Origin of the sequence: Bacteroides sp. B1-V-101 (assembly GCF_023656585.1) — a bacterium.
GTDB lineage: Bacteria > Bacteroidota > Bacteroidia > Bacteroidales > Bacteroidaceae > Bacteroides > Bacteroides thetaiotaomicron.
In genome coordinates, this window is record NZ_JAMOKH010000009.1 from 1 (window position 1) to 57,671 (window position 57,671).

Annotated in this window: 42 protein-coding genes and 2 pseudogenes; 19 read left to right on the forward strand and 25 right to left on the reverse strand. The window is 42.3% G+C overall.

Annotation, left to right across the window (positions count from 1 at the left end):
• Positions 1-112 precede the first annotated feature (112 nt).
• The 10 genes and pseudogenes from NBH01_RS08760 to NBH01_RS08805 all read right to left on the reverse strand — a co-directional run.
• Positions 113-661, reverse strand: a pseudogene (locus tag NBH01_RS08760) (penicillin-binding transpeptidase domain-containing protein); the annotation flags it as partial.
• 16 nt (positions 662-677) lie between these two features.
• Positions 678-1,247, reverse strand: a complete 570-nt coding sequence (locus NBH01_RS08765; RefSeq protein ID WP_250700068.1) for a hypothetical protein — start codon at positions 1,245-1,247, stop codon at positions 678-680.
• Positions 1,248-1,255: 8 nt separating this feature from the next.
• The gene (locus NBH01_RS08770; RefSeq protein ID WP_250700069.1) at positions 1,256-1,591 is read right to left on the reverse strand and encodes a hypothetical protein; all 336 of its coding nucleotides are present in this window, start codon (positions 1,589-1,591) and stop codon (positions 1,256-1,258) included.
• Between the two features lie 8 nt (positions 1,592-1,599).
• Positions 1,600-2,061, reverse strand: a complete 462-nt coding sequence (locus tag NBH01_RS08775; protein ID WP_250700070.1) for a CD225/dispanin family protein — start codon at positions 2,059-2,061, stop codon at positions 1,600-1,602.
• 10 nt (positions 2,062-2,071) lie between these two features.
• Complete coding sequence (locus NBH01_RS08780) at positions 2,072-2,440, reverse strand: DUF2752 domain-containing protein (protein WP_250700071.1); 369 nt, start codon at positions 2,438-2,440, stop codon at positions 2,072-2,074.
• A 6-nt stretch (positions 2,441-2,446) separates the two neighbouring features.
• The gene (locus NBH01_RS08785) at positions 2,447-2,896 is read right to left on the reverse strand and encodes a CD225/dispanin family protein (RefSeq protein ID WP_250700072.1); all 450 of its coding nucleotides are present in this window, start codon (positions 2,894-2,896) and stop codon (positions 2,447-2,449) included.
• A gap of 601 nt (positions 2,897-3,497) precedes the next feature.
• Positions 3,498-4,169: a recombinase family protein gene (locus tag NBH01_RS08790; protein WP_250700073.1), complete on the reverse strand. Its 672-nt coding sequence runs from the start codon at positions 4,167-4,169 to the stop codon at positions 3,498-3,500.
• An 85-nt stretch (positions 4,170-4,254) separates the two neighbouring features.
• Positions 4,255-4,530: a hypothetical protein gene (locus tag NBH01_RS08795; protein WP_196069021.1), complete on the reverse strand. Its 276-nt coding sequence runs from the start codon at positions 4,528-4,530 to the stop codon at positions 4,255-4,257.
• Between the two features lie 667 nt (positions 4,531-5,197).
• Positions 5,198-6,010: a hypothetical protein gene (locus tag NBH01_RS08800; RefSeq protein WP_250700074.1), complete on the reverse strand. Its 813-nt coding sequence runs from the start codon at positions 6,008-6,010 to the stop codon at positions 5,198-5,200.
• A gap of 768 nt (positions 6,011-6,778) precedes the next feature.
• Positions 6,779-8,512: a recombinase family protein gene (locus NBH01_RS08805; RefSeq protein WP_016267322.1), complete on the reverse strand. Its 1,734-nt coding sequence runs from the start codon at positions 8,510-8,512 to the stop codon at positions 6,779-6,781.
• A gap of 60 nt (positions 8,513-8,572) precedes the next feature.
• On the opposite strand from NBH01_RS08805, the pseudogene NBH01_RS08810 reads away from it, so the two are divergent.
• Together NBH01_RS08810 and NBH01_RS08815 are read left to right on the forward strand one after the other, a co-directional pair.
• Positions 8,573-8,917: pseudogene (locus tag NBH01_RS08810) on the forward strand (alanyl-tRNA editing protein); the annotation flags it as partial.
• Positions 8,918-9,184: 267 nt separating this feature from the next.
• Positions 9,185-9,613: an Hsp20/alpha crystallin family protein gene (locus tag NBH01_RS08815; protein ID WP_008763145.1), complete on the forward strand. Its 429-nt coding sequence runs from the start codon at positions 9,185-9,187 to the stop codon at positions 9,611-9,613.
• A gap of 103 nt (positions 9,614-9,716) precedes the next feature.
• Here the strand turns inward: NBH01_RS08815 and NBH01_RS08820 are convergent, their stop codons facing one another.
• Genes NBH01_RS08820 through NBH01_RS08840 form a run of 5 tightly spaced genes read right to left on the reverse strand, consistent with a single transcriptional unit; the run spans position 9,717 to position 15,597 of the window.
• Complete coding sequence (locus NBH01_RS08820) at positions 9,717-10,832, reverse strand: ABC transporter permease (protein ID WP_225680471.1); 1,116 nt, start codon at positions 10,830-10,832, stop codon at positions 9,717-9,719.
• An 11-nt stretch (positions 10,833-10,843) separates the two neighbouring features.
• Positions 10,844-11,947 carry an ABC transporter permease gene (locus tag NBH01_RS08825; RefSeq protein WP_225680474.1) on the reverse strand — a complete coding sequence of 368 codons (1,104 nt, stop codon included), beginning with the start codon at positions 11,945-11,947 and terminating at the stop codon, positions 10,844-10,846.
• Between the two features lie 2 nt (positions 11,948-11,949).
• Positions 11,950-13,419: an ATP-binding cassette domain-containing protein gene (locus NBH01_RS08830; protein ID WP_225680476.1), complete on the reverse strand. Its 1,470-nt coding sequence runs from the start codon at positions 13,417-13,419 to the stop codon at positions 11,950-11,952.
• Positions 13,398-14,312 (reverse strand): HlyD family secretion protein, encoded by a 915-nt coding sequence (locus tag NBH01_RS08835; protein ID WP_225680478.1) that lies wholly within the window; start codon positions 14,310-14,312, stop codon positions 13,398-13,400. The genes NBH01_RS08830 and NBH01_RS08835 overlap by 22 nt, the downstream gene beginning before the upstream one ends.
• Positions 14,313-14,328: 16 nt before the next feature.
• A complete protein-coding gene (locus tag NBH01_RS08840; protein ID WP_187323688.1) occupies positions 14,329-15,597 on the reverse strand; it encodes a TolC family protein in 1,269 nt (422 codons plus the stop codon).
• Between the two features lie 161 nt (positions 15,598-15,758).
• On the opposite strand from NBH01_RS08840, the gene NBH01_RS08845 reads away from it, so the two are divergent.
• Positions 15,759-16,652 carry an AraC family transcriptional regulator gene (locus NBH01_RS08845; RefSeq protein ID WP_022471447.1) on the forward strand — a complete coding sequence of 298 codons (894 nt, stop codon included), beginning with the start codon at positions 15,759-15,761 and terminating at the stop codon, positions 16,650-16,652.
• A 3-nt stretch (positions 16,653-16,655) separates the two neighbouring features.
• On the opposite strand, the gene NBH01_RS08850 is transcribed toward NBH01_RS08845, so the two are convergent.
• The 5 genes from NBH01_RS08850 to glmS all read right to left on the reverse strand — a co-directional run bounded on the left by NBH01_RS08850 (position 16,656) and on the right by glmS (position 26,160).
• Positions 16,656-17,702 (reverse strand): mannose-1-phosphate guanylyltransferase, encoded by a 1,047-nt coding sequence (locus NBH01_RS08850; protein ID WP_225680486.1) that lies wholly within the window; start codon positions 17,700-17,702, stop codon positions 16,656-16,658.
• 260 nt (positions 17,703-17,962) lie between these two features.
• Positions 17,963-21,190 carry a carbamoyl-phosphate synthase (glutamine-hydrolyzing) large subunit gene (gene carB, locus NBH01_RS08855; protein ID WP_011107320.1) on the reverse strand — a complete coding sequence of 1,076 codons (3,228 nt, stop codon included), beginning with the start codon at positions 21,188-21,190 and terminating at the stop codon, positions 17,963-17,965.
• A 9-nt stretch (positions 21,191-21,199) separates the two neighbouring features.
• Positions 21,200-22,366 (reverse strand): glutamine-hydrolyzing carbamoyl-phosphate synthase small subunit, encoded by a 1,167-nt coding sequence (gene carA, locus NBH01_RS08860; protein WP_117981671.1) that lies wholly within the window; start codon positions 22,364-22,366, stop codon positions 21,200-21,202.
• A gap of 27 nt (positions 22,367-22,393) precedes the next feature.
• Positions 22,394-24,277: an amidophosphoribosyltransferase gene (locus NBH01_RS08865; protein ID WP_225680482.1), complete on the reverse strand. Its 1,884-nt coding sequence runs from the start codon at positions 24,275-24,277 to the stop codon at positions 22,394-22,396.
• 38 nt (positions 24,278-24,315) lie between these two features.
• Entirely contained in the window at positions 24,316-26,160 is a 1,845-nt protein-coding gene (gene glmS, locus NBH01_RS08870; protein WP_217315376.1) for a glutamine--fructose-6-phosphate transaminase (isomerizing), read from the reverse strand.
• Positions 26,161-26,522: 362 nt separating this feature from the next.
• Between glmS and gltB the strand changes: the two genes are divergently transcribed.
• The 4 genes from gltB (at position 26,523) to NBH01_RS08890 (ending at position 35,448) form a co-directional block, all read left to right on the forward strand.
• Positions 26,523-31,133: a glutamate synthase large subunit gene (gltB, locus tag NBH01_RS08875; RefSeq protein ID WP_234141132.1), complete on the forward strand. Its 4,611-nt coding sequence runs from the start codon at positions 26,523-26,525 to the stop codon at positions 31,131-31,133.
• A gap of 128 nt (positions 31,134-31,261) precedes the next feature.
• Positions 31,262-32,602, forward strand: coding sequence for a glutamate synthase subunit beta (locus NBH01_RS08880; protein WP_225694133.1), 1,341 nt, complete (start codon positions 31,262-31,264; stop codon positions 32,600-32,602).
• Positions 32,603-32,808: 206 nt separating this feature from the next.
• Positions 32,809-34,488, forward strand: a complete 1,680-nt coding sequence (asnB, locus tag NBH01_RS08885) for an asparagine synthase B (RefSeq protein ID WP_225680703.1) — start codon at positions 32,809-32,811, stop codon at positions 34,486-34,488.
• Between the two features lie 222 nt (positions 34,489-34,710).
• Positions 34,711-35,448 (forward strand): glycerophosphodiester phosphodiesterase, encoded by a 738-nt coding sequence (locus NBH01_RS08890; RefSeq protein ID WP_016267309.1) that lies wholly within the window; start codon positions 34,711-34,713, stop codon positions 35,446-35,448.
• A gap of 124 nt (positions 35,449-35,572) precedes the next feature.
• Here NBH01_RS08890 and NBH01_RS08895 read toward each other — a convergent pair whose 3' ends face one another.
• Positions 35,573-35,869, reverse strand: a complete 297-nt coding sequence (locus NBH01_RS08895; protein WP_225680705.1) for a thioredoxin family protein — start codon at positions 35,867-35,869, stop codon at positions 35,573-35,575.
• Between the two features lie 409 nt (positions 35,870-36,278).
• On the opposite strand from NBH01_RS08895, the gene dapF reads away from it, so the two are divergent.
• The 6 genes from dapF to NBH01_RS08925 all read left to right on the forward strand — a co-directional run bounded on the left by dapF (position 36,279) and on the right by NBH01_RS08925 (position 43,487).
• Positions 36,279-37,082, forward strand: coding sequence for a diaminopimelate epimerase (gene dapF / locus NBH01_RS08900; RefSeq protein WP_225680707.1), 804 nt, complete (start codon positions 36,279-36,281; stop codon positions 37,080-37,082).
• Between the two features lie 64 nt (positions 37,083-37,146).
• A complete protein-coding gene (locus NBH01_RS08905) occupies positions 37,147-38,379 on the forward strand; it encodes an LL-diaminopimelate aminotransferase (protein WP_022471454.1) in 1,233 nt (410 codons plus the stop codon).
• Between the two features lie 74 nt (positions 38,380-38,453).
• The gene (locus tag NBH01_RS08910) at positions 38,454-39,179 is read left to right on the forward strand and encodes a hypothetical protein (RefSeq protein ID WP_022471455.1); all 726 of its coding nucleotides are present in this window, start codon (positions 38,454-38,456) and stop codon (positions 39,177-39,179) included.
• A gap of 152 nt (positions 39,180-39,331) precedes the next feature.
• Positions 39,332-39,688 (forward strand): P-II family nitrogen regulator, encoded by a 357-nt coding sequence (locus NBH01_RS08915; protein ID WP_008763126.1) that lies wholly within the window; start codon positions 39,332-39,334, stop codon positions 39,686-39,688.
• A gap of 96 nt (positions 39,689-39,784) precedes the next feature.
• Positions 39,785-41,242, forward strand: coding sequence for an ammonium transporter (locus tag NBH01_RS08920; protein WP_022471456.1), 1,458 nt, complete (start codon positions 39,785-39,787; stop codon positions 41,240-41,242).
• 55 nt (positions 41,243-41,297) lie between these two features.
• Positions 41,298-43,487 carry a glutamine synthetase III family protein gene (locus NBH01_RS08925; protein ID WP_008765057.1) on the forward strand — a complete coding sequence of 730 codons (2,190 nt, stop codon included), beginning with the start codon at positions 41,298-41,300 and terminating at the stop codon, positions 43,485-43,487.
• 121 nt (positions 43,488-43,608) lie between these two features.
• Here NBH01_RS08925 and NBH01_RS08930 read toward each other — a convergent pair whose 3' ends face one another.
• Complete coding sequence (locus NBH01_RS08930) at positions 43,609-44,187, reverse strand: HdeD family acid-resistance protein (RefSeq protein WP_008763102.1); 579 nt, start codon at positions 44,185-44,187, stop codon at positions 43,609-43,611.
• A gap of 172 nt (positions 44,188-44,359) precedes the next feature.
• Here NBH01_RS08930 and NBH01_RS08935 point away from each other — a divergent pair, with 172 nt between their 5' ends.
• From NBH01_RS08935 to NBH01_RS08945, 3 genes are all read left to right on the forward strand, one after another.
• Complete coding sequence (locus NBH01_RS08935) at positions 44,360-46,477, forward strand: RNA degradosome polyphosphate kinase (RefSeq protein ID WP_011107315.1); 2,118 nt, start codon at positions 44,360-44,362, stop codon at positions 46,475-46,477.
• Positions 46,474-47,400 carry a Ppx/GppA phosphatase family protein gene (locus tag NBH01_RS08940; RefSeq protein WP_225680839.1) on the forward strand — a complete coding sequence of 309 codons (927 nt, stop codon included), beginning with the start codon at positions 46,474-46,476 and terminating at the stop codon, positions 47,398-47,400. Before NBH01_RS08935 ends, NBH01_RS08940 begins: the two co-directional genes overlap by 4 nt.
• An 878-nt stretch (positions 47,401-48,278) precedes the next feature.
• Positions 48,279-49,031, forward strand: a complete 753-nt coding sequence (locus NBH01_RS08945) for a class I SAM-dependent methyltransferase (RefSeq protein WP_008765054.1) — start codon at positions 48,279-48,281, stop codon at positions 49,029-49,031.
• A gap of 111 nt (positions 49,032-49,142) precedes the next feature.
• Here the strand turns inward: NBH01_RS08945 and NBH01_RS08950 are convergent, their stop codons facing one another.
• Complete coding sequence (locus tag NBH01_RS08950) at positions 49,143-51,002, reverse strand: SLC13 family permease (RefSeq protein ID WP_225680837.1); 1,860 nt, start codon at positions 51,000-51,002, stop codon at positions 49,143-49,145.
• Between the two features lie 345 nt (positions 51,003-51,347).
• Here NBH01_RS08950 and NBH01_RS08955 point away from each other — a divergent pair, with 345 nt between their 5' ends.
• Positions 51,348-52,970: a sensor histidine kinase gene (locus NBH01_RS08955; RefSeq protein WP_055300204.1), complete on the forward strand. Its 1,623-nt coding sequence runs from the start codon at positions 51,348-51,350 to the stop codon at positions 52,968-52,970.
• Between the two features lie 291 nt (positions 52,971-53,261).
• Here the strand turns inward: NBH01_RS08955 and NBH01_RS08960 are convergent, their stop codons facing one another.
• Positions 53,262-54,407 (reverse strand): iron-containing alcohol dehydrogenase, encoded by a 1,146-nt coding sequence (locus NBH01_RS08960; protein WP_008763097.1) that lies wholly within the window; start codon positions 54,405-54,407, stop codon positions 53,262-53,264.
• 77 nt (positions 54,408-54,484) lie between these two features.
• Positions 54,485-54,625 (reverse strand): hypothetical protein, encoded by a 141-nt coding sequence (locus NBH01_RS08965; protein WP_008765050.1) that lies wholly within the window; start codon positions 54,623-54,625, stop codon positions 54,485-54,487.
• 358 nt (positions 54,626-54,983) lie between these two features.
• Here NBH01_RS08965 and trpB point away from each other — a divergent pair, with 358 nt between their 5' ends.
• Together trpB and NBH01_RS08975 are read left to right on the forward strand one after the other, a co-directional pair.
• Positions 54,984-56,168 carry a tryptophan synthase subunit beta gene (trpB, locus tag NBH01_RS08970; protein ID WP_132059840.1) on the forward strand — a complete coding sequence of 395 codons (1,185 nt, stop codon included), beginning with the start codon at positions 54,984-54,986 and terminating at the stop codon, positions 56,166-56,168.
• Between the two features lie 44 nt (positions 56,169-56,212).
• Entirely contained in the window at positions 56,213-57,619 is a 1,407-nt protein-coding gene (locus NBH01_RS08975) for an anthranilate synthase component I family protein (protein ID WP_225680735.1), read from the forward strand.
• The last annotated feature ends 52 nt before the right edge of the window (positions 57,620-57,671 follow it).

Sequence of the window (57,671 nt, forward strand, 5' to 3'; positions counted from 1 at the left end):
AAACTCCAAAGAACTCTAATAATACTCTAACGAAAAACAAGAATATAAATACAGAATCACTATAGCTTTGTTCGATTTGCTATAGCGATTCTTTTTTATACGGGTACTTTATCGGGGGCTTACAATCCATTTTAGCTAGTAAATCAAAATAGGATTGAGGATTATCACCAAAAGCCTTTTCCATTGTTTTGTAAGTTGCAATGTTAGAACTTACTGCCAATCCTTCTTGTACTGTAAGTTCACCATACCCACCTCTATTCCAATTATGGTCTTTTAGTGATCTACCATATACAGAGTATATTCCATTCCCAGTATCAACTTTATCGCTCAATTTCACCTTTCCAGATTCTAAAGCTGCAAGTAGTGAGACAGGGTGCATTAGACCAGATTCTTGTGTTATAGCAAAGTTCTCACAAGGTTGGTAGTCTGCACTATCTTTCCTAGTAAGTCCAACTAGAGCCTTAATTTGTCCTGTTTGAACTTCCATAATAATGACTTCCCCAAATTGAGCATTAATCTCTGATAGCTTATTTTCTAAGATAGAAGTTGCTTTAACTTGTAAAGTACTGTCTAGGGTGGAAATAGATTTAGTTACTTGCTGTCTAGATTGACATGATAGTAAACCTAGTATTATTGGCAATGTATATAGTAATTGTTTCATGATTAAATTAGATTATTTAGTGTGTATTTATTTTAGAACTGGATATAAATCTTTTGTTTTTATTTCTTTCTCTAATATATAATGCGAAGAGTATAATACTTGTTGCAGTTAGAATGAATATCACAGATATGCTGATAGCTATTGCAATTTGAATATGAACTTTATTGAAAGATATTATTTGAGCTTCAGCTTGAGCTTGTTCTTTAGCTTGCCTTTGTCTTTCTACAAACTCCCTACGTCTAGCTCTCTCAGCATCTTCATCATAAGGTATAGACTGGTAAGCCTTAATCTGAGCTTCTGTTCTAGTATCACTCAATCCTTTAGGTTGATTTGCTTCTTGTTCTTTAGCTTGTGCTCTCTTTTTGTAGAACTCCTTAAATTGTGCCCTTTCTGCATCTTCATCATAAGGTATAAATTTATCACCCTGTTGAGCAATAAGTACCCCACCATCTGCTCTTTTTAATGATTCATATACATTTTGATTAACTTTATCGAAGTCTTGTTTGGCGTTAATATCTCCTAAAGTGTTTAATACTACTATAATGAAGATTGCTGTTCTTAATAATTTCATTTTTCTTGTTTCCATAATCTCTATTAGTTTTCTTTTTTTATATATGTTATGATAATGTTTAGGCAAACAATAGAGTTGACTACTATATAAACCCATAATAGTGGTATTGTTCCTGCAAAAATATAATATATCCATAATCCTATAATAGCGAGCATTCCTATTGTAGTGATTGGGATTGTATCTCCATTCTCATAAAGACAAGAATAAGTTATAACTCCAATAGCAACCCAAGCATAAACAGGATTCCATAGATTCCAGTAGTCGCATAAATAAGATGTTAGAAAGCTACCTCCCAAATAGAGAGAAGAAAAGAATAATCCCAATATGATTCTTTCTATTAATTTTTGTATATTTTCCATTGACAGTCTTATCTAGGTGCAATAAATAAACTATTCGTATAACTAAAATTAGAGAATGCAATTATCAATGTAATTGTTACTGATAATAAGAATATAGCAACACTAGTTCCAAGTGCTATACCACACCAACTAGCAGCATTTTCTGAATATGTTTTAGCTTCTGCATAATTCCCCATTCTATATGCTTCACTTATTTTTAAAGCATTTACGATTCCTGCAATACCAAAAGGTAAGCAACAGAAGATAGTAACCAATATAGATTCTATTAAATAACTTTTGGGTATAGTTGGTGATGGAGGAGGAATCTCTAGCAATAAATCAGATAATTCAGATATTTCTTTTGCTTCTATCCAATTATCCAATCCAGACGTCCAAATATAGGTAGTAGGTTTAATACCTCTTTCTCTTAGTTCTTGGAGCTCAAATGGTCCTTCCTTATGTCCTTGCTCCAAAATGTAATAAGCATTCATTTTGTATGTTTCAAAGGTTAAATATGTTTCTAGTAATCCACCATAAAATAATAATGGCTAAATACCACCATATATATATATTATTGTGTATCATCATGTACAAGTTTGGTCTACTACATCTGTAGTACTCTGCTAATAATAATATTACAATTATAGGAAGTGTGAATACTAATAAAGCATTATAATGGAATGCTTTCAAGACTTCTAAATGCAACAAACTATGTATTGCTCTTTGAGAACCACATCCAGGGCATTGTAATCCTGTTAGAAGTAAGAAAGGACATTTAGGAAAGATGCTATAATTACAAGGATCGTAAAAAAAGAAAATTATAATTAGTACTAATAGAGTTATAGCTATCCCAATATTCTTTCGTTTCATTATCGTCTAATAATTTGCACCTATCAGTATATAAATACCTAAAACCATAAGGTAAAGTACCCAGAAAATCAACATAGAAAAGAGTCCCCAAAGTGTCCACTTCTTTGCTTGTCTAGAATGATTTAATGCTTGTTCATATTGCCCACTATAATAAAGTGTTTCTATTTTTGTAGCATTAACTATACCTATAATTCCAAAAGGCAAACAGCAGAAAATAGTAACTAAAATAGATTCTACTAACCAAGTTTTAGGCATAGTATTAGTATTTACTACTACTGGTGGCTCTGGTGGTAAACTGGAAAGTAGATTAGATAATTCTGGAACTTGTTTTGCAGGTTTCCAATCAGGCAACCCTACTGTCCACACCATTGTGTTTGGAGTAATACCCTTATTAGATAATTCTTCTATAGAAAATGGTCCTTGCTTGACATTGTTAATTAATATGTGAAAGTCCATAATGTTTTTATTGCGCTTACCTATTCCCTTTAGTAAGCAGTCATAGTATTAGAAGCATAGGGAATATAATAATGGCTGTTTTGATTTGTGTGCTATTATAATGCTTCATTGATTGAGCTTCGAAATATAATAATTAATATCGATATTATTACTAACATTTTAGGATAAAAAACTTTAATGCTGAAATTAATTCCAATTGGTAATTAGAATTTGAACCTCTTAAATAGGTAAGTTTCTGTTTCATAATCTATTATCGTTTATTATGCCTACCTGTTCCCTGTAGTAAGCTATTATAAATAGGAAAGGTGTGAGAACTAATCGCATATCTGTTCCAAGGTATCGCCAAACACCCCAACTACAAATACACAACAGTTGCCCACACCAAAACGATATATAGACTATCAATGATAGGTATATAACATTAGTGTGGGCGTTGTGCATATCCTCGTAGTTGTAAAATTTTGGCGAATTTCTGGAACAAGGATAATGCAAAACGCCTTTCGTTAAATTAATATGTCCTCCTATTACTAGGATTGGCACAAAGATAACGAAAGCGTCTGAATTGGCAAGAACTATTGTTCATTAAATGTTGAGGCTTGTATTAAGTAAGCTCAGCTTTAGTCAGTAATCGTTTCACTTGTACTATCTGGAACTTACATCCCTTAGAAGTAACGAACCCTTGTTCATTAAGTAGGTTTGTCATTTCAGATAGCGACTTTCCTTGTAATACTAAAGAACGTAATAAAGCGATTGCACGCATATTATTAGGATTACTCTCAGCTTTAGCCTTATTCGTTTTAGCGCTGTTACTGATTGCTTGCTCAAACTTATTCATCAAGTTTTCAGACTTTCCCAATTTAATGCCTCTAGCTTTCTTGGCTTGTAGGGATTGTTTGGTGCGTTGACTAATAAGGTTTGCTTCATATTCAGCGATACTACTAATAATATGCAGTATCAATCTGTTTGCTTGTGGAAAATCACAGAATACAATCTCCACATCGCTTTCCAATAACTTAGAAGTAAATGCGACATTCCTAGATAGCCTGTCTAACTTGGCAACTATTAAAACAGAATTAGTTTTCCTGCATAATGCTAGTGCTTCCATTAGTTTAGGTCTATTTGACTTCTTACCAGATTCAGTTTCTACGAACTCAGTAATTAGAGGATTGTCTTTTAAGTGATTCTTAATAATTTCTCGTTGTGCTTCCACTCCTAAACCAGAAACCTGCTGTTTCATTGTGGACTGTCTTAGATATGCTACGAATGTTTTCATCTCCATTTTACTTAGTAAGTTACAAATACTAAACGACCATTTAGCTTATGTAAGTTGAGTATCCAATAAAGGATACCCAACCAATTTAAAAGGGTCTGTTACCATACTTGTAATCTAAGATAGAATTGCATACCCTATTATAAAATGAGAATCCACAACCAGTACAAAAATAGCTTTCGTAAATAGCTGCATATTCTCCTTGTTGTATGTTATCACTATCTAAGCAAAAATCAAACTTATGCAACCAATACATTAATGCTTGCAAGCGTTTGATGTATTGTAAGTTGTTCTCACAATCACACAACTTTTCCTGTAATGTAGTAATATGATTTACTGCATTGGCAATTTCTTTTCTATTCATAACATTCTGCTATTAATGATCACTAGAATTAAGTAAACTAACTATAATGATTCCCATTTCTGATTCTTCATAAGCTAATTCCTTTTCTTGTCTTTGGTAAATTCTATGTAGTCTCTGTAAGTTATGCTTTTAGAATGGTTTTCCTTTGGTTGCTTGAATAAGCCAATCACACATAATAATAGTATAAGCATACCTCCTACAGGACAAATGGCAAAACATAGTCCAATAGCTAAAAGAAGAAAGATGATAATTCCAATTTCCTGCATAAGCTCTAATTTTAATAATGAATAATAAGTGAATTTTGAGTAAATGAGAACTTAAATAAGAAAGTCCATTAATCAGTCTAGAAAGTACATTCCACTAGTAAGTCATTCATAACATTGCGCTATGATGAACTAAAATAGGTACTACTTTCAGCGATTGATTCTATGGACTTTCACGTATAAGTTTCCATTTATCTCAATTCTAGGTGGGGGGCTTAATAGGTTACAATAAACGTGCTTGAGTAATACTTGTGCTGTTTTAATTTAGTCTTTAGCTATTTTACATAGATAAACTAGTAGAGGAAATAACCTTTAATATTAAAAGGTAGGGGGTGTTAATTTAGGTGGTATTATTATATATCCTCATATAGTATATGTAGTAATAAGATATACTATTTACTTAACTATAAAATAATATTAGATTCTATTTTATCTTTCTTTTTACTCTTTCTTCCAATAGTACCATTAAGCAATTTTCTCATAAACGCACGTATATTCTTGACGCCTTCAAAATTATTCTTCTTATACTTCTTGTAAATCATACATTCCCTAGATAGAGGACTATTATTACTTTCATTAACCATAATCATGTGGTCAAACATTGCTTTGACCTTTTCTACATAATCTTGTTTAGGCTTGTCAATCATTAAGCCTTTGGCTTTTAAAATCAGACAGTCGTCAATTTCATCTAGTAAATCTAAATCCTTTAATTGCTCTATGTATTGACTAATAGTATTATGTCCCATGTGAATATGCTCTTTCAATTTCCTCATGGATGATAATTTGATAATATAACTATGTGGTTCTGTTACACTGAACAGTTTTAGTATGAATCCTCTTAGTTTCAAATTTAGGGTATTGTAATTATCATAAAATTTTCTATGTATTCTTCTGTAATTACCTAAACTTACTTTATTAAATCTGTACATAGTCCAATGCCTATCTTTCTGTTTGGAATCTATATCATGTATGCTGACTTCCTTTGTTGCTCTTAGTTTGTCATTGAAAGACAATGTACCTTTACTCTTCTTATAATTATCAGGCTCTTCTCCTACAAAACCTGCAAGCTGTTCTAATGTAGTATTAGTTTCTAAAGTACATTTATCTGCTGTTAGTAGTAAGGTATAAGTCCTGTACACATCTGAACAATTTAGATTCTGAATCAGATTATTGCTCATTACTGTGTACTCCTTGAATGGAAGTTTCGTGTCTTTCATAAGGCAAACGCTCAATATGTTTATTTAAAGTAATCTGGTTTGTCTTTAATAAGAATCTCATATTAGTGGAACTTAGTCTGTTCACTTTTCTTAATTCGCTTAGTCTCTCATAGAAATTATTATTGTAATACCACATAATAATTGATTTGTGTATTATTACTTAGCTCACCTATTAAAAAGTTCGTAAGAACTTTGCAGATAGGCTATATGGAATGTAGTATCTAGGAATGTAGACAGGGGGTGAATAAGCACGCTCTAAAAAGGGAATAAGCACACCCTTATAATCTGATAATATCAGCTTCTTATCTGTGATTATTAAATACTTAGTAAGCCAATTTCTGTAATGGCACATATATAGTGTAATGTCTTCCATTTCTATGTACCTTGCGTCTCATGTAGCCATTAAATTGTGCCCACATTCCAATCTGGAACTTATTATCTGGTATGTTGTGTTTTAAGGCTTTAAGTCTGATTTCTTCAAAGGTAAATTCTTCCATATTAAATTAGTTAAGGTTAGATTATTGCTAATACGAGTAACTTGGTGGAAAATAAAGAATCTGGGATCAGTGAATCGAAGTAATACAAAGATACTGAACTTTTGGGGAGCGACCTAATGGTTAACTCGTAATCTTAGAAAATAGACTAGAGATATTTCTAAGATAAAATAAACGCATTAAAACTTAACTATAAATAGAAAAATAAACATGCAATATTTTATATTCAACGACATATTACATATTTTCATCATTACAGTAACTTAATTGGGAATTAATTATTTACCATTTTTGTACTCGAAAGTTTCTTGACATATCCATATTTATCCATTATATTCCACACATCTTCATAACTATATTCTCCAAAAATCTCTTCATTAAACAAATTATTATTATTTGATGTTACACTAAAATCATTAACTAAATCTCTTACTATCTCTGGAGCTTTAAATGGATTATTAAATGTAACAGTTGCATCATCAACAATACAATATGATTTATTTGCAGAAACTGTACATACCAAAATATTGTATCGCAATCCAATCTTCAATTTAACATGTAACAATCGACGATTTGTGCCATAATTGTAAATAAGTATAGTTTCAATTAACTGATTACACACTTCCTTCTTTTCTCCCAAGCTCAAATCTCTAATAAGATATTTAGAGAAATCATAATCAGCCACTATAATATCATTCAAAAGTAAGTTTTTAGCTTTATACTCGTTTATAATTCCTTCTAATCTCAACTTTTCAGATATTAAACTCGACTTTTGTTCTGCAAATTCTTCATCACTAAACAATTCTTTCAAATAGGCTGTACCCAATCTATTTATTTGAGCTATAATATTCGCAATATCTTTCTGTAATTCAAGTATAGTTGTCTCATTTTGAAACAATTCTAATTTACATTTTTCCTTTTCTTCCAAACATTTTTCTTTAAAAGTATTATATGTATAAACATCCTTTACAGCTTCCCAAACAATAAAATCTGCTATTTCAGCTTTAATCGAACCATTTTTACAATAAACTCTATTATTTACGTTAGCTCTAATATCTCCATCTCGATATTCTCGTTGTTTATTATTATTCCCTATCACATAAAATTTCCCACATACTCCACAGACTAATAATCCTCGTAATAATGTTATTATCTCCTTACTTTTATCTTGTTGACTTCGATTAAGAATTGCTCTATTTCGACATTCATCATATAATTCTTTACCAATAATAGCAGGAGCATCAAAATATCTTATTTTTTTCTCAACAGGAGATTCTTCTGTCTTTTTCTTTATTATATTTTCCAATTTACCTTTACCATAATAAACTGTATTCTTCAATAACTGACTTATTGTACCCTTAACCCAAACAATATCCTTTCTCCTACTTTTTAATGGAACTCTATTAGCATTAAATATATCTGCAATGTATTGAGTATCCTTTCCATCTCGATACAATTCAAAAGCCTGCTTTACATATTTTGCTTCTTCCTCTTTAATGTAAAGGTGTTTATTTTCCAAATAATAACCAAATGGTGCAATATTAGTATAACTATGTCCCTTCAATAACGCATTTTCCTTCCCAGACTTCATCATAGCCTTTCTATTTTCAGCATCCATTTGTGCAAATACTCCTAACAAATAGAGATACATTCCAGTCAAAGCATCCAATTTGCCATCATCACCAAGCGTTATAATATTTCTTTCCTTAAAATGTAAACATATTCCTTTTTCTGCAAATTCATTGACCAAATTAATAAAATCAATAGCTCTCCTCGACAATCTTGTAATATCCCAGATAAAAATTCTATCAACATCATCTTTCGTTAATTTACGCATCTCTGATAGTTGTTCTCTAATATCCATTTTCAATACAGCAGATTTCTTTTCTTCAAATACATGAATTATTTCAAAATCCATCATTTTAGCAAAAGTTCTAAGTTCAACTTCTTGCCTATCATAATTTTGGTCTGTTGTAGATACTCTTAAATAAATTGCTGCCTTCTTCATATTCCATACTATTAATGCAGCAAATATAAGTTGTTTTTCATAAATGTACAATAGTAATTGAAAAAAAAGAGTAAGTGCGACTATATTCTTCCTGCTTGTCCTACAGATGAGGAGATACAAGCGATAGAAGATAAGGTAAACGAAGTTATCAGTCAAAATCTGCCCGTAACTGTTGAGTTTATGACTCATGAGCAGGCTAAAGCCATCGTAGATCTGAGCAAACTTCCTGCTGACGCCAGTGAGACTCTTCGTATTATACGCATAGGAGATTATGACGCCTGCGCCTGTATAGGGTTACACGTGTCCAATACCTCAGAAGTAGGAACCTTCAAAATCATCAGTCATGATTACGATGAAGAAAGACAAACTTTAAGATTAAGATTCAAACTCATTGATAAGAAATAGATTATCAAATTAATATCTATATTATATAAAATAAATATATCGCGATTACATTTTGTCACCAAACAGGCAAAATTGGCATTATTAAAATGACAAATAGACATTTTTAGTCTCAGAATTCTTTTGGCATAAGGTTTGCACTAATAGCAGTGAACGACGGTTCGAAAGCAGACAGTAAGAGTCGGGATGCTCCCCTCTGCGGAAAGCAACGAACCGAAATTCAAGAGTGAATAAACCGAATGTTTAACTAAAAGATAGGAGACTAAGATTATGATGCCTGTTAGAAGAACTCAAAGTTGGTTACCAAGTATTTTTAACGATTTCTTTGATAACGATTGGATGGTAAAAGCAAATGCAACTGCACCTGCAATCAATGTTTTTGAAACAGAAAAAGAATACAAAGTTGAACTGGCTGCTCCGGGAATGACAAAAGAGGACTTCAATGTTCGCATTGATGAAGACAACAACCTCGTTATCTCCATGGAGAAGAAGACTGAAAACAAAGAAGAGAAGAAAGAAGGTCGCTATCTACGTCGCGAATTCTCTTATTCTAAGTTTCAGCAGACCATGATTCTGCCGGATAATGTAGATAAAGAAAAAATTTCCGCCGCAGTAGAAAACGGGGTTTTGAGCGTCCAACTTCCTAAGATTTCTGAAGAAGAAGTGAAGAAGGCCGAAAAGCAAATCGAAGTAAAATAATACAGTAACCACGATTCATCCCAAGGGGTGAAAACAATAATAAAAACAGCTCTTTTCCAACCAATAAGGATAAGAGCTGTTTTTTATATAATCAAATTCTCAACTATTGATTTTTCCGATAACTGATCACCGCCCAGGTATTGAACCCCAGTGCAAAAAGAAACAAGACTCCTATTTCAGACAGCAGTTCCAACAAGCTGCTTCCTTTGAGGTATACCATACGCATTCCTTCCATAAAGTACTTCAAAGGATTGAAATAAGTGATCACCTGTGCCCATTCAGGCATACTGCTCACCGGAGTGAATAATCCGCTCATCAACATCAGAATCAGCATAAAAAAGAACATTACAAACATAGACTGCTGCATAGTTGCCGAATAATTGGATATAACGAGCCCAAAGCCGGACATAACAAATACAAACAAAATCGCCAAAAAATAAATCACGATGAAATGCCCTACAGGAGTTATTCCATAAAGCAACCAGGCTAACAAAAAGCACAAAGTCAATACGATAAAGCCTGTGATCCAGTAAGGTAAAAGTTTAGCCAGAATAAAAGTAAATTTCGGTACAGGAGTCACATTAATCTGTTCGATCGTTCCTACCTCCTTCTCACTAACCACATTCAGGGCGGGCAAAAATCCGCATATCAAAGTCAACAACATTCCCATCAAAGCAGGAATCATATAAAGTTTATAATTCAGATTCGGGTTAAATAATCCCTGCATATCGATACGAATGGAAGGGGCACTGCCCGACGCAGATACGGCATCAGGATATTCTGCACGTAACTCGGCTGCATAGTTATTGATAATAGTGCCCAGATAAGAACTGCCCAGCCCTCCTTTCGTTCCATTTACCGAATTGGCTGCAATCAGTATATGGGCTTCTCCTTTGTTCATCCAGTCCCGCTCCAGGTGCCTAGGGATCTCCATTATAATATCCGCTGTTCCCAGTTCAATATTCCGTAATCCATCCTCATAAGATGCCGGTACTTCCGTCAGACGGAAATAGGTAGAAGCCGCAATCTTATTTACCAGCCGCTGAGAAATCACCGAATGATCGTTGTCTACAACATTCAGCTGGATATTCTTTATTTCCATATTCACAGCCCAGGGCATCAGCAACATGATCATACAGGGAAAGATAAGAATCAATCTCGGCAGAAACGAATTGCGAAGCAACTGTTTAAACTCTTTTTCTATCAGAAATTTTATCATAATAAATTCCTTTATTCCAATCGATATTTAAATTTCCTGATACTGATGGTAATAAGCACTACTGCCATCAGCAACAAAATACCAATCTCTTTAAGTACCAGCACAACCGGCACTCCTTCAATCATCAGTTTGCGTACAGCCTGAATATACCAGCGGGCGGGAATAATGTCCGATATGGCCCGGAGAATCACCGGCATACTTTCTACCGGAAAAATCATTCCGGACAAAACCATGGTGGGCATCATCAATATCATTCCGGATGCCAGCATGGCCGCCACCTGTGTACTTGTCACGGAAGAAATCAGTAAGCCCAAAGCCAGCGACACGAAAATAAAGAGCAAAGACACTATCACCAGCCAAAACAAACTCCCCACTACCGGCACATCCAGTACAAAGACTGAAAGCAGCAAAATGGTTGTCAGATTGACAAAAGATAAAACAAAATAAGGTACCGCCTTGGCCAGCACGATAAACAATGGTTTTACCGGAGATACCAGCAATACTTCCATCGTGCCCGTCTCTTTTTCACGAACTATGGAAATAGAGGTCATCATCGCGCAAATCAGCATTAAAATCAATCCCATGACTCCGGGCACAAAGTTGTAGGCACTCTTCATCTGCGGATTATACAGCAATTTGACATCCGGAGTCAAACGCGAAACGAACACATTGGGAGGCAACATCTCCTGTCCTGCCGAAGAAACAATGCTGGCTGCATAATTACTCTGCGAGGTAGACATATTGGGATCGGTTGCATCGACTATCAGCTGCACACGGGCATCCCCCGTATAAAGTCCGTCGGCAAAACGCTCTCCAAATACAATTGCCATATCTATCTTATTTTTCCGGAAGGCAGTTTCCATCTCCTGTGGAGAATGAAAACGGGTGGTAACCGTGAAATATTCACTCGCATCCAACCGGTCTATAATTTTCCTTGTCACCACATCATTCGAAGGATCAAGAACTGCCAGCCGGACATTCTTCACTTCCGTACTGATAGCAAACCCAAACAGAATAATCTGCACGACCGGCATTCCCAACAGGATCAGCATAGTACGCCGGTCACGAAAAATATGATAAAATTCTTTCTTTACGAAAGCAATAAATTGTTTCATAATCAATCCGCTTTACGCACCGCATGGCGGGCAAGTTGTTGAAACACATCATCCATTGTCTCCACACCAAACTGTTCTTTCAGCCGGGCCGGCGTATCCAGTGCCTTGATCTGGCCGTCCACCATAATCGATATCCGGTTGCAATATTCCGCTTCATCCATATAGTGTGTGGTAACAAATACAGTGATTCCACGATCGGCAGCCTGATAAATCAGCTCCCAGAACTGCCTGCGAGTAGCAGGATCAACTCCTCCGGTCGGTTCATCAAGGAAGACTATTTTCGGCTCATGGAAGATGGAGACAGAAAAGGCCAGTTTCTGTTTCCAACCCAAAGGAAGTTTTTTCACCAACGTATCTCGTTCGTCTGCAAATCCCAGGCGTTCTAACAATTCATCTGTCTTTTCTTCAATCTCCATCTCCTTCATCCCATAAATTCCGGCAAAGAGACGGATATTCTCCCAGACTTTAAGATCCTCATACAAAGAGAATTTCTGACTCATATATCCGATATGCCTTTTGACTTGTTCGGCTTCCCGAAAGATGTCATAGCCTGCCACCTTTCCTACTCCCGAAGTCGGACGACTCAATCCGCAAAGCATACGCATCGCAGTCGTCTTACCTGCTCCATTGGCTCCAAGAAAACCGAAAATTTCTCCCCGCTGCACTTGAAAAGAGATATGATCGACTGCCGTAAAATGTCCGAAGGATTTGGTCAGCTGCTCCACCTCGATAACAGGAGCTGCCATCTGTTGCGCCTCCTCCCGTTCCAAGGGTGGCGGACAAAGAATGGAAGCAAACTTCTGAAGAATCCGTTCGGGCGTATCGATTCCGTGCACCTGCCCGTGATTAATAAAAGCAATCCGGTCGCATTGACGAGCCTCATCCATAATAGGAGTGGAAACAATGATCGTAATCCCCTGTTTTCTCAAATTACGGAGCATCTGCCAAAATTCTTTCCGAGACACAGGATCTACACCCGTAGTCGGTTCATCCAGAAATAAAATATCAGGTTTATGAATCAGGGAACAGCTCAATGCCAGCTTCTGCTTCATACCTCCCGACAAAGCGCCTGTCCTTCTTTTTTTAAAAGGCTCGATCTGCTGATAAATATCTTTAATCAAATCATAGTTTTCCTGTATCGACGTATGAAATACCGTAGCAAAAAATTCCAGATTCTCTTCTACGGAAAGGTCCTGATAAAGCGAGAACCGTCCGGGCATATATCCTACTTTCGTACGAATCTGTTTGTAATCCGTCACCACATCCAGTCCGTTGACAGTTGCCGTACCTTTATCAGCCAACAGTAAAGTGGTCAGGATGCGGAATAAGGTACTCTTCCCCGCCCCGTCAGGACCGATCAGCCCGAAAATTTCTCCCTGCTCTACCGCAAAAGAAACCTCTTTCAGTGCCTCTACTTTCCCGTAGCTCTTGCTGATTTCCTTTACAACGACTATGGGTTCTCCTTTTTCCATACCACACCTCCATACATACCAATCTTCAACGAACCGTCATTTTTCACGGCAATCTTCACTGCGTATACCAGATTGGCACGTTCATTTTTAGTCAGAATCGTTTTGGGGGTAAACTCCGAACGGTCCGAAATCCAAGTGACCACACCGGGATAGGCTTTCTGTTCCGAATTTCCATAATCGGAATACACCGTCACTTTATCCCCCAATTTCACTTGGGACAATTGCTCTGAAGTAACATAAGCCCGCAAATACATCCGGTCTACCTCACCCACTTTAAACAACGGTTTGCCAACGGATGCCAGTTCTCCCGCTTCCGCATATTTTGCCAGTACCGTACCTTCAATAGGCGACTGAATATGGCACTTGTTCAACTGGTCTTCTACCTGTGCCACTTGTATACTGACCGAATTCCCCTGTTCCGTCAGACTGTTCGTACTCTTCATCAATGAGGATTCCTGAGCAATCAACTGCCGCTGAAGCAAGGTTACCTGTGCATCCCAGTCATCCAGTTGTTTCTGATTGGCAGCTCCGGCAGCAAGCAGGTTCTCTACCCGCTTCTTTTCCCTTTGCGCTGTAGTAATTTGCTGTTTGGTAGCGGCTATCTGTTTGGCCAGATCGGGACGCTGGCTTTCCACCGATTTCATGCTTGCTTCCAGTTGCAACTTTTTCAGATATAGCTGGACAGTATCTACCAGCCCTACTTCTTCGCCGGCTTTCAATCTTGTTCCTTCTTCCACTTCCAGTTGCAGCAGTTTTCCCGCCGCTTCGGCGGAAACGATCACTTCCGTAGCTTCAAAGGTTCCTGTTGCATCATAATCGGGCGTTCCGTTTCCACAGGCAGAAAGCATCCATACTGCCATCCCGTATATTCCTATTTTTGTCATTCGTTTCATATCTGACAGATTTTTATTAATGATTAGTAGTATATTTCAATTGATAGATACCCATCAACCGTTGAATCTCATGCATTGCCTTCGCCTGACGGGCAAGACTCTCATTCGTGAGTTCTCTGAGCATTTCTGTCACTGTCAACGTACCATTCGCTACTTTGGCTTCCGCAGCCCGACGAATATTCGTACGCAACCGGATAATTTCATCATCATCCTGCATCTGCTTCTCCAACGAACGGACAGACTGATCCTGCTGCGTCATTTCCAGTCTCGTATTAAAAAGAAACACATCCCGATTGCTATCCAGTTGCTGCCGTTTGTTTTCAATCACCCGACGGTCATTCTTCAACGTATACAGACTTCCGAAATTCCATGAAAGCCGGATACCTGCAATATAATAAGGAGAAAATTCATTCTTCAGCATATTTAATCCCGGATTACCGTAAGCTCCCTGCACAAACAATCCGAAATGAGGAAGATGGCGCACATTCAAGGCTTTCTCTTGTACCTGCAAACCGGCTCCCTGTGCGTCAAACCACGACAGTTCCGGTCGGCGAATCTCACTGACAGCCGACAGTTCGTTTTGAGGAACAGGCTTCTCCAATACTGTCTCCGTCGAAAGCACCTCTCCCATCAATAACGAAAGCATCTTCAAATAAGCCATACGGGAAGAAGTCAGTTCCACTCTCTTCTGGCGGGTATTCAATTGCTCCACTTTCACAGCATCCAGATCGGCCTGATTGGCTATTCCATTGTCCACATAAGCTGTAATCTGACGGAAGTTCCGTCCCAGTTCATCTTGCAGCAAGGCATTCTGAGCCAACTGCTCATCCAACATAAGAATTCCAAAATACAAATCATTCACACGGCCATTCAACGCATACATATCGACGTTCAACTTTTCCCTGTCAATCTCCGCTTCCGCCGTAGCCTTTTTCTTCTGCATCCGGATTCCTCCGCCATCCCATATCTGTTGCTGTAACTCCAGCATCACCTGATACTGGTCTTTGGCCATCCCTTTGATATCCACACCGGGAATGGCAATGGGTAACTCCGTCACATCACTTTGATAAGACGCCTTTGCCGAAAGAGCAAACTGAGGCAAGTATCCCCTCGCCGCATTTTCCAGATTATATTCTTTCGTCTTCTCCACTAAATCATATTGACGCACCAACGGATAGTTATCCTGCGTTTTTTGCTGACATTCTTCTAGTGTTATATGCCCGGTCTGCCCATACATTCCGGGCATGAACAGTAAAAGCGAAAGACTAAAAATAATTCTTTTCATACGCATTTTTTCTATGAATTCTTCAAAAGACAAAGATAGACCTTTAAGTAATAGTTTCACATTCTGATAGTTGGAAAATATGTCCCAATAGTTCGATTCATCCTAAAAAAAGAGAAGATTCAAGGGCTATTTCTTATCTTTGCCGGAAAAGAACTGAGAAAATGGAACAGAAGAAACCGATGGAATTAGGCCTCCAACTGTTGAAGGATATAAATATAGTACGTCACAACGAATTTCGCTTCATCAATGCCGAATTCGGATTTGTGACAAGTTTCTCTAAAATGGAAACGACTATCTTCAGTGTCGGACAACCGTACCGGCTACAGGAAGGCCGTATTGCTATTGTCACTAATGGCTCGGCACGTGTTTTAATCAATCTGATCGAATATATTTTCCTGCCCGACCATATATCCCTGATAGCTCCCAACTCTATCATACAAATCATAGAAGTATCTCACGATTTTGATGCTCACATGATGGCAGTAGACCTGAACTTTCTGCCGATATCCGGAAAGGAAGAATTCTTCACCCATTTCCTCCAACAAAAGAAAAATCTCCTGTTTCCACTGTCTACCGAAGAACAAATACAGATAGAGAATTTTGTGACGGTCATGTGGAGTGTATTGCAAGAACCTGTATTCAGAAAAGAGGTCATTCAGCATTTACTGGTAGGATTACTATATAATATAGAGTATATAGCCAAAAGCAAAGGGCAGGCCGAACTCAGTCCATTAACCCATCAAAACGATATTTTTCAGCGCTTCATTTCTTTGGTCAACACCTATAGCAAGACAGAGCGGAATGTCAGTTTCTATGCGAATAAACTTTGTCTCACTCCCCGTTATCTGAACACTGTAATCCGGCAAACCAGCCAGCAAACAGTAATGGACTGGATAAACCAGTCCATTATACTAGAGGCTAAAGTATTGCTAAAACATAGCAACCGCCTTGTTTATCAGATATCAGATGAATTAAACTTTCCCAATCCGTCTTTTTTCAGCAAGTTTTTCAAACGAATGACCGGAATGACGCCTCAGGAATATCAAAAGAATTAAGGATTACTTTGAAAACTCCTTTATCCGCTGTTCTTCATCCAGTTTACAAATCAACAGTGTATTATCTTTCTCAGCAATGATATATCCATCCAGACCCTGAATAACGACCCGTTTCTCTTCACTGGTATGTACGATGCAGTTCTTGCTTTCGTACAAACGGACATCGGCCCCTACCGTAGCATTTCCGGATTTATCTTGTGGCAACAGTCCGCGGAGCGCTCCCCAGGTCCCCAAGTCCGACCAACCGAAAGAAGCCGGAAGTACATAGATTTCCTGTGCTTTTTCCATTACGGCATAGTCTATGGAAATAGCTTCGCAGGTAGGGAACAGCTTTTTAATCGTTTCATTTTCCTTCTCCGTATAGAAATCGGGGAAAATACGATCGAAGATTTGCGCTATGCCCGGAGCATATACACGCATCACGGAAGTGATAGTACGCACATTCCAAACAAAAATTCCTGCATTCCAGAAGTAGTTACCCTCGGCCAGATATCTGTCGGCAGTCTCCCTGTCCGGTTTTTCCTTGAATGCATCTACCGTAAAAATCTCTTTATCAGTCATGATCTGATCTCCGGCAGCAATATATCCATATCCGGTTTCCGGGCGAGTCGGTTTGATACCCAGCGTTACGATAGCACTGCTGTTGTCAGTAAAACGAAGTGCTTTCTCTACTACCCGGCGGAATTCACCTGTATTGATAACCAATGCATCCGACGGAGTCACCACCACATTGGCGTTCGGATGTTTTTTCTTGATTTTCCAGCAAGCATAGGCGATGCAGGGAGCAGTGTTTCGTGCACAAGGCTCTGCAAGGATATTGCTTTCAGGAATCTCCGGCAATTGCTCCCGGACGATATCAATATATTTCTCGGACGTCACTACCCACACATTTTCCCGTGGACAGACGCCATCAAAACGATCAGCAGTCAGTTGAATCAACGTACGCCCGCATCCCATTACATCAATAAATTGCTTGGGACATTCCGGTGCACTCATCGGCCAAAAACGACTACCGATGCCACCAGCCATAATTACGATATGATTATCCATGCTCATATTACTCCCCTGTTTTAGAATATTTGTGAAATAATTGCGCAATTTACACCAATTTGTCCAATCATGCAACTTATAGACATTAAAAAAAGATAGTGACACTATACAGGAAGGATAGTGTAAGCATACTGACAGGATAGTGACACTATCCCATGCTTATAGTGACACCATCCCAAAAACAGAAATTCATAAAAAAAGCCGCCCCCGAATGCACGGGAACGACTTTTCCAACTTATTATACAACAATTTATTATTTCTTACTTATACTCTTCCCAGCTCTTGATGGCAATATCATCAACGGTCATCGTACAGAAAGCATTGATAAATGCACTTGCCAGACGGGCGTTCGTTATCAACGGCACGTTCAGGTCGATAGCCGCGCGACGTATTTTATATCCATTGTCCAGTTCTCCGGCAGTCAGGTTCTTCGGGATATTGACTACCATGTCAATTTCCTTATTATGAAGCATTTCCAATGCCTGCGGATGTCCTTCTTCACTCGGCCAGTAGACAAGCGTACTTTCAATGCCGTTCTCAGCAAAGGTTTTATGAGTACCGCCGGTTGCAAAAAGTTTGTATCCCTTGTTTACCAACATACGTGCTGCATCCATCATATCAGCCTTCTGCTTCATTGTACCCGTAGAAAGCAGGATGTTCTTTTTAGGAATACGGTAGCCGACAGACAGCATGGCTTTCAGTACGGCACAGGAAGTGTCACTTCCGATACAGCCGACCTCACCTGTAGAAGCCATATCCACTCCCAATACAGGGTCAGCTTTCTGCAAACGGTTGAAAGAGAACTGCGAAGCCTTAATTCCCACATAGTCCAGTTCAAAGAGATTCTTTTCCGGTTTCTCCACAGGAAGACCCAGCATCACTTTGGTTGCCAGCTCAATGAAGTTTATCTTCAGCACTTTGCTGACAAACGGGAAAGAACGGCTGGCACGCAGATTACATTCGATTACCTTAATATCATTATCTTTTGCCAGGTATTGGATGTTGAACGGACCGGAAATATTCAATGCCTTGGCAATCTCACGGCTGATGCGTTTGATGCGACGGACAGTTTCCACATACAACTTTTGCGGAGGAAACTGAATAGTAGCATCACCGGAGTGTACACCGGCAAACTCAATATGTTCGCTGATTGCATAGGCTATGATTTCACCATTCTGCGCCACAGCATCCATTTCCACTTCCTTCGCATGTTCGATAAACTGGCTTACTACCACCGGATGTTTCTTTGATACATTGGCAGCCAGTTTCAGGAAACGTTCAAGCTCTTCCTGATTGGAGCAGACATTCATTGCAGCACCCGAAAGCACATAAGACGGACGGACAAGAACCGGGAAACCGACTTCATCGACAAACTCGTTAATATCTTCCAGCGATGTCAACTCACGCCAGCGTGGCTGGTCTACACCGATACGGTCGAGCATTGCAGAGAACTTTTCACGGTCTTCGGCATTGTCGATGCTCTGAGCACTTGTTCCCAGTATGTGAATGTTCTGGGCATCCAGACGTAAAGCAAGGTTATTCGGAATCTGACCACCGGTAGATACGATGACACCATGCGGATTTTCCAGTTCAAGAATATCCATTACCCTTTCGAATGTCAGTTCGTCAAAGTAGAGACGGTCGCACATGTCATAGTCTGTAGATACCGTTTCCGGATTATAGTTGATCATAACACTGCGCCAACCTTCCTTGCGAATGGTATTCAGAGCCTGCACACCGCACCAGTCAAACTCTACAGAAGAACCGATACGGTAGGCACCGGAACCCAATACGACGATGGATTTATGGTCACCCAGATAATGTACATCGTTTGCCACTCCGCTATAGGTCAGATACAGATAATTGGTCTGCGCCGGATATTCGGCAGCCAGTGTATCGATCTGTTTTACCACCGGAAGGATACCGGCAGCCTTACGATACTTGCGGACATACAGGCTTCCATTTTCCATATCACCTTCATAACCAATGGCTCGGGCAATCTGGAAATCGGAAAAGCCCTGAACTTTAGCCTTGCGAAGCAGTTCCACAGGCAGATCGGCAATCTGTTTATGATTATTTCCCCATTCGTGCATTTCTTCCGAAGTCTTCATTATATTCATCAACTTCTGAAGGAACCATTTGTCAATCTTCGTCAGTTCATGCACCTGATCGATGGTGTATCCTGCACGGAAGGCTTTTGAGATCACAAAAATACGTTTATCGGTCGGTTCGCGCAGTGCTTTGTCAATATCAGGGATTACTAGTTCTTTGTTTTCCACGAATCCGTGCATTCCCTGTCCGATCATACGGAGGCCCTTCTGAATAGCTTCTTCAAAAGTACGTCCGATTGCCATCACTTCACCTACCGACTTCATGGAAGAACCCAGTTCCTTGTCTACACCATGGAATTTTCCCAAGTCCCAACGTGGAATCTTACATACCACATAGTCCAAAGCCGGTTCGAAGAAAGCAGAAGTAGTCTTTGTCACCGAGTTCTTCAAGTCGAAGAGTCCGTAGCCGAGTCCCAGTTTGGCAGCCACGAATGCCAACGGATATCCGGTTGCCTTAGAGGCCAGGGCCGAGGAACGGGAAAGACGGGCATTTACTTCGATGACGCGATAATCTTCCGATTCGGGGTCGAAAGCATACTGTACATTACATTCGCCGACAATACCGATGTGGCGGATGATACGGATAGCCAGTTCACGAAGTTTATGATATTCACTGTTGGTCAGTGTTTGAGACGGAGCAATAACGATAGACTCACCGGTATGAATACCCAGCGGGTCAAAGTTCTCCATATTACAAACTGTAATACAGTTGTCAAAACGGTCGCGGACGACTTCGTATTCTACTTCTTTCCACCCACGAAGCGATTTTTCCACCAACACTTGCGGAGAAAAAGAAAAGGCTTTTTCTACCAGTACATCCAGTTGCTCTTCATTGTCACAGAAACCGGAGCCCAGACCACCCAGCGCATAAGCCGCACGGACAATGACCGGATATCCCAGTTCCTTCGCTGCACGACGGGCATCTTCCGCATTTTCTACGGCTTCACTTTTAATGGTCTTGACATTGATTTCGTTCAGTTTCTGTACAAAGAGTTCACGGTCTTCCGTATCCATAATGGCTTGTACGGGAGTACCGAGTACTTTTACATTATACTTTTCAAGGATTCCTTCTTTATATAAAGCAACTCCACAATTCAGCGCGGTCTGTCCGCCGAATGCCAGCATAATACCTTCCGGCTTTTCCTTCTGGATTACTTTCTCTACAAAATACGGAGTGACCGGAAGGAAGTAAATTTGATCTGCCACTCCTTCGGATGTCTGTACGGTAGCAATATTCGGATTGATAAGAATGGTTTCAATCCCTTCTTCTTTCAAGGCTTTGAGTGCCTGCGAACCGGAATAGTCAAACTCACCGGCTTCACCGATTTTCAAGGCACCGGAACCCAGCAGCAATACTTTTTTTATATTTTCTTTCATGATAGTCGGTTATTTAAGCAGGTTTACAAATTCATCGAACAGGAATTCCGTATCCGTAGGACCACTTGCAGCTTCGGGATGGAACTGTGCAGAGAACCAAGGATTTTTCTTGTGTTTGATTCCTTCGTTAGAACCATCATTCATATTGATAAACAGCGGTTCCCAATCCGATCCCAGCGTATTATTGTCTACCGCATAACCATGATTCTGCGAAGTAATAAAACAACGTTCCGTACCCACCATGCGTACCGGCTGGTTGTGGCTACGGTGTCCATATTTAAGTTTGTAAATCTTTGCCCCTCCGGCTTTCGAGAGCAACTGGTTGCCCATGCAGATTCCAAAGATGGGAAGTTTCTCGTTCGCCATCGCCTTGCGGATATTCTGTACAGCTGCGTCGCAGGTATCCGGGTCACCCGGTCCGTTGGAGATAAACAGCCCGTCAAATTCGAGTCCGTTAAAATCATAATCCCAAGGTACACGGATCACTTCTACACCACGCTTCAACAAGCAACGGATAATATTGGTCTTTACACCGCAATCCACCAAAACAACCTTCTTTAATTGACAATTGACAGTTGACAATTGACAATTAAGCTGCGCGACGGACATGGTTAATGGAAAAGAACGGGATGTTCCATCGGGAAGATAGGAGATTATTTCTTTGCAGGAAACACGGTCTACGTAATTCACGGCAGCGTAATTGTCCATTGTCAATTGTCCATTGTCAATTTCTTCGACAATTTCATTGTCGAAGACGATGCGTCCCATCATGACTCCGTGTTCACGAAGTATTTTGGTCAGCTCACGCGTATCGATGCCTGTGATGCCCGGTACTTTCTCACGTTTCAGCCAGTCGCCGAGGCTTTCCACTGCGTTCCAGTGGCTGTACTCAGAAGAGTAGTCACTTACGATGATCGCTTCGGCATGAATCTTTTCACTTTCCATGAAAGTAGCAAGTCCGTTGGGTTCGATGGTAAAAGGAGGAACTCCGTAGTTACCCACCAAAGGATAGGTAAGAGTCATCAACTGTCCGGCGTAGGAAGGGTCAGTAAGGCTCTCCGGATATCCGGTCATGGCGGTGTTGAAAACTACTTCGCCCGCCACCGGCTTCTCGTAGCCAAACGACTTACCGGAAAACCGGCTCCCGTCGTCAAGGATTAATGTCACATTTCTCATTCTTATTTTTGAATCGTTGTATGGTTGTTAGAATTGATACATCTGCTCAATGTAGTTGATGAATGCCTGATTCACCATTTTCACACCACCCGGCGTGGGATAGTTTCCACTGAAGTACCAGTCTCCCTGATGGTTCGGACAGGCTTCATGGAGTCCTTCCAGCGGTTGGTAGACGATTTCCACTTTCGCTTTCGTTCCCTTCGGTGTCAGGAGTTCTACCATCTTGGCAGATATTTCTTCATCCGTGAACGGTGCATAGATATCTTTCACGTAATTCACCATTTGTTCTTTCGGCAATCCTACCTGCTCTTTCGATTTCCGGTAGGCGGCGGCAATCACATCCTTCATATCCCGCTCTTTCAGGAGTTCGATGGCTGCTTTGAAAGCGATAAATTCGCTCATCTTCGCCATATCGATGCCGTAATAGTCCGGATAACGGACTTGTGGAGAAGAAGATACAATCACGATCTTCTTCGGACCAAGACGGTCGAGGATACCAATGATACTTTGCTTCAAAGTAGTACCACGCACAATGCTATCGTCGATAATCACGAGATTGTCGACACCGGAAACCAGACTTCCGTATGTGATGTCATATACGTGGGCAGCCAGGTCATTCCGGCTGTTTCCTTCGGCAATGAATGTACGGAGCTTAATATCTTTGATGGCAACTTTTTCACTGCGGATACGGCGGGAAAGAATGCCCTCCAGCTCTTCCATATTGGGATGATGCCCCAAGGCCGCAATCTGCCGTACTTTCTCTTCATTCAGATAGTCATCCAGCCCTTGCAGCATTCCGTAGAAGGCAACTTCGGCCGTATTCGGGATAAAGGAAAATACAGTATGGTCCAAGTCGTTATTAATGGCTTTCAGAATATTCGGAACCAGTTTTTCTCCCAGAAGTTTCCGCTCCTTATAGATATCTACATCGCTGCCACGGGAGAAGTAGATACGTTCGAACGAGCAGGCGTGCCGCTCGCGGGGCTTGTTGATTTGTGAAGTCCGCAGTCTGCCTTCTTTGCTGATCAGCAATGCCTGCCCGGGGTGCAGTTCCTTGATTTTTTCTACGGGAACATTCAAAGCAGTCTGAATCACCGGACGCTCGGAAGCCAGTACGGCTATTTCATCATCCTGATACCAGAAAGCGGGACGAATACCCCACGGATCACGGATAGCAAAAGATTCGCCACTTCCGGTGAGGCCGCAGATCACATATCCCCCATCCCACTCACGGCTGGAAGTACGCAATACGTTGGCCAGTTCGATATGTTCTTCTATATAATGGGTGACTCCCATCCCTGTCAGTCCTTCGGCTTCGGCAAGGTTGAAGAGGCGTTCCACTTCACGGTCAAGACGATGTCCCACCTGTTCCAACATGATATAGGTATCGGCATACTTACGTGGATGCTGACCGATAGCGGTGATGCGGGCAAAAATTTCGTCTACATTCGTCATATTGAAGTTTCCGCAGAGAGCCAGATTTTTGGCACGCCAGTTGTTTCTTCTTAAAAACGGATGTACGTACGAGATTCCGGATTTTCCGGTAGTAGAATAACGCAGATGCCCCATATATACTTCACCCGCAAAGGGTAAAGTACGTTTGGCAAATGCCGCATCATGCAACTGTTCGGGAGTGAGGTCCTTGAAGTTACTCTGTACAGCTTCGAAGATTTCGGTGATGGCACCGGAACCTAACGCGCGTTCGCGAAACATATATTCCTCACCCGGATTTGCTTCCAGCTTCACGCATGCCAGTCCTGCCCCTTCCTGCCCCCGGTTATGCTGTTTCTCCATCAACAGATAGAGCTTGTTGAGGCCGTACATCCATGTTCCGTACTTTTTCTCGTAATACTCCAGGGGTTTGAGCAGGCGTATCATGGCAACGCCACATTCATGTTTCAATTGTTCCATTAATCTATCTCTTACTATTTGACTATTTACATTTTAAACTACTCGACTGTTACCGACTTAGCCAAATTTCTAGGTTGGTCTACATCCATTCCCTTACATACCGCAATATGATAGGCAAGCAATTGGAGAGGTACCGTAGTAATTAACGGATCAAGGCACTCGATTGTTTCCGGAAGTTCGATACTGCAATCGGCTACTTTACTGATCACCGTATCGCCCTTGGTTACAAATGCAATCACCTTTCCTTTTCGTGCCTTGATTTCCTGAATATTGCTAAGTACTTTCTCATACAGCCCGTTTTGGGTAGCAATGACTACTACCGGCATTTCGGCATCAATCAGGGCTATCGGTCCGTGCTTCATTTCGGCAGCCGGATAACCTTCGGCGTGAATATACGATATTTCTTTCAATTTCAATGCACCTTCCAAAGCAACCGGATAACTATATCCGCGTCCGAGGTAAATAAAGTTATGCGCATAGGTGAAAGTTTTCGACAGTTCCGCCAGCTTACCATTCAGTTTCAATACTTCCTTCATTTTGCCGGGAATGCTATTCAATTCCCGTACAATGTTCAGGTATTGTGTCTCGTCTATCGTACCTTTCTCCCGGGCGAGAGTCAATGCCAACATGGTCAGCACAGTCACCTGTCCGGTAAATGCTTTGGTCGATGCCACTCCGATTTCCGGTCCGACGTGGATGTACGACCCCGTATGCGTAGCGCGGGGGATGGAGGAACCAATCGCATTACAGATACCATATATAAATGCACCCCGACTTTTTGCCAGTTCCACTGCCGCCAGCGTATCCGCCGTTTCTCCACTTTGAGAAATGGCAATCACCACATCGTGCTCATCGATCACCGGATCACGGTAACGAAATTCGGAGGCATACTCCACTTCTACCGGAATACGGCAGAAACTTTCAATCAGATGCTTTCCGATCAATCCCGCATGCCACGAAGTACCGCAAGCCACAATAATAAAGCGTTTGGCGTTCAGCAACTTTTCTTTATAGTCTATTACTGCCGAAAGCACCACGTTATTGGCTTCCACATTGATACGTCCACGCATACAATCGTGAATACAGTCCGGCTGCTCAAAAATCTCCTTCAACATGAAATGCGGATAACCGCCTTTTTCCAGCTGACCAAGCTTCAATTCTACTTTTTTCACTTCGGGAGTCATCTCCACATTGCTGAGATCGACTACCTTCAATTCTTTTCCCCGATTGATCACCGCTATCTCACCATCTTCGAGATACACCACCTTATCTGTATATTCTACAATCGGTGTGGCATCCGAAGCAAGGAAAAACTCATCTTCACCAATACCTACCACCAGCGGACTGCTTTTTCGGGCCGCAATGATTTCTTCCGGATGTTCTTTATCAAGAATCGCAATCGCATAAGCACCAATCACTTCATTCAAAGCCAACTGAACGGCAGTAAGCAGATCGACCCGATTGGTAACTTTCATATATTCGATTAATTGCACGAGCACCTCGGTATCGGTACTACTTTTAAAGACGTAGCCTTTGGCTTGGAGTTTTTCTTTGAGAACGGCGTAATTTTCAATGATACCGTTATGAATGAGAGCGAGTTTTTCGGAAGAAGAGTAATGAGGATGAGCATTAACGGAACAAGGTTCCCCGTGAGTAGCCCAACGGGTATGGGCAATTCCGACTGTACCGGAAATATCTTTTTGTGTGACGAAATTTTCAAGTTCGGAGACTTTCCCTTTCGTCTTGTACACATTTAACTGTTGGTTATCACTGATCAATGCTACCCCTGCACTGTCATATCCACGATACTCCAGTCGCTTCAGCCCTTTAATAAGGATGGGGTAGGCTTTTCTTTTACCAATATAGCCTACTATTCCACACATATTATGATATTTTTATTTCGGGTGCAAATATACACATTCAAAATGACACAAAGATAACTTTTTCAATATTTATTTGACATAAGCACATAAAAAAGTTGCAAACACATCAAAACGTTAAATAATATATTATTTTAAGCTCAAAAAGAAACAAATTACAATCAAAACAAAATAAAACCGGACAGACTGATAAATTATAAGCAAATCAGAGCATTTTGATTACAAATTAAAAGAATAAAGAAAGGGGTTCTTATTTTGTGTCACACAAAATAAACAATATACTATCATTATGAAATTAAATTCCTAACTTTGCCGAACAATTTGATACATCAAATAGGTATTATCATACAATAAAGCTAGAAAGAATGAAGAAACAAGAACTTTTTAACAACGCAACAGGAAAATTCCCCTACCAACGACAGCCCGGACAAATGGGCTTGTATGACGCGGCATACGAACACGATGCCTGCGGGGTTGGTATGCTGGTGAACATTCACGGAGAAAAGTCACATGACATTGTTGAGTCGGCTTTAAAGGTATTAGAGAATATGCGTCACCGTGGCGCTGAGGGAGCGGATAACAAAACCGGCGACGGTGCAGGTATTATGTTACAGATTCCGCATGAGTTTATTTTACTGCAAGGCATTCCCGTACCCGAAAAGGGACGGTACGGTACCGGTCTGCTTTTCCTGCCAAAAAACGAGAAAGATCAGGCAGCTATTTTTAGTATCATTATTGAAGAAATAGAAAAAGAGGGACTTACATTGATGCATCTGCGCAATGTACCCACCTGTCCGGAAATTCTAGGTGAAGCGGCTCTGGCTAACGAACCGGATATCAAGCAGGTCTTTATTACCGGTTTTACGGAAACGGAAACCGCCGACCGCAAACTGTATCTGATTCGCAAACGGATAGAGAATAAAGTCAGATTGTCAGCTATTCCGACGAGAAACGATTTTTATGTCGTTTCGCTCTCGACCAAAAGTATTATATATAAAGGTATGCTCTCGTCATTGCAGCTACGCAACTACTATCCTGATCTGACGAATAGTTACTTCACCAGCGGACTGGCTCTGGTACACTCCCGTTTCAGCACCAACACTTTTCCGACATGGGGACTGGCACAACCTTTCCGCCTGCTGGCGCACAATGGTGAGATCAATACCATTCGTGGCAACCGCGGATGGATGGAAGCCCGTGAAAGCGTACTCTCCACTCCTATACTGGGAGAGATCAAAGAAATACGCCCGATCATACAGCCGGGCATGAGCGACAGTGCTTCTCTGGACAATGTGCTGGAGTTTCTGGTCATGTCAGGATTAAGTCTGCCTCATGCAATGGCCATGCTCGTACCGGAATCTTTCAACGAGAAGAATCCGATCAGTGAAGACCTGAAAGCATTCTATGAATACCACTCTATCCTGATGGAGCCTTGGGACGGACCGGCAGCCTTGCTTTTCAGCGACGGACGATTTGCAGGTGGTATGCTCGACCGCAACGGTCTGCGCCCTACCCGCTACCTGATCACCAAAAACGATATGATGGTAGTGGCATCCGAAGTGGGCGTAATGGACTTTGAGCCGGGAGATATCAAGGAAAAAGGCCGCCTGCAACCGGGCAAGATTCTATTGATCGATACAGAGAAAGGAGAAATCTACTATGACGGCGAATTGAAGAAACAACTGGCCGAAGCGAAGCCTTACCGTACATGGCTATCGACTAACCGTATCGAACTGGATGAACTGAAAAGCGGTCGTAAAGTGCCTCATCACGTAGAAAACTACGACCGGATGCTCCGTACTTTCGGCTATTCAAAAGAAGATATCGAACGACTGATTATGCCGATGGCGAGCGCGGGTGCCGAACCCATCCACTCTATGGGTAATGACACGCCGCTGGCTGTACTTTCCGATAAGCCACAGCTACTCTACAACTATTTCCGCCAGCAATTCGCACAGGTTACGAATCCGCCGATCGACCCGCTACGCGAAGAACTGGTAATGTCTTTGACGGAATATATCGGAGCGGTAGGCATGAATATCCTGACTCCCAGCGAGAGTCATTGTAAAATGGTGCGTCTGAACCATCCGATTCTAAGCAATACACAACTGGATATTCTTTGCAATATCCGCTACAAAGGCTTTAAGACTGTAAAATTACCGATGCTGTTTGAAGTATCCAAGGGGAAAGCCGGATTACAGGAATCACTGAACAACCTTTGCAAAATGGCGGAGGAATCAGTTACGGACGGAGTAAACTACATTGTACTGACCGACCGTGACGTGGATGCAACTCATGCCGTTATCCCTTCATTGCTGGCAGTAAGTGCCGTGCATCACCATCTGATATCTGTCGGCAAACGTGTGCAGACGGCATTGATTGTAGAGAGCGGAGAAATGCGCGAAGTAATGCACGCCGCTTTACTACTCGGTTTTGGAGCCAGTGCACTGAATCCGTATATGGCATTTGCCATCCTCGACAAGCTGGTAAAAGAGAAAGATATTCAACTGGACTATGCTACCGCTGAGAAAAACTACATCAAATCTATCTGCAAAGGTCTGTTCAAGATCATGAGTAAGATGGGTATTTCCACTATCCGCTCTTATCGCGGTGCAAAGATTTTCGAAGCTGTCGGACTCAGCGAAGAGTTGAGCAAGGCTTATTTCGGCGGACTCGGTTCACCCATCGGAGGTATCCGCCTGGAGGAAGTGGCAAGAGACGCAATCGCTTTCCACGATGAAGGAGCTGAGGGAATGGATAATGGAGAATTGAAAATGGAAAATGAAGCACCGCACGGCAACTCTCAATTTTCAACTTTCAATTTTCCATTATTAAAGAACAACGGACTGTATGCCTTCCGAAAGGACGGAGAGAAACATGCGTGGAACCCGGAAACCATCAGTACATTGCAACTTGCCACCCGCTTGGGCAGCTACAAGAAATTCAAAGAGTTCACTCATTTGGTAGACAATAAGGAGAAACCTATTTTCCTGCGTGACTTCTTAGGATTCCGTCGCAATCCTATATCCATCGAACAGGTAGAACCGATAGAGAATATTCTCCGTCGTTTTGTGACGGGTGCCATGTCTTTCGGATCTATCAGCAAGGAAGCTCATGAAGCAATGGCGATTGCCATGAATACCATTCACGGACGCAGCAACACGGGTGAAGGTGGCGAAGATGCTTCCCGTTTCCACCCGCTGCCGGACGGAACTTCCATGCGAAGTGCCATCAAACAGGTAGCTTCCGGACGCTTCGGGGTCACCGCCGAATATCTGGTGAATGCCGATGAGATACAAATAAAAATAGCGCAGGGAGCTAAACCGGGGGAAGGCGGACAGCTTCCGGGATTCAAAGTGAACGACGTCATAGCTAAAACACGCCATTCCATTCCGGGAATCTCGCTGATCTCTCCTCCTCCCCATCATGATATTTATTCGATTGAGGATTTGGCGCAATTGATATTTGACTTGAAAAACGTTAATCCACAAGCCAAAATCAGTGTCAAACTGGTAGCAGAAAGTGGCGTAGGTACCATTGCCGCAGGCGTGGCAAAAGCAAAAGCGGATTTGATTGTCATCTCCGGTGCCGAGGGTGGTACGGGAGCCTCTCCCGCTTCATCCATCCGTTACGCCGGTATTTCTCCGGAACTGGGACTGAGCGAGACACAGCAGACCTTGGTTCTGAACGGTCTGCGGGGACAAGTCGTCCTGCAAGCCGACGGCCAACTGAAAACCGGACGCGACATTATCTTAATGGCATTAATGGGCGCCGAAGAATATGGTTTCGCCACTTCCGCCCTGATCGTGCTGGGATGTGTGATGATGCGCAAATGTCACCAGAATACTTGTCCGGTAGGAGTAGCCACGCAGAATGAGGAATTACGCAAACGCTTTCACGGGCGCAGCGAGTATCTTATCAACTTTTTCACCTTCCTGGCACAGGAAGTCCGTGAATATCTGGCGGAAATGGGATTCACCAAGATGGATGATATTATCGGACGCACGGACTTGATTGAACGCAAATCCGACGAAAACGACCCGAATCCGAAGCACGCTCTGATTGACTTCACCAAGCTACTGGCACGTGTGGACAACAGTGCAGCCATCCGCCACGTCATCGATCAGGATCATGGTATTTCTACAGTGAAGGATGTGGCAATCATTGATGCTGCCCAAGAAGCAATAGAACACGAAAAAGAAGTTTCATTGGAATACACAATTGCCAATACGGACCGTGCGACAGGTGCCATGCTCTCCGGTGTCATTGCCAAAAAACACGGAGAAAAGGGATTGCCGGAACATACCTTGAATGTGAAATTCAAAGGTTCTGCGGGACAGTCATTCGGTGCCTTCCTCGTACCAGGAGTCAATTTCAAATTGGAAGGTGAAGCGAATGATTATCTGGGTAAAGGATTGAGTGGCGGGCGCATTGCCGTATTACCTCCTATCCGCAGCAACTTCGAAGCCGAAAAGAACACGATTGCAGGCAATACCCTGCTCTATGGTGCAACCAGCGGTGAAGTTTATATCAATGGCCGCGTAGGCGAACGTTTTGCCGTGCGCAACTCAGGAGCTGTTGCCGTAGTGGAAGGTGTAGGCGACCACTGTTGCGAATATATGACCGGAGGCCGTGTAGTGGTTCTGGGGCAAACCGGACGAAATTTTGCCGCCGGTATGAGTGGCGGTGTGGCTTACGTATGGAACAAAGAAGGCAATTTTGACTACTTCTGCAACATGGAAATGGTTGAACTATCACTGATCGAAGAAGCCGGTTACCGCAAAGAACTGCACGAACTGATTCGTCAGCACTACCTGTACACCGGTTCGAAACTGGCACGTACCATGCTCGATGACTGGAACCATTACATCGATCAGTTTATCCAGATAGTACCTATCGAATACAAAAAAGTACTACAGGAAGAGCAGATGAGAAAGTTACAGCAAAAAATAGCAGATATGCAAAGAGATTATTAATTCAAGTATTAGGTATTAAGTATTAGGTATTAACCGTAGCTTCAAACATCCTTAATCCATATAGTTAATATTTATTGCTTAATACTTAATACCTATTACCTAATACTTACCACTTATTACTTAACAAGATGGGAGATCCTAAAGCTTTTTTAAATATACCTCGGCAAGAGGCGGGATACCGCCCCGTTAGCGAGCGCATCACTGACTATAGTCAGGTAGAACAGACATTGAATACGAACAGCCGCAAATTACAGGCATCACGATGTATGGATTGCGGAGTACCTTTTTGCCACTGGGCCTGTCCGATAGGCAATAAACAGCCGGAATGGCAGGACGCTTTATTCAAAGGAAAATGGAAAGAAGCGTATGAAGTGCTGTCATCCACTTGCGACTTTCCGGAATTTACAGGACGCATCTGCCCTGCCCTCTGTGAGAAGTCCTGTGTACTGAAACTATCCTGTGACCAGCCGGTGACTATCCGTGAAAATGAAGCTGCTATTGTAGAAGCTGCCTTCCGCGAAGGATATATACAGGTGCAGCATCCCAAAAGGAACGGCAAAAAAGTAGCAGTTGTCGGTGCCGGTCCGGCCGGATTGGTAGTTGCCAACCAGCTGAATCTCAAAGGATACACCGTAACGTTATTTGATAAAGATGAAGCTGCCGGAGGATTATTACGCTTCGGTATCCCAAACTTCAAACTGGACAAAAACGTAATCGACCGCCGCATGAAAATACTTGCCGCAGAAGGTATTCAGTTTGAAATGGGAGTAGAAATAGACGTTAACCATTTGCCAGAAGGATTCGATGCATATTGCATTTGCACGGGTACACCGACTGCCCGTGATTTAAGTATTCCGGGACGGGAGTTGAAAGGAATCCATTTCGCACTGGAAATGCTGGCGCAACAGAACAGGATTCTGGAAGGACAAACTTTCCCCAAAGACAAACTGGTGAATGCCAAAGGCAAAAAAGTACTTGTGATCGGCGGTGGAGACACCGGTTCGGACTGCATCGGAACCAGTGTACGACAGGGAGCAACCAGCGTCACGCAAATTGAAATTATGCCCAAACCTCCCGTTGGTCACAATCCCTCTACGCCCTGGCCGCAATGGCCGGTAGTTTTCAAAACAACCTCCAGCCATGAAGAAGGTTGTACACGCCGCTGGTGCCTGACTTCCAATCAGTTTTTGGGTAAGAACGGTAAAGTAACCGGCGTCGAGGTGGAAGAAGTAGAATGGACACCGGCAACAGATGGCGAACGTCCGACCATGAACCTCACAGGGAAGAAAGAAGTAATCGAAGCAGATATGGTGTTGCTGGCCATGGGGTTCCTGAAACCGGAACAACCGAAATTTGCAGAAAACGTATTCCTTGCCGGAGATGCAGCTACCGGAGCAAGCCTCGTAGTACGGGCGATGGCAGGAGGACGAAAGGCTGCTGCGGACATAGATCACTATTTGGTGAAGTAACCCTTACAGCAAGGAACGCCATGAAGTTTATAGACTATTATTTATTCGTTTGACCTAGGTTGAACGAAACAACAACCTAGGTTGAACTAAAAGATGACCCAGGTCAAACGAAAGGAAAAGCCAGGGAAAACGAATAAATAGTAACGAACCGACTTTTTAAAAACAGAGAATCAACAAATTATATTAACTCCCAAATACTCAAAGTTATGTGTGGAATAGCAGGTATACTCAACATAAAAACTCAAACCAAAGAGCTAAGAGACAAAGCACTGAAAATGGCACAGAAAATCCGTCATCGCGGACCGGACTGGAGCGGTATCTACGTAGGTGGAAGCGCCATTCTGGCACACGAACGCCTCTCGATAGTTGACCCGCAAAGCGGAGGGCAGCCCTTATACTCCCCCGACCGGAAACAAGCGCTCGCCGTGAACGGTGAAATCTACAATCATCGGGATATACGCGCCCGCTATGCCGGACAATATGATTTTCAGACCGGAAGCGACTGTGAAGTGATTCTTGCCCTTTATAAAGATAAAGGTATCCACTTTCTGGAAGAGATCAGCGGAATTTTCGCCTTTGTACTTTATGATGAAAAAAAAGACGAGTTCCTCATTGCCCGTGATCCTATCGGAGTCATACCTTTATATATAGGAAAAGACAAGGATGGCAAAATCTACTTCGGCAGTGAACTGAAAGCACTCGAAGGATTCTGTGATGAGTACGAACCATTTCTTCCGGGACATTACTTTTACAGTAAAGAAGGCAAAATGAAGCGTTGGTACACACGTGAATGGACAAACTATGAGGCTGTAAAAGACAATGATGCCAAAGTCAGTGATGTAAAAGAAGCATTGGAAGATGCCGTTCATCGCCAGCTGATGAGTGACGTTCCCTATGGAGTACTTCTTTCAGGTGGTCTGGACAGTTCCGTGATTTCAGCTATCGCCAAAAAATATGCAGCAAAACGTATTGAAACAGATGGAGCAAGTGACGCTTGGTGGCCTCAACTTCATTCTTTTGCCATCGGCCTGAAAGGGGCGCCCGATTTGATAAAGGCACGTGAAGTAGCAGAATATATCGGTACGGTTCATCATGAAATCAATTATACGGTTCAGGAAGGGCTGGATGCTATCCGGGATGTTATCTATTTTATCGAGACCTATGATGTGACTACGGTACGCGCCTCCACTCCCATGTATTTACTGGCACGTGTCATCAAATCCATGGGGATCAAAATGGTATTGAGCGGTGAAGGTGCCGATGAAGTTTTCGGCGGTTACCTTTACTTTCACAAAGCTCCTACTCCGAAGGATTTCCATGAGGAAACAGTACGCAAGTTATCAAAGCTGCATATGTACGATTGCCTTCGTGCCAATAAGAGTTTATCAGCCTGGGGTGTAGAGGGACGTGTCCCATTTCTGGACAAGGAATTTCTGGATGTAGCGATGGCGTTGAATCCCAAAGCTAAGATGTGCCCCGGAAAGGAGATTGAAAAACGAATTGTACGTGAAGCTTTTGCCGATATATTACCGGAAAGCGTGGTATGGAGACAAAAAGAGCAGTTCAGTGATGGTGTAGGATATTCGTGGATTGACACCTTAAAAGAGATTACAGCGGCTGCCGTCAGTGATGAACAGATGGAACACGCTGCCGAACGTTTCCCGATTAACACTCCGCAAAATAAGGAAGAATATTACTACCGGAGTATCTTTGAAGAGCATTTTCCAAGTGAAAGCGCAGCTCGCAGCGTACCAAGTGTACCAAGTGTGGCCTGCTCTACAGCAGAAGCGCTGGCATGGGATGTAGCTTTCCGTAACCTGAATGAACCAAGCGGCAGAGCAGTGAGAGGAGTGCATGAAGAAGCCTATGCCGAAGAGGTAAAATAAATTTGTTGAAAAATTTTAGATGTCTGAAATAAACTCATATCTTTGAATATATATTCATCAGTTTGTAAAGTCAGGAATAAAAAGTATAGACTTCTATCATAAAAAGCTGTCAATTAACGCAGATTAGCATAATAACAGGCTGATCTGTGTTTTATTTTTTATAATTTTGGACTCATAAACTTTTTAAATGTACTATCAATGAAGATAAAAAGAATTATTCTAATGGTTGCTCTTATCATTTCAGTAGCTAGTGTCCAGGCGCAAAAGTCACAAGTTATCGCTCATCGTGGCTATTGGAAAACAGCAGGTTCTGCGCAAAATAGTATCACAGCACTTCAAAAAGCCGATTCTATCCATTGCTATGGCTCCGAATTTGATGTATGGCTTACCAAAGACAATAAACTGGTTATCAATCATGACCCTGTCTATAAGATGAAATATATGGAGTATTCCAAAGGTGATGCTCTTACAGGATTGAAACTGTCGAACGGAGAGAACCTGCCCAGCCTGGAACAGTATCTGGAAGCCGGTAAAAAATGCAATACCAAACTTATACTGGAACTAAAAGCACTTAACAGCAAAAAACGTGAAACGAAAGCCGTACAGGAAATTCTTGCCCTGGTAACAAAGATGGGACTGGAAAACCGTATGGAATATATCACTTTCTCACTGCACGCCATGAAAGAGTTTATCCGCCTGGCACCTGCCGGAACTCCGGTATTCTATCTCAACGGCGAGCTATCTCCCAAAGAACTGAAAGACCTCGGTGCAGCCGGCCTCGACTATCATATGGGAGTAATCAAAAAACATCCCGAATGGATCAAAGAAGCCCATGATCTTGGACTGAAAGTCAATGTATGGACTGTAGATAAAGCAGAAGACATGAAGTGGCTGATAGACCAAAAGGTGGATTTCATTACGACCAACGAGCCGACTGTGGCACAGGAAATACTAAAATAGTTACTCCCTGAAAATGTAAAAAGCCGACAGAGGCTTTTTGCAAATATTCGATAGATACAAGAAGCACCATTATACATATTTATTTGCTGTATAATGGTGCTTCTTACATAAAATTCAAATGGACTTATTTGAAATCTTCCAATACCTCTTTCAACTCTCCGATGGTCAACTCTCCTACCTGCCTCCACAACTCATGTCCTTTATGCAACAGAAGGAACGCAGGCACCGTATCTATATTATGAGAATCGGCTACAGTTTTATTTTCCTCGATATTCACGTTAATCAATTCAATGACTCTCCGTTCATAAGTACGGAGCACAGGTCCTATCCATTCGTAATGAGGTGACCAGTCGGCATAAAACACAACCAATACCAAATGACCGCTCTGCGCCGCAACTTCCAATTGTTTCTCTATATCCATATTGCTACATTATTATATTTATTAGTGACTAAACAATGCTATAACAAAAAGGTTCTGCAAAACTGCAAACAAGCAATATGATATATAAAACAGAAAATCACTAGCATATCGACCTATTATAAAAGAGAAAATTCGCATTTTAGATCGAATACAAGGGCTGATTTACCCCAAATATTCTTCATATATTATGGAAGGATATGCAAAACAAACAAGCTAAATAACAGTTTATTAATATAAAGGTGTGTATAATTTCAATTTATAACGAAACATGGCTTTATATCCTACGATTGTAAGATCGCATAAAATAAATAGAGATTAGACATCTTTTTATCAAAAGATAAATCAAAAAGTCATATCTTTGCATTGTAATAAAACAAAAGGATACAACAACCAATTAATAAAGAACAAAATGACAACCAAGATTAAGTTCACAAAAATGCATGGAGCAGGTAATGACTACATATATGTAGATACTACCCGATATCCGATAGCAGACCCTGAAAAGAAAGCAATCGAATGGAGCAAGTTTCATACGGGAATTGGAAGTGACGGACTTATATTGATTGGCAGTTCTGACAAAGCAGATTTCAGTATGCGTATATTTAATGCAGATGGTTCGGAAGCAATGATGTGTGGCAATGGAAGCCGTTGTGTAGGCAAGTATGTATACGAATACGGATTAACTGCCAAAAAGGAAATCACACTTGACACCCGTTCGGGCATTAAGGTTTTGAAATTACATGTAGAAGGAGGAAAGGTAACGGCAGTCACTGTAGATATGGGTAGTCCTCTGGAAACGGAAGCGGTAGATTTCGGCGATCAATTTCCTTTTCAGTCTACCCGGGTATCAATGGGAAACCCGCATCTGGTAACTTTTGTAGAAGATATCACCCAAATCAATCTGCCGGAAATTGGTCCGCAGTTAGAAAATTATCATCTCTTTCCGGACAGGACAAATGTAGAGTTTGCTCAGATTGTTGGTAAAGACACCATTCGAATGAGAGTTTGGGAAAGAGGTTCAGGAATCACTCAGGCCTGCGGAACAGGTGCTTGTGCCACGGCTGTAGCCGCTGTTCTCAACGGATTGGCAGGAAGAAAATGTGATATAATAATGGACGGGGGAACCGTCACCATCGAATGGGAAGAAGCGACGGGACACATATTGATGACAGGACCGGCAACTAAAGTTTTTGATGGGGAGATGGAGGGATAGGTAATAGGTAATAAGTAACAGGTAATAGGTAACAGGTTTTGCAGAAACTTAAAACAATAACAATATGGCATTAGTAAACGAACATTTTTTGAAATTACCGGGGAGCTATTTGTTCTCGGATATAGCGAAGAAGGTAAATACATTCAAAATAACGCATCCGAAGCAGGATATTATCCGGTTAGGTATCGGAGATGTCACCCAGCCGCTTCCCAAAGCATGTATCGAGGCTATGCACAAAGCAGTGGAAGAGTTAGCTAGTAAAGATACGTTTCGCGGATATGGTCCTGAGCAAGGGTACGATTTTCTGATTGAAGCTATTATAAAGAATGATTTCGCCCCACGTGGCATTCATTTCTCACCATCAGAAATATTCGTCAGCGACGGAGCAAAAAGTGATACCGGAAATATCGGCGATATCCTTCGCCACGACAATAGTGTCGGTGTAACAGACCCTATTTATCCGGTATATATTGACAGTAACGTCATGTGCGGACGTGCCGGAGTGCTGGAAGAAGGAACAGGCAAATGGAGCAATGTGACTTATATGCCTTGTACAAGTGAGAATGACTTCATTCCGGAGATTCCCGACAAACGGATAGACATTGTTTACCTCTGCTACCCGAACAACCCGACAGGGACGACACTGACCAAACCGGAACTAAAAAAGTGGGTAGACTATGCATTGGCAAATGATACACTGATTTTGTTCGATGCCGCATACGAAGCCTATATTCAGGATGCGGATGTCCCCCACTCCATATACGAAATCAAAGGAGCCAAGAAATGTGCTATTGAGTTCCGCAGTTTCTCAAAGACAGCCGGTTTCACCGGAGTACGTTGCGGATATACCGTAGTCCCGAAAGAACTGACAGCTGCCACACTGGAAGGCGACCGGATTCCACTCAACAAATTATGGAACCGCCGCCAGTGCACTAAATTCAACGGTACTTCGTACATCACACAACGTGCAGCGGAAGCCGTCTACAGTGCAGAAGGCAAAGCACAGATTAAAGAAACGATTAACTATTATATGACCAATGCGAAGATCATGAAGGAAGGACTGGAAGCTACCGGATTGAAAGTATACGGAGGAGTCAATGCTCCCTACTTATGGGTGAAAACCCCGAACGGACTCTCTTCCTGGCGATTCTTCGAACAGATGTTGTATGAAGCCAATGTAGTAGGAACCCCCGGTGTAGGTTTCGGCCCCAGCGGTGAGGGATATATCCGACTGACAGCATTCGGCAATCACAACGATTGTATGGAAGCAATGAGAAGAATAAAGAACTGGCTTTGATAGTATTTTGCGCGCTACTATATAACACTGGACCGTACATCCACATTTTTCTAACTATTAAAGGTAAAAAGACGATGAAAACGACGATTAACAAAAAATTGAGGGGCATAGCAGTAGCGTTATTACTGATCGGACTTGTGCCATCCGGTATGATGGCACAGGATAAAGTAGAAGCCTCCGTAGGAGCAGATTTGGTAAGTGGTTATATCTGGCGTGGTCAGGATTTAGGCGGAGTCAGCATCCAGCCTTCACTAGGAATCTCTTACAAAGGACTTTCACTCGGAGCATGGGGATCGGTAGGGTTTGAGTCATCGGATACTAAAGAGTTCGATTTGACTCTCGGTTATTCAACCGGTGGTTTCAGCATCTCGGTAACGGATTACTGGTTCAACACTCAGGTACCTACCAACAAGTATTTCAAATATGGCGCTCATTCAACCGCTCATGTATTTGAGGCACAGGTAGGATATGATTTTGGTCCGCTGGCAGTCAACTGGTACACGAACTTTGCAGGTGCCGACGGAGTTAAAGAAAATGGGAAAAGGGCTTATTCTTCCTACCTCGCACTTAGTGCACCGTTCAGCCTTGGAGGACTTGACTGGACAGTAGATGTAGGAATGGTACCTTGGGAGACGACTTTTTATAATGGATACACAAGTGGGTTCTGCGTTTCCGACATCAGTCTCGGAGCTGTCAAGGAGATCAGGGTTACTGATTCATTCTCGGTTCCCGCATTTGCCAAAGTATCAGTAAATCCACGTACGGAAGGCGCTTACTTCACATTCGGATTAAGTTTTTAAGAGAGAGAGAGTTTATATAGTCAAAGAGCGTATAGGGAACAGGAAGGTAGTTAGAGTTTAGATTTTATCGGTTTGTTGTATGGTAACCTGCGATGGCTGCCACCTCCCCTATACCTCTTCTTTTTACAGGTCAACACTAATATTTAAGGTATATGAAAAAGATTGAAGCTATCATCCGTAAAACCAAATTCGAGGACGTGAAAGACGCCCTGCTCGAAGCGGACATTGAATGGTTCTCTTACTACGATGTAAGAGGGATCGGTAAAGCACGGCAAGGACGTATCTATCGTGGAGTGGTATATGATACCAGCACTATCGAACGTATTCTGGTTTCTATTGTAGTACGCGACAAAAATGCAGAAAAGACCGTACAGGCTATCATCAAAGCCGCACAAACCGGAGAGATCGGTGACGGACGCATTTTCGTCATTCCTATCGAGGACGCCATCCGCATCCGCACCGCCGAACGTGGCGACATCGCTCTCTATAACGCCGAACAGGAACGATAACCAACACCCGGCAATCGGCAACCGGCAAGGTGCCGGGGCCAGATTTCCTTTCGGATGATAATATAATAAAAACAGGTATTAAATAAGATAATCATTATGGATAAAACATATAAGAGACACAGCTTCACAAAGCTGTGGATAGCCACTGCTATGTTCATTTTCTGCTGTTTCGCAACCAGTGCTTTTGCACAGGAAGCAGTTGATGCAGATACTTTTATGACAGCTACGGAGACAATTACTGAAGTCAGAACTACACCTGAAATTGCTGAAGCCGCCACTGCTTCCGCCGAAACAACTCCCGATACAATCGGGGAACTGGCATTAGGATTGAATACAGTCTGGATGCTGCTTGCGGCAATGCTCGTATTCTTTATGCAGCCGGGGTTTGCATTGGTTGAGGCGGGTTTTACCAGAGTCAAGAATACTGCCAACATTTTGATGAAGAACTTCGTGGATTTCATGTTCGGTTCCTTGCTCTACTGGTTCATCGGTTTCGGTCTGATGTTTGGCGCAGGAGGTTTCATCGGAATGCCACATTTCTTTGATCTGTCATTCCTCGACAGTGATTTACCCAAAGAAGGATTTCTGGTTTTTCAGACAGTATTTTGCGCAACGGCAGCCACGATTGTATCGGGAGCGATGGCGGAACGCACCAAGTTCTCCATGTATCTGGTCTATACCATCTTTATCAGCGTACTGATTTACCCGATTTCCGGTCACTGGACATGGGGCGGCGGCTGGCTGATGAACGGAGAAGAAGGTTCGTTCATGATGAATCTTTTCGGAACGACGTTCCATGACTTTGCCGGTTCAACGATTGTCCACTCCGTTGGTGGTTGGATTGCTTTGGTAGGCGCTGCTATTCTTGGTCCCCGTATCGGTAAATATGGCAAAGACGGTAAGTCAAGAGCTATTCCGGGACACAATCTGACGGTTGCCGCACTGGGTGTATTTATCCTTTGGTTCGGATGGTTCGGATTCAATCCCGGATCACAGTTGGCAGCAAGTACCGAAGCGGATGCAATGGCTATCTCACATGTATTTCTGACAACAAATCTGGCGGCTTGTGCCGGTGGTTTCTTTGCACTGGCGGTGAGCTGGATGAAATATGGCAAACCGTCTTTATCACTGACACTGAATGGTGTTTTGGCAGGTTTGGTAGGTATCACAGCCGGATGTGACGCTGTAGCTCCCTCAGGAGCGGTATTAATCGGTGCCATTTGTGGTGTAGTCATGATATTTGCAGTCGACTTTATTGACAAGGTATTGAAGATTGACGATCCTGTCGGTGCTTCTTCCGTACACGGGGTTTGTGGTTTCTTGGGAACAGTGCTCACAGGATTGTTTTCTACCAGTGAGGGGGTGTTCTACGGACATGGAGCCGGCTTTTTGGGTGCCCAGCTTTTCGGTGCGGTTGTTGTCGGAGTCTGGGCGGCAGGTATGGGATTCATTATCTTCAAAGTACTCGACAAGATTCACGGACTTCGCGTTCCGGCACGTGTCGAAGAAGAAGGTCTCGACATCTACGAACACGGGGAATCTGCTTACAACTAAGCTAAAAAAGAAAATTTCACTCTAACATATTTAACAACAAATCAAATTAGGTATTATGTCAAAACTAAGATTCAGAGTCGTAGAGACAGCTTTCAAGAAGAAAGCAGTTGAAGTAGCAACACCTGCCGAACGCCCTTCGGAATACTTCGGTAAGTATGTGTTCAACAAGGAAAAGATGTTCAAGTACCTTCCAAGCAAGGTATACAACGCACTGATTGACGCTATTGACAATGGTGCCCCGCTAGACCGCAGCATCGCCGATGAAGTAGCTGCCGGAATGAAGAAATGGGCTGTCGAAATGGGTGTCACTCATTATACTCACTGGTTTGCACCGCTCACCGAAGGTACGGCAGAAAAGCATGACGCTTTCGTCGAACATGACGGCAAAGGAGGCATGATGGAAGAGTTCACAGGCAAGCTGCTGGTACAGCAGGAACCGGATGCTTCTTCTTTCCCGAACGGCGGTATCCGTAATACTTTCGAAGCACGCGGATATAGCGCATGGGACCCATCATCACCCGCATTTATCGTAGATGATACGCTTTGCATCCCGACTGTATTTATCGCATATACAGGTGAAGCCCTTGATTATAAAGCACCGTTACTGAAAGCTCTGCGTGCCGTAGATAAAGCCGCAACCGCCGTCTGCCACTATTTCAATCCTGAGGTAAAGAAGGTCGTTGCCTATCTGGGATGGGAACAGGAATACTTTCTGGTAGATGAAGGTTTGTATGCCGCACGTCCGGACTTACTTATGACAGGACGCACATTGATGGGACATGACAGTGCCAAGAACCAGCAGTTGGAAGACCACTATTTCGGTGCCATCCCTACCCGTGTGGCCGCATTTATGAAAGACCTTGAAATTGAAGCGTTGAAACTGGGTATTCCTGTAAAGACCCGTCATAACGAGGTAGCTCCGAATCAATTCGAATTAGCTCCTATCTTCGAAGAATGTAACCTGGCAAATGACCATAACCTACTGATCATGTCGTTGATGCGTAAAGTCAGCCGCCGTCACGGTTTCCGTGTATTGCTTCATGAAAAGCCGTTCAAGGGTGTCAACGGTTCCGGCAAGCACAATAACTGGTCACTGGGAACGGATACAGGTATCCTGTTGATGGGACCGGGCAAGACGCCGGAAGATAACCTGCGCTTTGTCACATTTGTAGTGAATACGCTGATGGCAGTTTACCGTCACAACGGATTACTGAAAGCTTCTATTTCCAGCGCTACCAACGCTCATCGCCTGGGAGCCAATGAAGCACCTCCCGCTATCATTTCTTCTTTCCTCGGCAAACAGTTGTCACAGGTATTGGATCATATTGAGAACAGTACCAAAGACGATCTGATCAACCTTAGCGGAAAACAGGGAATGAAGCTGGATATTCCCCAAATCCCCGAATTGCTGATTGATAATACAGACCGCAACCGCACCTCTCCTTTCGCTTTCACCGGAAACCGGTTTGAGTTCCGTGCCGTAGGCTCTGAGGCCAACTGTGCAAGTGCCATGATTGCATTAAACGCTGCCGTAGCAGAACAGCTGATGAAATTCAAAAAGGATGTAGACGCTCTGATCGAAAAGGGAGAACCGAAAGTTTCCGCTATCCTTGAAGTAATTCGCGGATATATCAAAGAATGTAAGGCTATCCACTTCGATGGCAACGGTTACAGCGACGAATGGAAAGTAGAAGCCGCCCGTCGAGGTCTGGACTGTGAAACAAGTGTTCCCGTTATCTTCGACAACTATCTGAAACCGGAGACAATTGCTATGTTCGAAGCAATCGGTGTGATGACGAAAAAGGAACTGGAAGCCCGCAACGAAGTAAAATGGGAAACTTACACGAAAAAGATTCAGATTGAAGCCCGCGTATTAGGCGACCTGGCAATGAACCACATTATTCCGGTCGCTACTCAATATCAGACGGATCTGATTAATAATGTCTATAAAATGCAGTCCTTATTTCCGGCAGATAAAGCAGCCAGACTATCTGCCAAGAATCTGGAACTGATCGAAGAAATCGCCGACCGCACCGCCTTCATCAAAGAACACGTAGATGCAATGATTGAAGCACGAAAAGTGGCGAACAAGATCGAAAGCGAACGCGAAAAAGCGATCGCTTACCACGATACAATCGTTCCGGCACTGGAAGAGATTCGTTACCACATTGACAAGCTGGAACTGATCGTAGACAACCAGATGTGGACACTGCCGAAATACAGAGAACTGTTGTTTGTAAGATAAAAAAGAAATGCTGAATGGAGAATATCTTCATTCAGCATTAAGATAGAAATTATCTATTTCTTTTGTTGGTTGTTTTAAGTTTGCAGGGGAGGGGTACCGTGACGGTAGTCCTCTTCTTTTTTTATTCTATAATCTTAGCATCCTCAATATCCTCATCGTGAGGCGTAACCGGAGTCTTAGGACGACGGCGCGCAAACTTAAACCAGTTGATCAGTTCGGACAGAGAATAAACCAAGCTACTGATACCGATAATAATGAAAGCAGTATTACGTACTCCCGTCGGATTGAACAGCGCAATAACACCTGCGATAAGAATCAATGAAGGCACCAGATAGAAAATCCCCGGAACAGGTGTCCAACGACGGGCCATCGACAAAGAGGCAATCTGCTGCACACCTCCCATGATCAGGATAAAGCCCAAAAGGAACATCAGGACGTCTGCAAAAAACTCAGGCATCACAATCAGCCAAAGTCCGAATAACAAACTGCCGATTCCCTCAATAGGAAAACGGGGAGCCGGTTCATGTTCCGATCTTTTCCGTCCGAAAAAGCTAAAAAGACTGATGACACCGGGAATCAAAAAAGCCACTCCTATCGTAATGACAATATAACTAGCTGCTGTATTCGGCCAAAGTACCAACACCAGACCTATGACAAGCGCAAACAAAATGCGAATCAGAGAGTAATTCATTGTTTTCATATATTCTATATTTTTTAACGAAGTCCATTTCAATACTTTTGCGAATATAAGTGTTTCTATTCACATATAAAAATAACAAACGTAGATTGTAATAAGTTCGTAACAAAATCGTTATAGCCATTACACCTCACTTAGATAATTTTGCAGAAAATTAATAAACAGGTTTTTCATCATGAAATCAAGCGAAACAAAAAAGAAGTGCCCTTATGTAGAACGTGACATCAGCTGGATGTACTTCAATCAGCGTATCCTGCTCGAAGCTGCCCGTCCGGAAGTACCTCTTCTGGAACGCCTGACTTTTCTTGGCATCTATTCCAATAATCTGGATGAGTTTTTCCGCGTCCGCGTAGCTACGCTGAACCGGATCATCGAATATGCAGATAAAAACATACAGAAAGAACAAGAAACGGCTACACGCACACTGAAGCAGATAAGCAAACTACACAACCGCTTCTACGAACAATTTGAAGAAACTTTCGCTTCCATCATGGAAGAACTGAAGAAGGAAAACATCTGCGTCATCAAAGACACCGAAATGACGGATGACCAAAAGACATTTATCACCTCCTTCTATCGCAATAAACTGAATGGCTCCACCACCCCTCTTTTCCTCAACGGAGCCCGACCGCTGGACGACCAGACTGACGAAGATATTTATCTCGCCATCCGCCTGCTTCGTAAAGACGAAACAGGAAAAATAAAAGAGAAAGATTATGCAGTGATCGAATTGCCCACCGAAGAATACGGTCGTTTTATCCAATTGCCGGACTCGGAGGGGAAAACATATCTGATGTTTCTCGATGATGTGATCCGCTATTGTCTGCCGTTGATTTTTGTCGGCATGAAATATACGGATTACGAGGCATATACCTTTAAATTCACCAAAGACGCGGAAATGGAGATAGACAGCGACCTGCGGACAGGCGTACTTCAGAAGATTTCAAAAGGAGTGAAAAGCCGGAAGAGAGGAGAACCGATTCGATTCGTTTATGACGAACAGATTCCCAAAGATTTACTGAAAAGATTAGTTGACCGGCTGAATGTGGATAAAAACGACACCCGTGTGGCAGGAGGACGCTATCATAACTTCAAAGACTTGATGAAATTTCCGGTGTGCGGTCGCTACGACTTAAAGTATCCCGTCTGGGAACCGGTTTTCAAGCCCGAACTAAACGGCAAAGAAAGCCTGCTCACATTGATTCGTCAGAAGGACCGCTCCCTGCATTATCCATTCCATAGCTTCGATACTTTCATCCGCGTACTTCGTGAAGCAGCCATCAGCAAAGAAGTAAAAAGTATCAAGATGACACTTTACCGGCTCGCTAAAGAATCAAAAGTGATCAAAGCACTGATCTGCGCAGCCAAAAACGGGAAGAAAGTAACGGTGGTCATCGAACTACTGGCACGTTTCGACGAAGCATCCAACATCAACTGGAGCAAAAGAATGCAGGACGCAGGCATCCACGTTATCTTCGGAGTGGAGGGACTGAAGATTCATTCCAAACTGGTACATATCGGTACCCGTCACGGAGACATTGCCTGCATCAGCACAGGAAACTTTCATGAAGGAAACGCACGTATGTATACCGATTATACCATCATGACCGCCCATCGTCCGCTGGTACGAGAAGTGAATGCCGTTTTCGACTTTATTGAGAAACCATACACTCCCGTCAATTTCAAAGAATTACTGGTTTCACCCAACGATATGCGCAAACGTCTGATTGCTCTCATCAGCAAGGAAATAAAGAACAAGGAACAAGGGAAAGAAGCCTATATTCTGGCAAAAGTAAACCATATTACCGACCGTGCGCTTATAGAAAAACTCTACGAAGCCTCGACAGCCGGAGTTCAAGTGGAACTGGTAGTACGCGGCAACTGTTCGCTGGTGACAGGCATCGCAGGTATCAGTGAAAATATCCATATCAACGGTATTATCGACCGATATCTTGAACACTCCCGTATCTTTATCTTTGCCAATGGCGGAGAAGAAAAATATTATATCGGTTCTGCCGACTGGATGCCCCGCAACCTTGATAACCGGATCGAAGTACTGGCTCCGGTGTACGACAAAGAAATACAGGCAGACTTAAAACGAATTGTCTGCTACGGATATCGGGATACGGCCAAAGGACGTATCGTAGACGGGACCGGAGAAAACCGACCTTGGGAAAACCGACCTTCCACACTCTGCAAAGACTTCACTCCTGCCCTTGCCGAAGCAGAGACAGCCACTGTCGTTTTCCGTTCGCAAGAAGAATTATATAGAAAATACAAGAATACATTATGATAAGTATGAAGAAAGTTAATTATGCAGCTATCGACATAGGTTCGAATGCCGTGCGGCTATTGATAAAATGCGTAAACGAAGAAAACGCTCCCGAATTAATGAGCAAGGTACAACTCATCCGCATTCCCTTACGACTGGGAGAAGATGCTTTTACCATGGGAGTTATTTCTGCTGAAAAAGAAAAGAAACTGATCCGGCTGATGAAAGCCTACAAACAGTTGATGAAGATATATGACGTAGTAGATTACCGTGCCTGTGCTACGTCCGCCATGCGTGACGCACGCAACGGAAAGGACATCGCCCGACAAATAGCCAGGAAAACTGGTATCCGCGTAGATATCATCGACGGACAAGAAGAAGCACACATTGTATATGACAACCATATCGAGCAACTTTTTGCTTCCGGACAAAACTACCTGTATGTAGATGTCGGCGGTGGCAGCACCGAGATTAATCTGATCAGTAACGGAGAACTGAAAAATTCCCGTTCATACAATATCGGAACGGTTCGCATGCTCAGCGGCATGGTGAAAGAAGAAGAAAAAGAGGCTTTACGCACCGACCTCATAGGGCTTGCCGCGGAATACGCGCCTACCAGCATCATCGGTTCGGGAGGAAACATCAATAAGCTTTTCCGTCTGGCAGACAAGAAAGACAAAAAGGCTTCTCTCCTACCCGTCGAATCGCTACGTGAAATTTACGAAGCATTGCAAGCTCTTCCTGCCGAGCAACGTATCAAACAGTATAAGCTAAAACCTGATCGGGCTGATGTCATCGTTCCGGCCGCGGAGATATTTTTGGAAGTAGCTATGAATGTGAAAGCTACCGGAATCATTGTACCTACCATCGGACTGTCCGACGGGATTATCGACAGCCTGTATACTCAGAACATGAATACACCTGTCACACCACAGGTTCAATAAATAGATAAAAGGCTCCTGATATCCGAATGACAACTTATTCGCATCAGGAGCCTTTTTTATAATTTCCATCTTTCTTCATGTATAAAATGACAGTTTGCAAGATAAGTCTGTTTTTGACAGTTTGTAATTCGTAATGTATCAAGAAGAGCTTCTTTAGCCGGTCATACTACTATTGATAGTTTTTCGCGATTGTAGGGCAATTAGCATATATCAGAAATTCAGCATTTGCATCCAATCCTGTGCTTATTAACGAATAATAGTCTACTTACATATCTATATGATTACATTTTCATTGACTCTGTTTATTTTCAACATTAAGCACTTAAACTTTCCAAAGAGCGAAATAGAAAACAGAGAAGACTAAAAGTATTAAATAAAGACAGTTTTATCGGTATGATGACACTATAGCAATGGTTTACTTACTTCATACCTACCTTTTAGTGACACCATCTGCATCTTTTGGTTACTTCATCCGCATCTTTTTCACAAACAATACGGTGTTTTTCATCAAACCATACAGTCATTTTATGCAAATCAACCGTATATTTGCGGTAATTCAACCATCTTTCCAAACTAACAGAAGATTATTAAAAAACAGGCAGGAAAGTAAATCGAGTCTTTCTACAAACAAATGACAGAATAAAGACTTATCACCGAACATTATGATAAAGGCAATCATCAATACCTGCACTCAAATAGTCTCTAAAATATAATATGCAATATATTACTTTTTTCACTTTTCTATTAGATGGAGGAAAAAACTGCCTGTTTCTTTTGTAGGGAATTAAACAAAACCGTATTTTTAGAGACAGTAACTATACATAGCTCAATAAGCTATATATATGACTACCTTAAACAATAAATTTTGGAGGATATAGATGAATAGCGATTATAAAGTTGGTGATTTAATTTATGATGCAAATATTTATGACGGGATGAATACCGACCTATCTGATTTGCAATTTTATAAGCGGTGGCTACCCCAAAGCAAGGGTGCCCGAATACTCGAACTTTGTTGTGGAACAGGCAGGCTTACTCTTCCAATTGCAAGGGATGGATATAATATTAGTGGAGTTGACTACACTCCCTCAATGCTTGCCCAAGCAAGACTCAAAGCTTCCGAAGCGGGATTAGAAATCAACTTCATTGAGGCAGATATCAGGACTTTAAATCTACAAGAAAAATACGACCTTATTTTTATTCCATTTAACTCAATCCATCATTTATATAAGAATGAGGACTTATTTAAGGTCTTTAATGTCGTTAAAAACCACCTCAAAGACGGAGGTTTATTCTTATTAGATTGTTTTAATCCAAATATTCAATATATCGTTGAAGGCGAAAAAGAACAGAAGGAAATTGCTGCATATACCACTGATGACGGAAGAGAAGTATTGATAAAGCAAAGGATGCGATATGAAAATAAAACTCAGATTAATCGCATTGAATGGCATTATTATATCAATGGTAAATTCAATTCTATCCAAAATTTGGATATGAGAATGTTTTTCCCTCAAGAACTGGATTCATACTTGAAATGGAATGGTTTTAATATTATCCACAAGTATGGAGGATTTGAAGAAGAAGCATTTAAAGATAATTCGGAAAAACAGGTATTTGTTTGTCAATGAAAATCCGCTGCATAACAATAACCTTCCTATATTGATATAGCAACTGCCCTGTAATCTGATATCAGACTACAGGGCAGTTGCTATAACGTTATGCTAATTCCCTTCTATCTGTCAGAATGGGAAAATCAGAGGCAGCACCAATATCATCACAATTCCCATGATAATCTGCAACGGTAATCCCACTTTTATATAATCCATAAAAGTATATTGTCCGGCAGGCATCACCAGCGCATTAGGCGGTGTAGAGAACGGAGAAGCGAAACACATACTTGCACCCACCGTCACGGCAAACAGGAAAGGAACCGGACTAACTCCGATCTGCATAGCACTTTGCAAAGCAATCGGGGCAAGCAAGACAGCAGTAGCGGTATTACTGATAAACATAGTCATTAATGACGTCGTAAAATAAATACCAGCCATCAATGCTACCGGTCCGTAAGATCCAAGCCCACTTACCAAAGTATTGGAGATGTACTCCGAAGCACCTGTTTTCTCTAATGCCAAAGACATAGGAAGCATAGCCGCAATCAATACAATACTTTCCCAGTTGATTGTTTTGTAAGCTGCTTCCACATTGCGGAAACATCCCGTCAGAACCATCAGGATACCAGCTATCATAACAGCCGTAACCGGTGCAACCGGAATAAAATCGAATACCATCATTGCTACCATCAATACCATGATAGCGGCAGCAACGGGTGCTTTGTAGTCCAACGTTACTTTAGCCGCTTCTGCCAAAGGCTGTCCCAACACCACCCAATCCGAATCTTCCTTACTAAGCCGGGCAATATTACTCCACGTCCCCTGCACTAAAAGCACATCACCACTATGAATCCGCTCATTTCCCAAATCCTGCAACAGATATTCCTTTTTACGACGGATACCTAATACATTCACATTAAACTTATCACGGAATCCGGACTCTTTAATAGTCTGATTGACCAGATTGGAAGCAGGCATCAATACAATTTCGGCAATACCGATATCATAAAAATCAAGCGAATTAGTAGTGCTTCTTGTCTCTTCCGTAGCATGATCATCAAGGATATCCAGCAGATAATCTTCGGCAAACTGCTGCACTTTATCAAATTCTCCCGTCACATACAGAATATCTTCCGCTTCCAGCATAGTATCCGGTTCGGCAAGTTTCTGAGTAATAGTCTTCAGAAAACGGTGCTGCGAAGCATCTCCACGACGGACTTCCATAATATTAAGTCCATATTTACGACGAATATCCAGATCGAGGATGGTCTTTCCCAAAAGGCGGGAGTCTTTAATCACCTGCATACGGAACAGATTACTGGAAAGACCATATTCATTCACCAACTGTTTCAGCGACTTACCCGAACGGCTGTTATCATCTTTCTGCCCTTTTTTAGAAAGAAACCACTTACTAAGCGGCATCAGAACCAGCGTACCGACAGCCACACTCACCAAACCTACAGGCAGGAAAGTAAAGAAAGAAAGCGGTTCGAAGCCTGCGGAAGTCAATGTGTTTTGTATGACAAGGTTGGGCGGTGTACCAATCAGCGTCATCATACCTCCCATACTACTGGCAAAGGCCAACGGCATCAGCAACCGACTCGGATTCATTTTGGCGCTCATCGCCAGACTGACCACAATGGGAAGCATCAGTGCCACCGTTCCGGTATTACTGACAAACGCACCGATAGCGGAAGTGACCAACATAACAAGGAAGAACAGGCGAATTTCACTGTTTCCAGCAAGTTTAAGGATACGCGAACTTATCATTTTTGCCAGTCCTGTCTGAAAAATAGCTCCGCCCACGACAAACAATCCGATCATCATAATGACTACCGAATTGGAGAAACCGGAAAGGGCTTCGTCGGGTGTTAATATCTGAAAGATAAGCAAAGCTACTAACGCACATAGTGCCACAAGATCCGAACGTATCTTACCGTTTACAAAAAAGATAGCCGAAAGAACGAGAATGATAATGGTTATCAACATAAGCTAAAAATAAAATGATTGTTTTATCCTGAATGTATCAAAGATTTATTTTGGAGGAGCAAAATTAAAAAATACTTTGCCGTTATAAAAACAAATTAGAATTGTTTTTGGTTCATGGGACATCATTTAATATTTTAATACATTCTTACTCTTTACGAAAATACGTTCCATCAAAAACATTTTAAAACCGAACCGGAAATAGAAGGCACCAAAGTTCTACTAATCAGTAAAGGTATTCTTTTCAGAAGAGTTTTATAAGGCTGATAAACAATATATTTCAGAAATTTCCTTTGTGAATTACAAAAAATGCATATATTTACCACAGATTTAGTACAAACATAAATTATGGCAAACAATATACTATCCGTTATATGGATTACAGACCAGCATTGGAGTTATTATTATTTACTAATAGGCTTTTTACTCCTGATCATCTGCTTTTTATTATACAGACTACGACAACTTAAAAAGAATATAGGAAAAGAACAGGATTACTATCATTCTTTATTCGATATACTCGATAACCTCCCTTTCCCTATTATGGTAAAAGATATCCAGAATAGTTTCCGATACTATTACTGGAACAAAGAATCCGAACTGCAATCCGGCATTAAGCGGGAAGAAGCAATAGGATGCACAGACTACGAAATCTATGGAGAAGAACGGGGCAGAAAATACCGTGATGTGGATGAATCACTTGTGCAGGCAGACAAGATATACCGGGCAGAAGAAAGCTACAGCACAGTGGACGGAGCAGTACATGATACAATTGCCGTAAAATCGATTATCAAATGGAAGGAAAAGAAAAAATGGCTGTTAGTGACCCGATGGGACATCACCCGGCTAAAGACTTACGAACGAGAACTGATTGCCGCCAAAGAAGAACTGGAAAAAGCGCTGAACAAACAAAAGCTAGCTTTGAAGAGCGTCAACTTCGGGCTCATTTATATCGACAAAAACTATCTGGTACAATGGGAAGAAACGACGCAAATTGCCAGCCTCGTGAAAGGAAGGCATTATACACCGGGACAAATCTGCTACAAAACAAGTGCACTCCGGGATACTCCATGCGAACAATGCGCCTTTCAGAAAGCGATTGAACAAGGAAAAATCATACGCCATACTATCCAGATAGATCAGGTAGACTTTGAAGTGACAGCTACTCCGGTTTATGATAATGAAGGAATAGAAATCATCGGCGGTCTGTTGCGCTTCGAAGACATCACCGAAAAGGTGAAAATGGACAAGATGCTACAGGAAGCAAAAGAAAAAGCAGAAGAATCAAACCGTCTGAAATCAGCTTTCCTTGCCAACATGAGTCACGAGATACGTACTCCGTTGAATGCGATTATTGGATTCTCTGACATGATTTGCCAAACGGGTGAAGAGGAAGAGAAACAGGAATACATGAAGATAGTGTCCAGTAACAATGAGTTGTTACTGCAATTGATAGATGATATTCTCGATCTTTCCAAAATCGAAGCCGGAACGATGGAATTTAGCCTCGCCCCTACCGATATCAATGATCTGATGGAAGGTATTTGCAGGCAAATGCAAGAGAAAAACACTTCTCCCGACGTGGCGATCACCTTCACGGAGAAAGCGGAAGAATGTATTCTCAACACAGACCGCGTACGTCTTTCGCAAGTAATCATCAACTTCACAAACAATGCGATGAAGTTCACTCCGAAAGGTTCCATCCAAATGGGATATCGGATTGACGAAGCAAAAGATGAAATCTACTTCTATGTAAAAGACACGGGCATTGGGATTCCGGAGGATAAAATAAACGAGGTATTCGAACGTTTCGTCAAGCTGAATACATTCGCAAAAGGTACGGGACTCGGTCTGGCTATCTGCCGGGTGATCGTAGAGCGCTTAGGCGGCACTATCGGAGCAGATTCTAAAGAAGGAGAAGGTTCGTGCTTTTGGCTCAGACTTCCGATAACCCAAAAATCAAATAATTAACTGTAAATGGCTGTACACACTAATTCATACTTGTACAGTTTTACTCCTTTCTGTTTAGGAATGAACTAAACAGTAGTACACAATAGTAACTCCATTCTCCTCCTTCGGGAAGGAGGAGTGGTCGAAGACCGAGGTGGTAGGAAAAACAATGTTTATACCTATTTCTTTGTAAATGACAGGATTATGTATTCACCTACCACCTCCCCCTACGGGTACTCCTCCTTCCCGAAGGAGGAGAATTGAAGATAGAACCGACTATCATTTAGTTCAAAACAGTGTCAAAAGAAGCGATCAGAGAGCAGCCTCCAATATTTTACGGGCAACGGCTCCTGTCACGTTCTCATTTTCTCCATACTTGGCACCACGCTCGTTAAATCGGCGTTCAATTTCCAAAACGGTTTCTTCACCGATATTTTCTTCATGCAGACGGGTAGTCAAGCCCAATGAACGGAAAAACTCTTCAGTACGATCAATTGCTTCATCAATACGTTCTTCTTTCGTTCCGGAAGTAATTCCCCATACTCTTTCACCGTATTGCACCAACTTGTCTCCTTTCGCTTCCCGAAGGACACGTAAAGTTGCCGGGAGAATAATTACCAGCGTATGCCCATGTGTCAGTCCATGCAATGCAGTGATTTCATGACCGATCATGTGAGTTGCCCAGTCCTGAGACACTCCCATTGCAATAAAGCCATTCAACGCCATTGTTGCAGAAAGCATGAAATCTGCCATAAGCTGATAATCATGCTGGTTCTCACGAATCTTTGGAGCTATTTCTACCAGAGTTTGCAGGATACCTTCCGCCCAACGGTCCATCACACGGCTTTGTCCGGCAACTGTCATGTATTGCTCCATCACATGAACGAATGTATCCGCCAATCCGCACGCCACCTGATGAGGAGGTAGAGTAAAGGTTACTTCCGGATCGAGAATAGAGAACAATGGGAAATTGGAATAAAAAGGATATTTTTCCTTGGTTTCGTGACGGGAGATGACAGCTCCGTTATTCATTTCCGACCCAGTGGCAGGAAGCGTCAATACGGTAGAAAGCGGAACAGTCTTGGTAACCGGACGTCCGGCAAGTACCAAATCCCATGCATCACCGTCGTATAACAAACCCGCGGAAATCAATTTCGTACCATCAATCACAGAACCACCGCCTACAGCCAATAGATAATCGACTTTCTGTTCCTTGCCCAAAGCAATCGCCTTGCGAAGCGTTTCAATGGCCGGATTAGGCTCAATGCCCCAAAACTCTATTGTAAAATGGTCTTTAAGCGCTTCTTTTACCTGATCATACACGCCATTCTTTTTCACGCTGCCTCCGCCAAAAGTTATCATAATACGTTTGTCGGATGGTATTTCTTTGCTCAGCCGGGCAATCATTCCATGCCCCATAATCAGCTTTACGGGATTCTGAAAGATAAAATTTTCCATATCTGTCTATTGTTATTATTTTGGTTATTAGTTACTAACCTTGCAAATATACGCCAATTATCTGAAACCTGTCGGAATCAGGCAATGAATTGTTGCAAGGCCGAAGGAACCATAGCAGACAGCCAAGGTTTCATATCTTCAGCTACCAATAACCAATAAAGCAATAATATAATAAAAATGGCAATAGCGATACCTACTAAGACTTTTCTCTGTTTCATAATTGTTTTTCGTTTAAATATTCAATATTTATAAGAACAGATCAGGCAGAAAATTGTTCTATATCAGAAAAATGAAGGGGAAAAAGAAAAAAAGTAAGATTTTGTTTGTTGTTTCAAACAAAGTGTCTATATTTGTCCCCGATAAATAACAAAAGACAATGAGAACAATGTTAGTAAATACATATTGGTGGTGGCGCCCGTTACAACTCCGACAGTCGTAAGGGAGCAGTGCTCGTATGTATATACCTCATTAAAGATATAACAAATTTGAAAGAGCCCTGTCGCAGGTTGCGACAGGGCTCTTTTTATTTGCCCGTTTTTGAAAATCGAATAAATAATAATAAATAAAAATAGGATTATGAAAAGTTTTTTAGTTGATCAGGATGGTTATTACGGAGAGTTCGGCGGCGCTTATGTTCCGGAAATTCTCCACAAATGTGTAGAGGAACTGAAGAATACGTACCTCGAAGTGCTCGAAAGCGAAGATTTCAAAAAGGAATTTGACCAGCTGTTGCGCGACTACGTAGGACGCCCTTCTCCACTCTATCTCGCCCGCAGACTTTCTGAAAAGTATGGTTGCAAAATGTATCTGAAACGGGAAGACCTGAACCATACAGGTGCTCACAAAATCAACAATACCATCGGACAGATTCTGCTGGCACGCCGCATGGGCAAGAAACGCATCATCGCCGAAACCGGAGCCGGACAACACGGCGTTGCAACGGCTACCGTATGTGCTTTGATGGATATGGAATGTATCGTCTATATGGGTAAAACGGACGTTGAGCGCCAGCACATCAATGTCGAAAAAATGAAGATGCTGGGAGCTACCGTAATCCCGGTCACTTCCGGCAACATGACACTGAAAGATGCGACCAACGAAGCAATCCGCGACTGGTGCTGTCATCCTGCCGACACTTATTATATCATCGGCTCTACGGTAGGTCCCCATCCTTATCCCGACATGGTGGCACGCCTGCAATCCGTAATCAGCGAAGAAATCAAAAAACAACTTCTGGAGAAAGAAGGACGTGATCACCCTGATTATCTGATAGCCTGCGTAGGTGGAGGAAGCAATGCCGCCGGTACGATTTATCATTATATCAATGACGAACGGGTAGGCATCATTCTGGCAGAAGCAGGAGGAAAAGGAATAGAAACCGGAATGACCGCCGCCACTATACAGCTTGGAAAAATGGGCATTATTCATGGAGCCCGTACTTACGTTATCCAGAACGAAGACGGACAGATTGAAGAACCCTACTCTATCTCCGCCGGACTGGACTATCCGGGAATCGGACCGATACACGCCAATCTTGCCGCTCAAAGACGGGCTACCGTATTGGCTGTCAATGATGACGAAGCAATCCATGCCGCTTATGAACTGACCAAGCTTGAAGGAATCATTCCCGCACTGGAATCTGCCCACGCACTGGGTGCGCTGAAGAAATTGAAGTTCAAACCGGAAGATGTGGTTGTACTGACCGTATCGGGACGTGGCGACAAAGACATTGAAACTTATTTGTCTTTCAATGAAAAGTGATTATCAACATCTAGTTTTGTAGTTTGAATTTAGAAATTATAAAAATGAAAACATTCAGTTATACAGCCCATAGCAAACAGGTACTCGGAGATATGCACACTCCTGTCAGTATCTATCTGAAAGTACGTGATATGTACCCGCAATCTGCATTGATGGAGAGCTCCGATTATCATGCAGGAGAAAATTCCCTTTCGTTCATCGCTCTTTGTCCGCTGGCAAGTATCGGTGTCAATAGCGAAATAGTCACTGCCAGTTATCCCGACAACAGCCGGAAAGAAGAGCCGCTCACCCAATCATTCACCGTAGAAAAAGCGATGAATCAATTCATCAGTCAGTTTCAAGTGACCGGAGAAAACAAGAATGTATGCGGACTTTACGGATACACCACATTCAACGCAGTGAAATACTTCGAACATATCCCAGTGAAAGAAAGTCATGATGAGCAGAATGATGCTCCGGACTTGCTATACATATTATATAAGTATATCATCGTTTTCAATCATTTCAAGAATGAATTGACATTGGTAGAAATGCTGGGCGAAGGTGAAGAAAGCGGTTTGCCGGAACTGGAGGCTGCCATCGAAAACAGAAATTATGCTTCTTATAATTTCTCGGTAACAGGTCCTGTCAGCAGCCCGATCTCCGATGAGGAACATAAAGCGAACGTTCGCAAAGGTATTGCTCATTGTATGCGTGGCGACGTTTTTCAGATTGTCCTTTCCAGAAGATTCGTCCAGCCTTATGCCGGAGATGATTTCAAAGTTTATCGTGCTCTTCGCAGCATCAATCCTTCTCCCTATCTTTTCTATTTCGATTTCGGGGGATACCGCATTTTCGGTTCTTCACCGGAGACTCACTGTAAAATTGAAGACGGACGTGCCTACATCGACCCGATTGCCGGAACAACCCGCCGTACCGGAGATACGGTAAAAGACCGCGAATTGGCGGAAGCACTGCTTGCCGATCCGAAAGAGAACGCGGAGCATGTGATGCTGGTTGATCTGGCAAGAAATGATCTTTCACGTAATTGCCATGATGTACGGGTATTGTTTTATAAGGAACCACAGTATTACAGTCATGTGATTCATCTGGTCAGCCGCGTGAGCGGTCAGCTGAATGAAGGGGCGGATAAGATTAAAACTTTCATCGATACTTTCCCTGCGGGAACGTTGAGCGGAGCACCGAAAGTACGCGCCATGCAGCTGATCAGTGAAATCGAACCTCATAACCGCGGTGCTTATGGCGGCTGTATCGGCTTTATCGGACTTAACGGAGAACTGAACCAGGCAATCACCATCCGTACTTTTGTCAGCCGGAATAACGAGTTGTGGTTCCAGGCCGGAGGCGGTATCGTTGCACGCAGTCAGGATGAATACGAGCTGCAAGAGGTAAACAATAAATTAGGAGCTCTTAAAAAGGCTATCGATTTAGCTGTTAATTTAAAAAACTAACTGTTCAGAGCGATCTGCCTGATAAGTCAGAAACAGTATTTGAACAACAATT

What these genes read in the sequence shown, in the direction of transcription:
- NBH01_RS08765 (WP_250700068.1), bottom strand. Translation starts at nt 1,247, where the DNA reads ATGGAAACAAGAAAAATGAAATTATTAAGAACAGCAATCTTCATTATA.
- NBH01_RS08770 (WP_250700069.1), bottom strand. Translation starts at nt 1,591, where the DNA reads ATGGAAAATATACAAAAATTAATAGAAAGAATCATATTGGGATTATTC.
- NBH01_RS08775 (WP_250700070.1), bottom strand. Translation starts at nt 2,061, where the DNA reads ATGAATGCTTATTACATTTTGGAGCAAGGACATAAGGAAGGACCATTT.
- NBH01_RS08780 (WP_250700071.1), bottom strand. Translation starts at nt 2,440, where the DNA reads ATGAAACGAAAGAATATTGGGATAGCTATAACTCTATTAGTACTAATT.
- NBH01_RS08785 (WP_250700072.1), bottom strand. Translation starts at nt 2,896, where the DNA reads ATGGACTTTCACATATTAATTAACAATGTCAAGCAAGGACCATTTTCT.
- NBH01_RS08790 (WP_250700073.1), bottom strand. Translation starts at nt 4,169, where the DNA reads ATGAAAACATTCGTAGCATATCTAAGACAGTCCACAATGAAACAGCAG.
- NBH01_RS08795 (WP_196069021.1), bottom strand. Translation starts at nt 4,530, where the DNA reads ATGAATAGAAAAGAAATTGCCAATGCAGTAAATCATATTACTACATTA.
- NBH01_RS08800 (WP_250700074.1), bottom strand. Translation starts at nt 6,010, where the DNA reads ATGAAAGACACGAAACTTCCATTCAAGGAGTACACAGTAATGAGCAAT.
- NBH01_RS08805 (WP_016267322.1), bottom strand. Translation starts at nt 8,512, where the DNA reads ATGAAGAAGGCAGCAATTTATTTAAGAGTATCTACAACAGACCAAAAT.
- NBH01_RS08815 (WP_008763145.1), top strand. Translation starts at nt 9,185, where the DNA reads ATGATGCCTGTTAGAAGAACTCAAAGTTGGTTACCAAGTATTTTTAAC.
- NBH01_RS08820 (WP_225680471.1), bottom strand. Translation starts at nt 10,832, where the DNA reads ATGATAAAATTTCTGATAGAAAAAGAGTTTAAACAGTTGCTTCGCAAT.
- NBH01_RS08825 (WP_225680474.1), bottom strand. Translation starts at nt 11,947, where the DNA reads ATGAAACAATTTATTGCTTTCGTAAAGAAAGAATTTTATCATATTTTT.
- NBH01_RS08830 (WP_225680476.1), bottom strand. Translation starts at nt 13,419, where the DNA reads ATGGAAAAAGGAGAACCCATAGTCGTTGTAAAGGAAATCAGCAAGAGC.
- NBH01_RS08835 (WP_225680478.1), bottom strand. Translation starts at nt 14,312, where the DNA reads ATGAAACGAATGACAAAAATAGGAATATACGGGATGGCAGTATGGATG.
- NBH01_RS08840 (WP_187323688.1), bottom strand. Translation starts at nt 15,597, where the DNA reads ATGAAAAGAATTATTTTTAGTCTTTCGCTTTTACTGTTCATGCCCGGA.
- NBH01_RS08845 (WP_022471447.1), top strand. Translation starts at nt 15,759, where the DNA reads ATGGAACAGAAGAAACCGATGGAATTAGGCCTCCAACTGTTGAAGGAT.
- NBH01_RS08850 (WP_225680486.1), bottom strand. Translation starts at nt 17,702, where the DNA reads ATGGATAATCATATCGTAATTATGGCTGGTGGCATCGGTAGTCGTTTT.
- carB (WP_011107320.1), bottom strand. Translation starts at nt 21,190, where the DNA reads ATGAAAGAAAATATAAAAAAAGTATTGCTGCTGGGTTCCGGTGCCTTG.
- carA (WP_117981671.1), bottom strand. Translation starts at nt 22,366, where the DNA reads ATGAGAAATGTGACATTAATCCTTGACGACGGGAGCCGGTTTTCCGGT.
- NBH01_RS08865 (WP_225680482.1), bottom strand. Translation starts at nt 24,277, where the DNA reads ATGGAACAATTGAAACATGAATGTGGCGTTGCCATGATACGCCTGCTC.
- glmS (WP_217315376.1), bottom strand. Translation starts at nt 26,160, where the DNA reads ATGTGTGGAATAGTAGGCTATATTGGTAAAAGAAAAGCCTACCCCATC.
- gltB (WP_234141132.1), top strand. Translation starts at nt 26,523, where the DNA reads ATGAAGAAACAAGAACTTTTTAACAACGCAACAGGAAAATTCCCCTAC.
- NBH01_RS08880 (WP_225694133.1), top strand. Translation starts at nt 31,262, where the DNA reads ATGGGAGATCCTAAAGCTTTTTTAAATATACCTCGGCAAGAGGCGGGA.
- asnB (WP_225680703.1), top strand. Translation starts at nt 32,809, where the DNA reads ATGTGTGGAATAGCAGGTATACTCAACATAAAAACTCAAACCAAAGAG.
- NBH01_RS08890 (WP_016267309.1), top strand. Translation starts at nt 34,711, where the DNA reads ATGGTTGCTCTTATCATTTCAGTAGCTAGTGTCCAGGCGCAAAAGTCA.
- NBH01_RS08895 (WP_225680705.1), bottom strand. Translation starts at nt 35,869, where the DNA reads ATGGATATAGAGAAACAATTGGAAGTTGCGGCGCAGAGCGGTCATTTG.
- dapF (WP_225680707.1), top strand. Translation starts at nt 36,279, where the DNA reads ATGACAACCAAGATTAAGTTCACAAAAATGCATGGAGCAGGTAATGAC.
- NBH01_RS08905 (WP_022471454.1), top strand. Translation starts at nt 37,147, where the DNA reads ATGGCATTAGTAAACGAACATTTTTTGAAATTACCGGGGAGCTATTTG.
- NBH01_RS08910 (WP_022471455.1), top strand. Translation starts at nt 38,454, where the DNA reads ATGAAAACGACGATTAACAAAAAATTGAGGGGCATAGCAGTAGCGTTA.
- NBH01_RS08915 (WP_008763126.1), top strand. Translation starts at nt 39,332, where the DNA reads ATGAAAAAGATTGAAGCTATCATCCGTAAAACCAAATTCGAGGACGTG.
- NBH01_RS08920 (WP_022471456.1), top strand. Translation starts at nt 39,785, where the DNA reads ATGGATAAAACATATAAGAGACACAGCTTCACAAAGCTGTGGATAGCC.
- NBH01_RS08925 (WP_008765057.1), top strand. Translation starts at nt 41,298, where the DNA reads ATGTCAAAACTAAGATTCAGAGTCGTAGAGACAGCTTTCAAGAAGAAA.
- NBH01_RS08930 (WP_008763102.1), bottom strand. Translation starts at nt 44,187, where the DNA reads ATGAAAACAATGAATTACTCTCTGATTCGCATTTTGTTTGCGCTTGTC.
- NBH01_RS08935 (WP_011107315.1), top strand. Translation starts at nt 44,360, where the DNA reads ATGAAATCAAGCGAAACAAAAAAGAAGTGCCCTTATGTAGAACGTGAC.
- NBH01_RS08940 (WP_225680839.1), top strand. Translation starts at nt 46,474, where the DNA reads ATGATAAGTATGAAGAAAGTTAATTATGCAGCTATCGACATAGGTTCG.
- NBH01_RS08945 (WP_008765054.1), top strand. Translation starts at nt 48,279, where the DNA reads ATGAATAGCGATTATAAAGTTGGTGATTTAATTTATGATGCAAATATT.
- NBH01_RS08950 (WP_225680837.1), bottom strand. Translation starts at nt 51,002, where the DNA reads ATGTTGATAACCATTATCATTCTCGTTCTTTCGGCTATCTTTTTTGTA.
- NBH01_RS08955 (WP_055300204.1), top strand. Translation starts at nt 51,348, where the DNA reads ATGGCAAACAATATACTATCCGTTATATGGATTACAGACCAGCATTGG.
- NBH01_RS08960 (WP_008763097.1), bottom strand. Translation starts at nt 54,407, where the DNA reads ATGGAAAATTTTATCTTTCAGAATCCCGTAAAGCTGATTATGGGGCAT.
- NBH01_RS08965 (WP_008765050.1), bottom strand. Translation starts at nt 54,625, where the DNA reads ATGAAACAGAGAAAAGTCTTAGTAGGTATCGCTATTGCCATTTTTATT.
- trpB (WP_132059840.1), top strand. Translation starts at nt 54,984, where the DNA reads ATGAAAAGTTTTTTAGTTGATCAGGATGGTTATTACGGAGAGTTCGGC.
- NBH01_RS08975 (WP_225680735.1), top strand. Translation starts at nt 56,213, where the DNA reads ATGAAAACATTCAGTTATACAGCCCATAGCAAACAGGTACTCGGAGAT.